The 56636-nt window shown below is 60.4% G+C and carries 52 protein-coding genes (1 of these 52 running past the window's edge); 25 read left to right on the forward strand and 27 right to left on the reverse strand.

The window, feature by feature from the left end:
* Positions 1 to 610: 610 nt before the first annotated feature.
* Genes ihfB through H9Q16_RS00015 form a run of 3 tightly spaced genes read left to right on the forward strand, consistent with a single transcriptional unit; the run spans position 611 to position 1901 of the window.
* A complete protein-coding gene (gene ihfB, locus H9Q16_RS00005) occupies positions 611 to 895 on the forward strand; it encodes an integration host factor subunit beta (RefSeq protein WP_071969997.1) in 285 nt (94 codons plus the stop codon).
* Positions 896 to 1246, forward strand: a complete 351-nt coding sequence (locus H9Q16_RS00010; protein ID WP_191073343.1) for a lipopolysaccharide assembly protein LapA domain-containing protein — start codon at positions 896 to 898, stop codon at positions 1244 to 1246.
* A 10-nt stretch (positions 1247 to 1256) separates the two neighbouring features.
* On the forward strand, positions 1257 to 1901 hold the full coding sequence (locus H9Q16_RS00015) for a phosphoribosylanthranilate isomerase (RefSeq protein ID WP_191073344.1): 645 nt from the start codon (positions 1257 to 1259) through the stop codon (positions 1899 to 1901).
* 96 nt (positions 1902 to 1997) lie between these two features.
* Here H9Q16_RS00015 and H9Q16_RS00020 read toward each other — a convergent pair whose 3' ends face one another.
* The 6 genes from H9Q16_RS00020 to H9Q16_RS00045 form a co-directional block, all read right to left on the reverse strand.
* A complete protein-coding gene (locus tag H9Q16_RS00020; RefSeq protein WP_191073345.1) occupies positions 1998 to 3482 on the reverse strand; it encodes a phosphomannomutase/phosphoglucomutase in 1485 nt (494 codons plus the stop codon).
* Between the two features lie 3 nt (positions 3483 to 3485).
* A complete protein-coding gene (kdsA, locus tag H9Q16_RS00025; protein ID WP_191073346.1) occupies positions 3486 to 4319 on the reverse strand; it encodes a 3-deoxy-8-phosphooctulonate synthase in 834 nt (277 codons plus the stop codon).
* The gene (locus H9Q16_RS00030) at positions 4316 to 5959 is read right to left on the reverse strand and encodes a KpsE/RkpR family capsule polysaccharide export protein (protein WP_191073347.1); all 1644 of its coding nucleotides are present in this window, start codon (positions 5957 to 5959) and stop codon (positions 4316 to 4318) included. Before H9Q16_RS00030 ends, kdsA begins: the two co-directional genes overlap by 4 nt.
* Positions 5937 to 6596: an ABC transporter ATP-binding protein gene (locus H9Q16_RS00035; RefSeq protein ID WP_191073348.1), complete on the reverse strand. Its 660-nt coding sequence runs from the start codon at positions 6594 to 6596 to the stop codon at positions 5937 to 5939. The genes H9Q16_RS00030 and H9Q16_RS00035 overlap by 23 nt, the downstream gene beginning before the upstream one ends.
* A gap of 217 nt (positions 6597 to 6813) precedes the next feature.
* Positions 6814 to 7839 carry a permease gene (locus H9Q16_RS00040; protein ID WP_191073349.1) on the reverse strand — a complete coding sequence of 342 codons (1026 nt, stop codon included), beginning with the start codon at positions 7837 to 7839 and terminating at the stop codon, positions 6814 to 6816.
* Positions 7832 to 8176 carry an ArsR/SmtB family transcription factor gene (locus H9Q16_RS00045; RefSeq protein WP_191073350.1) on the reverse strand — a complete coding sequence of 115 codons (345 nt, stop codon included), beginning with the start codon at positions 8174 to 8176 and terminating at the stop codon, positions 7832 to 7834. The genes H9Q16_RS00040 and H9Q16_RS00045 overlap by 8 nt, the downstream gene beginning before the upstream one ends.
* Positions 8177 to 8284: 108 nt before the next feature.
* Here H9Q16_RS00045 and H9Q16_RS00050 point away from each other — a divergent pair, with 108 nt between their 5' ends.
* From H9Q16_RS00050 to H9Q16_RS00065, 4 genes are all read left to right on the forward strand, one after another.
* Complete coding sequence (locus H9Q16_RS00050) at positions 8285 to 8872, forward strand: uracil-DNA glycosylase family protein (protein WP_191073351.1); 588 nt, start codon at positions 8285 to 8287, stop codon at positions 8870 to 8872.
* Positions 8865 to 9647 (forward strand): SseB family protein, encoded by a 783-nt coding sequence (locus H9Q16_RS00055; RefSeq protein ID WP_191073352.1) that lies wholly within the window; start codon positions 8865 to 8867, stop codon positions 9645 to 9647. Before H9Q16_RS00050 ends, H9Q16_RS00055 begins: the two co-directional genes overlap by 8 nt.
* Positions 9648 to 9771: 124 nt before the next feature.
* Positions 9772 to 10296: a YHS domain-containing (seleno)protein gene (locus H9Q16_RS00060; RefSeq protein ID WP_191073353.1), complete on the forward strand. Its 525-nt coding sequence runs from the start codon at positions 9772 to 9774 to the stop codon at positions 10294 to 10296.
* Positions 10293 to 10793 carry a rhodanese-like domain-containing protein gene (locus H9Q16_RS00065; protein WP_191073354.1) on the forward strand — a complete coding sequence of 167 codons (501 nt, stop codon included), beginning with the start codon at positions 10293 to 10295 and terminating at the stop codon, positions 10791 to 10793. The genes H9Q16_RS00060 and H9Q16_RS00065 overlap by 4 nt, the downstream gene beginning before the upstream one ends.
* Positions 10794 to 10833: 40 nt before the next feature.
* Here the strand turns inward: H9Q16_RS00065 and mdoH are convergent, their stop codons facing one another.
* The 5 genes from mdoH to H9Q16_RS00090 form a co-directional block, all read right to left on the reverse strand.
* Positions 10834 to 12723, reverse strand: coding sequence for a glucans biosynthesis glucosyltransferase MdoH (gene mdoH / locus H9Q16_RS00070; protein ID WP_191073355.1), 1890 nt, complete (start codon positions 12721 to 12723; stop codon positions 10834 to 10836).
* Positions 12720 to 14249 (reverse strand): OpgD/OpgG family glucan biosynthesis protein, encoded by a 1530-nt coding sequence (locus H9Q16_RS00075; protein WP_191073356.1) that lies wholly within the window; start codon positions 14247 to 14249, stop codon positions 12720 to 12722. The genes mdoH and H9Q16_RS00075 overlap by 4 nt, the downstream gene beginning before the upstream one ends.
* A complete protein-coding gene (locus H9Q16_RS00080; RefSeq protein ID WP_191073357.1) occupies positions 14249 to 15505 on the reverse strand; it encodes an OpgC family protein in 1257 nt (418 codons plus the stop codon). The genes H9Q16_RS00075 and H9Q16_RS00080 overlap by 1 nt, the downstream gene beginning before the upstream one ends.
* Positions 15506 to 15579: 74 nt before the next feature.
* Positions 15580 to 16929 (reverse strand): tetratricopeptide repeat protein, encoded by a 1350-nt coding sequence (locus tag H9Q16_RS00085; protein WP_191073358.1) that lies wholly within the window; start codon positions 16927 to 16929, stop codon positions 15580 to 15582.
* Positions 16930 to 17147: 218 nt separating this feature from the next.
* Positions 17148 to 18038 carry a LysR family transcriptional regulator gene (locus tag H9Q16_RS00090; protein ID WP_191073359.1) on the reverse strand — a complete coding sequence of 297 codons (891 nt, stop codon included), beginning with the start codon at positions 18036 to 18038 and terminating at the stop codon, positions 17148 to 17150.
* Between the two features lie 75 nt (positions 18039 to 18113).
* On the opposite strand from H9Q16_RS00090, the gene H9Q16_RS00095 reads away from it, so the two are divergent.
* Positions 18114 to 18344 (forward strand): hypothetical protein, encoded by a 231-nt coding sequence (locus H9Q16_RS00095; protein WP_191073360.1) that lies wholly within the window; start codon positions 18114 to 18116, stop codon positions 18342 to 18344.
* On the opposite strand, the gene H9Q16_RS00100 is transcribed toward H9Q16_RS00095, so the two are convergent.
* Both H9Q16_RS00100 and H9Q16_RS00105 read right to left on the reverse strand, forming a co-directional pair.
* Entirely contained in the window at positions 18326 to 19528 is a 1203-nt protein-coding gene (locus H9Q16_RS00100) for a CaiB/BaiF CoA transferase family protein (protein ID WP_191073361.1), read from the reverse strand. The two genes, H9Q16_RS00095 and H9Q16_RS00100, sit on opposite strands and share 19 nt — an antisense overlap.
* Positions 19515 to 21131, reverse strand: coding sequence for a thiamine pyrophosphate-binding protein (locus tag H9Q16_RS00105; RefSeq protein ID WP_191073362.1), 1617 nt, complete (start codon positions 21129 to 21131; stop codon positions 19515 to 19517). Before H9Q16_RS00105 ends, H9Q16_RS00100 begins: the two co-directional genes overlap by 14 nt.
* Before the next feature lie 253 nt (positions 21132 to 21384).
* Here H9Q16_RS00105 and H9Q16_RS00110 point away from each other — a divergent pair, with 253 nt between their 5' ends.
* Positions 21385 to 21957, forward strand: a complete 573-nt coding sequence (locus tag H9Q16_RS00110; protein ID WP_191073363.1) for a hypothetical protein — start codon at positions 21385 to 21387, stop codon at positions 21955 to 21957.
* Positions 21958 to 21978: 21 nt separating this feature from the next.
* Here the strand turns inward: H9Q16_RS00110 and H9Q16_RS00115 are convergent, their stop codons facing one another.
* Positions 21979 to 22548 (reverse strand): GcrA family cell cycle regulator, encoded by a 570-nt coding sequence (locus tag H9Q16_RS00115; protein WP_191073364.1) that lies wholly within the window; start codon positions 22546 to 22548, stop codon positions 21979 to 21981.
* 451 nt (positions 22549 to 22999) lie between these two features.
* On the opposite strand from H9Q16_RS00115, the gene H9Q16_RS00120 reads away from it, so the two are divergent.
* The 4 genes from H9Q16_RS00120 (at position 23000) to gndA (ending at position 27688) form a co-directional block, all read left to right on the forward strand.
* A complete protein-coding gene (locus tag H9Q16_RS00120; protein WP_191073365.1) occupies positions 23000 to 24172 on the forward strand; it encodes an aspartate aminotransferase family protein in 1173 nt (390 codons plus the stop codon).
* A 76-nt stretch (positions 24173 to 24248) separates the two neighbouring features.
* Positions 24249 to 25154, forward strand: a complete 906-nt coding sequence (argF, locus tag H9Q16_RS00125) for an ornithine carbamoyltransferase (protein WP_191073366.1) — start codon at positions 24249 to 24251, stop codon at positions 25152 to 25154.
* On the forward strand, positions 25144 to 26151 hold the full coding sequence (locus tag H9Q16_RS00130; protein WP_191073367.1) for a 2-dehydropantoate 2-reductase: 1008 nt from the start codon (positions 25144 to 25146) through the stop codon (positions 26149 to 26151). The genes argF and H9Q16_RS00130 overlap by 11 nt, the downstream gene beginning before the upstream one ends.
* Before the next feature lie 109 nt (positions 26152 to 26260).
* Positions 26261 to 27688 (forward strand): NADP-dependent phosphogluconate dehydrogenase, encoded by a 1428-nt coding sequence (gene gndA / locus H9Q16_RS00135; RefSeq protein ID WP_191073368.1) that lies wholly within the window; start codon positions 26261 to 26263, stop codon positions 27686 to 27688.
* 78 nt (positions 27689 to 27766) lie between these two features.
* Here the strand turns inward: gndA and truA are convergent, their stop codons facing one another.
* Positions 27767 to 28534, reverse strand: coding sequence for a tRNA pseudouridine(38-40) synthase TruA (gene truA, locus H9Q16_RS00140; RefSeq protein ID WP_191073369.1), 768 nt, complete (start codon positions 28532 to 28534; stop codon positions 27767 to 27769).
* 91 nt (positions 28535 to 28625) lie between these two features.
* On the opposite strand from truA, the gene H9Q16_RS00145 reads away from it, so the two are divergent.
* The 6 genes from H9Q16_RS00145 to H9Q16_RS00170 all read left to right on the forward strand — a co-directional run bounded on the left by H9Q16_RS00145 (position 28626) and on the right by H9Q16_RS00170 (position 37027).
* A complete protein-coding gene (locus tag H9Q16_RS00145) occupies positions 28626 to 30041 on the forward strand; it encodes a YcjX family GTP-binding protein (protein ID WP_191073370.1) in 1416 nt (471 codons plus the stop codon).
* Positions 30041 to 30481, forward strand: a complete 441-nt coding sequence (locus H9Q16_RS00150; protein WP_191073371.1) for a GNAT family N-acetyltransferase — start codon at positions 30041 to 30043, stop codon at positions 30479 to 30481. Before H9Q16_RS00145 ends, H9Q16_RS00150 begins: the two co-directional genes overlap by 1 nt.
* A complete protein-coding gene (locus tag H9Q16_RS00155) occupies positions 30481 to 31488 on the forward strand; it encodes a YcjF family protein (RefSeq protein WP_191073372.1) in 1008 nt (335 codons plus the stop codon). Before H9Q16_RS00150 ends, H9Q16_RS00155 begins: the two co-directional genes overlap by 1 nt.
* On the forward strand, positions 31489 to 33105 hold the full coding sequence (locus tag H9Q16_RS00160) for an FAD-dependent oxidoreductase (protein ID WP_191073373.1): 1617 nt from the start codon (positions 31489 to 31491) through the stop codon (positions 33103 to 33105).
* Positions 33106 to 33396: 291 nt separating this feature from the next.
* Complete coding sequence (gene ileS / locus H9Q16_RS00165; RefSeq protein ID WP_191073374.1) at positions 33397 to 36315, forward strand: isoleucine--tRNA ligase; 2919 nt, start codon at positions 33397 to 33399, stop codon at positions 36313 to 36315.
* 256 nt (positions 36316 to 36571) lie between these two features.
* Positions 36572 to 37027, forward strand: coding sequence for a methylated-DNA--[protein]-cysteine S-methyltransferase (locus H9Q16_RS00170; protein WP_191073375.1), 456 nt, complete (start codon positions 36572 to 36574; stop codon positions 37025 to 37027).
* 3 nt (positions 37028 to 37030) lie between these two features.
* Here the strand turns inward: H9Q16_RS00170 and H9Q16_RS00175 are convergent, their stop codons facing one another.
* On the reverse strand, positions 37031 to 38461 hold the full coding sequence (locus tag H9Q16_RS00175; protein WP_191073376.1) for an MFS transporter: 1431 nt from the start codon (positions 38459 to 38461) through the stop codon (positions 37031 to 37033).
* 66 nt (positions 38462 to 38527) lie between these two features.
* Positions 38528 to 39223 (reverse strand): CDP-alcohol phosphatidyltransferase family protein, encoded by a 696-nt coding sequence (locus H9Q16_RS00180; RefSeq protein WP_191073377.1) that lies wholly within the window; start codon positions 39221 to 39223, stop codon positions 38528 to 38530.
* A 423-nt stretch (positions 39224 to 39646) separates the two neighbouring features.
* Here H9Q16_RS00180 and H9Q16_RS00185 point away from each other — a divergent pair, with 423 nt between their 5' ends.
* Positions 39647 to 40237: a GNAT family N-acetyltransferase gene (locus H9Q16_RS00185; protein ID WP_191073378.1), complete on the forward strand. Its 591-nt coding sequence runs from the start codon at positions 39647 to 39649 to the stop codon at positions 40235 to 40237.
* A gap of 205 nt (positions 40238 to 40442) precedes the next feature.
* Here H9Q16_RS00185 and H9Q16_RS00190 read toward each other — a convergent pair whose 3' ends face one another.
* Positions 40443 to 41501, reverse strand: coding sequence for an acyltransferase family protein (locus H9Q16_RS00190; protein ID WP_191073379.1), 1059 nt, complete (start codon positions 41499 to 41501; stop codon positions 40443 to 40445).
* Positions 41502 to 41927: 426 nt separating this feature from the next.
* Here H9Q16_RS00190 and rpmB point away from each other — a divergent pair, with 426 nt between their 5' ends.
* From rpmB to H9Q16_RS00205, 3 genes are all read left to right on the forward strand, one after another.
* Positions 41928 to 42227: a 50S ribosomal protein L28 gene (gene rpmB / locus H9Q16_RS00195; protein WP_191073380.1), complete on the forward strand. Its 300-nt coding sequence runs from the start codon at positions 41928 to 41930 to the stop codon at positions 42225 to 42227.
* Positions 42228 to 42333: 106 nt separating this feature from the next.
* A complete protein-coding gene (locus H9Q16_RS20550; RefSeq protein ID WP_246455391.1) occupies positions 42334 to 42675 on the forward strand; it encodes a hypothetical protein in 342 nt (113 codons plus the stop codon).
* A 35-nt stretch (positions 42676 to 42710) separates the two neighbouring features.
* Positions 42711 to 43190 carry a copper chaperone PCu(A)C gene (locus tag H9Q16_RS00205; RefSeq protein ID WP_191073381.1) on the forward strand — a complete coding sequence of 160 codons (480 nt, stop codon included), beginning with the start codon at positions 42711 to 42713 and terminating at the stop codon, positions 43188 to 43190.
* Between the two features lie 12 nt (positions 43191 to 43202).
* Here H9Q16_RS00205 and H9Q16_RS00210 read toward each other — a convergent pair whose 3' ends face one another.
* A complete protein-coding gene (locus H9Q16_RS00210) occupies positions 43203 to 43658 on the reverse strand; it encodes a DUF1489 family protein (RefSeq protein ID WP_386260309.1) in 456 nt (151 codons plus the stop codon).
* A 100-nt stretch (positions 43659 to 43758) separates the two neighbouring features.
* On the opposite strand from H9Q16_RS00210, the gene H9Q16_RS00215 reads away from it, so the two are divergent.
* Positions 43759 to 46326, forward strand: coding sequence for an adenosylcobalamin-dependent ribonucleoside-diphosphate reductase (locus H9Q16_RS00215; RefSeq protein ID WP_191073382.1), 2568 nt, complete (start codon positions 43759 to 43761; stop codon positions 46324 to 46326).
* A gap of 23 nt (positions 46327 to 46349) precedes the next feature.
* Here H9Q16_RS00215 and ppk2 read toward each other — a convergent pair whose 3' ends face one another.
* On the reverse strand, positions 46350 to 47138 hold the full coding sequence (gene ppk2, locus H9Q16_RS00220; protein ID WP_191073383.1) for a polyphosphate kinase 2: 789 nt from the start codon (positions 47136 to 47138) through the stop codon (positions 46350 to 46352).
* Between the two features lie 294 nt (positions 47139 to 47432).
* On the opposite strand from ppk2, the gene H9Q16_RS00225 reads away from it, so the two are divergent.
* The gene (locus tag H9Q16_RS00225; RefSeq protein WP_191073384.1) at positions 47433 to 51350 is read left to right on the forward strand and encodes an Ig-like domain-containing protein; all 3918 of its coding nucleotides are present in this window, start codon (positions 47433 to 47435) and stop codon (positions 51348 to 51350) included.
* Positions 51351 to 51379: 29 nt separating this feature from the next.
* Here H9Q16_RS00225 and H9Q16_RS00230 read toward each other — a convergent pair whose 3' ends face one another.
* The 7 genes in view from H9Q16_RS00230 to hisD are tightly spaced (at most 46 nt apart) and all read right to left on the reverse strand, a layout consistent with a single transcriptional unit that may run on beyond the window.
* Positions 51380 to 52474: an alpha-hydroxy acid oxidase gene (locus H9Q16_RS00230; RefSeq protein WP_191073385.1), complete on the reverse strand. Its 1095-nt coding sequence runs from the start codon at positions 52472 to 52474 to the stop codon at positions 51380 to 51382.
* 1 nt (position 52475) lies between these two features.
* Complete coding sequence (comE, locus tag H9Q16_RS00235; protein ID WP_191073386.1) at positions 52476 to 53030, reverse strand: sulfopyruvate decarboxylase subunit beta; 555 nt, start codon at positions 53028 to 53030, stop codon at positions 52476 to 52478.
* Positions 53027 to 53533, reverse strand: coding sequence for a sulfopyruvate decarboxylase subunit alpha (gene comD, locus H9Q16_RS00240; RefSeq protein WP_191073387.1), 507 nt, complete (start codon positions 53531 to 53533; stop codon positions 53027 to 53029). Before comD ends, comE begins: the two co-directional genes overlap by 4 nt.
* 46 nt (positions 53534 to 53579) lie before the next feature.
* Positions 53580 to 53990: a universal stress protein gene (locus H9Q16_RS00245; RefSeq protein ID WP_191073388.1), complete on the reverse strand. Its 411-nt coding sequence runs from the start codon at positions 53988 to 53990 to the stop codon at positions 53580 to 53582.
* A 30-nt stretch (positions 53991 to 54020) separates the two neighbouring features.
* The gene (locus H9Q16_RS00250; RefSeq protein ID WP_191073389.1) at positions 54021 to 55001 is read right to left on the reverse strand and encodes an alcohol dehydrogenase catalytic domain-containing protein; all 981 of its coding nucleotides are present in this window, start codon (positions 54999 to 55001) and stop codon (positions 54021 to 54023) included.
* Complete coding sequence (locus H9Q16_RS00255) at positions 54998 to 55759, reverse strand: SDR family NAD(P)-dependent oxidoreductase (RefSeq protein WP_191073390.1); 762 nt, start codon at positions 55757 to 55759, stop codon at positions 54998 to 55000. Before H9Q16_RS00255 ends, H9Q16_RS00250 begins: the two co-directional genes overlap by 4 nt.
* On the reverse strand, positions 55752 to 56636 hold the 3' portion of the coding sequence (hisD, locus tag H9Q16_RS00260; protein ID WP_191073391.1) for a histidinol dehydrogenase. The gene runs 423 nt beyond the window's last position; only the last 885 of its 1308 coding nucleotides appear in the window; the start codon falls outside the window, past its right edge; it ends in the stop codon at positions 55752 to 55754. Before hisD ends, H9Q16_RS00255 begins: the two co-directional genes overlap by 8 nt.

The following is a 56636-nucleotide window of genomic DNA, read 5'->3' on the forward strand; positions in this document are numbered from 1 at the left end:
TATTCCCGCAGCAACATCGCCTGATATCGATCCACACCCTCGATAAACTGCCCCATGGAACGCCTCCGCAGCGAATCCAGAAATCATACCATCTCTATGGCAACAACGGCAGTTTCCACACAGACTCTCCGCATAGCTGACCTACGGCCAATATGTGCGGCGGTGGTTGCAAGAGGACTGCTTTGCCAAGCTGGGACGACCTAGCCGAAACCTCGGATTGAACCAACCACACGGAATCAAGGGCGGAGCCCGCCTTGCAGCGCCAGACCAAGGTCTGACGCGGCATAGTTACGGGAGAGCGCTGTCGCAAACAGCTCGCAGTTCGCACTCTCTCGGGTCCGGACGGACCTTGCCGGGGTCCGATGCCAGCCCGCAGTAATGTGGTGAACGGGTTCACGAATCGGTGTTCTGACTACCGGTATGAAATCAAGGCGGATAGCCTGAAGGCTGGGGCTTTCGCCGTGATCCCGGAAAAAACCCGCCAATACAGGGTGTTCTGAGCGCAAAAAGGGTGAGGATTGCACGCTGCATACCTTCACGGTTGCGTGCTTTGGCCCTATAGTCGGGTGCAGACCTTTGCAAATAGACACATCTCGGGGGGGATATCGCGATGATCCGATCGGAACTGATCCAGAAGATTGCGGACGACAATCCACATTTGTATCAACGGGATGTAGAGCGGATCGTGAATACCATCTTTGACGAGATTACGGGCGCGATGGCCAAAGGGGACCGGGTGGAGCTGCGCGGATTTGGCGCATTTTCTGTCAAGAAGCGTGATGCGAGGGTTGGACGGAACCCACGGACGGGTGAAACCGTTCATGTAGAAGAGAAGCATGTCCCTTTCTTCAAGACCGGCAAGCTGCTCAGGGATCGTCTGAACGGGAAAGCCTGAATGCGCTACATTCGCTATATCTGCATTGCCATTTTTGCCTTGGCGCTGATTTCGGTCGCGCTGGCCAATCGCGATATGGTCGAGCTTGAGGTTCTGCCTCAGGAAGTGGCCGGTTGGTTTGCAGTGACACCTTCTGTTCAGCTTCCTTTGTTTCTGGTGATTTTGGGCAGCATTGTTGCCGGCCTGTTGGTCGGGTTCGTCTGGGAATGGATCCGGGAGCACGGCGAGAGGGCCGAAAAGGCGCGTCTTGCGCGGGAGACCCGACGGCTTGAGCGTGAAGTGGCGCGGCTGAAGGGCGAAAAGCACAAAGGCAAGGATGAGGTGCTGGCGCTTTTGGACGAGGCCAGCTAAGTCCTGGGCCATGTCGGGTATAAATATCAAGATTTGCGGATTGAAGGACGCGGCTGCCTGCAAGGCGGCGGCAGATGCAGGCGCGCGATATCTCGGGTTCAATTTCTTTCCAAAATCCCCACGGTATGTGAGCCCCACGCAGGCTGCCGCGCTGGCCGTAGACGTGCCCATCGGCGTGTGCAAGGTCGGGCTTGTGGTCGATATGGAAGATGATGTGCTGGAGGCCCTGCTGAACGAGGTCCCGTTGGACATGATCCAGCTTCACGGCCACGAAAGCCCTGAAAGGGTTCTGGAGGTGAAAGCCCGCTTTGGCCTGCCAGTGATGAAGGCGGTTGGCGTGCGGGATGCAGATGACCTGCCGTCCCTCGAGGCCTACGCGCGTGTTGCTGATCAGATCCTCGTTGACGCCAAGCCCCCCCGTGGTGCGGTATTGCCTGGTGGTAATGGTTTGCCCTTTGACTGGCGACTGATCGCAGGCCGACGCTGGGATGTGCCCTGGATGCTGGCCGGTGGTCTGACACCCGACAACGTCGGTCAGGCGATTGCCATGACCGGCGCGCGTCAGGTGGATTTGTCCTCTGGTGTTGAAACGTCTCCGGGGGTTAAGGATGCCGCATTGATGTCGGCGTTTTGTCAGGCCGTGCTGTCGGAGTGAGCGGGCAAGCCCGCGCGCTATTTTATTGAATTTTCTCCGACAATTCGGTTGCGAGACGCTGTCTCGCGCTCTGGGAATGTTTTGGCCAGAGAAAGGTCAGATGGTCTGGTCGTAGTCGCCGATGCCCGGTTCCGAGCGGATGATCGCATCCAGATCTTTGAAGATGGCGCGCATTTCAATCTCTGAATGGGGGCTTTCACAGACCACCACCAGATTGGGCGTATTGGAAGAGGCGCGCACCAGACCCCAAGCACCATTTTCCAGAATAACGCGCGCGCCGTTGACAGTGATGATGTCGGTCACGGCCCGCCCTGCGAGGCTGCGGGTGGATTTCAGCTTGGCCACGATGCGCGAGAGGATGTCATATTTTTCGGTGTCGTCGGCGTAGGGAGACATGGTGGGAGTGGCCCAGGTCTGGGGCAAGGCACGGCGCAGGTCGGACATGGATCTGCCCGGATTGCGGTCCATCAGCTTGCAGATTTCCGCCGCCACACGCAGCCCGCAATCGTAGCCGCGCCCGATAGGGTGGGCGAAAAAGTAATGGCCTGATTTTTCGAACCCGGCCAGCGCGCCAAGTTCCTTGACGCGGCGCTTCATGTGGCTGTGGCCAGTTTTCCAGTAGTCGGCCTTGATGCCGTGCCTTTGCAGTTCCGGGTCGGATGCGAACAGGCCGGTGGATTTGACATCCGCGACGAAGGTGGCGCCGGGATGTTGCTTGGCCAGATCGCGGGCCAGGATGACGCCGACCTTGTCGGCAAAAATCTCGTGGCCCTCATCGTCCACCACACCGCAGCGATCGCCATCACCGTCAAAGCCAAGGGCGAGGTCCGCGCCCGAGGCGACCACTGCCGCCGACATGTCGTGCAGCATTTCCATGGCTTCGGGGTTTGGGTTGTAGTGCGGGAAGGTGTAATCCAGCGTTGTGTGGCTCTCGACGACGTCGGCGCCGAGGCGTTCAAACAATCGCGGTGCGAAATGCGAGGCTGTGCCATTGCCTGTGGCGCAAACGACCTTGAGGGGACGGGTCATCGTAAAGTCACCCACAAGGTCATCCAGATAGGCGTCGACCACGTTGTCGACAAACGTATATGCGCCGCCGGGTTGGGGTTTAAATGCACCGTTCAGCACGATATCGCGCAGCTCTGCCATCTCCTCCGGTCCATGGGTCAGGGGACGCTCAAACCCCATCTTCACACCGGTCCACCCGTTTGGATTATGGCTGGCGGTGACCATGGCGACTGCTGGCGCATCAAGGTGAAACTGCGAGAAATAGGCCATTGGGCTGAGCGCGGGGCCGATGTCTTTGACGTGAATGCCAGCTTGCATCAGACCCAGCATCAGGGCGTTTTTGATCGATAGCGAATAGTCGCGGTAATCGTTGCCGACGGCGATCTCGGGCCTGATCCCGCGTTGCTGCATTTGCGTGCCAAGGCCCAGTCCCAGGGCCGTCATGCCGGGCAGGTTAATGCCCTCGGGATATTGCCAGCGCGCGTCATATTCGCGGAATCCGGTCGGGGCGATCATCGGATCGCGCAGGAAACCCCATGTGTTTGGCGTGACTGTGGTGTTCGCTTTTTTCATCTATCAGAAGGTCAGCGGATGCTCTTTGGCAAGCGCGTCGAATTTCATCAAGGTGCTGACCAATGCGGGCATGTCGCTGAGGTAGATCATATTAGGGCCATCGCTTGGCGCGGTGTCGGGATCCTCATGTGTTTCCATGAAGACGGCGGCCACACCGATGGCAACAGCCGCACGCGCCAGCACGGGGGCGAATTCGCGCTGCCCGCCAGACGAGGTGCCTTTGCCGCCGGGTGAGGCGACAGCATGGGTGGCATCCATCACCACAGGGTATCCCGTTTGCGCCATCTGCGGCAGGCCGCGCATGTCCGCGACCAACGCATTGTATCCAAAGGAGGTCCCGCGTTCCGTCAGCAGGATCTTTTCGTTGCCGGTTGATTTGATTTTGTCGACGATATTGCCCATTTCCCACGGGGCAAGCCATTGACCCTTTTTGACGTTCACCGCTTTGCCGGTCTTGCCCGCGGCCAGTAGCATGTCGGTCTGACGACAGAGAAAAGCAGGGATCTGCAGGATGTCGACGACATCACCTGCAAGACCGCATTGTTCTTCGGTATGCACGTCTGTGAGAACGGGCACATCGTTTGCTTGTGCCACAGAGGCCAGCACCCTGAGGCCTTCGTCAATGCCAAGACCGCGCTTGCCGTGCAGCGATGTGCGGTTGGCCTTGTCGTAACTGGCCTTGAACACGTACTGCGCGCCTGCGGCTGCACAGGCTTCTTTCATTGTGCCTGCGATCATCTGCGCGTGGTCTTCGCTTTCCAATTGACAGGGGCCAGCGATCACGGTCAGGGGGCGATCATTGCCGATCAGGAGGCGCCCGACGGGGACTTGTGTCATGAGGTTACCTGCTCTCTGAGAATGGATGCGGTCAGGGACAGCATCAGGTAGATACCGGCAAAGATCAGGAAGGCAAGGATCGTGTTTTCAAACTTACGCGGATAGGTGGGTTCTTCCGGGGCGACAGGCTCGACCGCGACGGTGAGATAGCGGACCTGCCTGTTGGCCTCGGTCCTGGCCTGATCCATGGCTGTTTGTGCAGACTGCAACACCATATCGGCAGCTGCGAGGTCGGCCTGGGCCAACTGCAGTTCTACCGCGCGTTGGGCCAGAGAATCCTCGCCCTGTGTCGCGGAATTCAGGCGCTCATTCAATTTCGTCAGCTGTTCCTCCAGCCGCCGCACGTCCCCTTGAGCGCCGTCCACCTTGGCACGGTTAGGGCGGGTGTTGTCGAGAAGGGCGGCAAGGGCCAGCTGCTTGTCGATCAGCAAACTCTCATAGGTGGTAATCTGGGTGCGGATCGCGGCGATTTCGGCCTGAGGATCGACGCCGTTTTTGACCTGAAGCTGGATCAACTGTTCTTGTACATCGCGGCGCTTTTGCTGCGCCTCTTCAAAAGCAATGCCTGCGTCGCGCATGCTGTCCGCGCGCTTTTGTTTGGACAGGTCGTTCACACGTTCTTCAGCATAATCGATCAGGCTTTGAGAGAACGCGGAGGAGACCTGCGGATCAGCTGCAACAACTTCCATCCGGATGACGCCTTCGGTCGGATCAAAGCCGATTTTCACGTTCTTTTTATAGATCTTGTAAGCTTCTTCGTTAGTTGGGTCGGCTTCAAGCCGCTGAACGGGATCGATACTGGGGTCGGAAAAATGCTGTTTGAATCCCGCATCCCGATCCAGACGCTGCATGGCATCCTTGGACTGCAGAAAAGCCTGCGTCGCAATGCTGTCTTGGCTGGTTGCAAACTGGGTCGGCAGCAGGCCGCCCAGCGGGCTTGTTCCCCCGCCACCCTCGCTTTGGATGATCAGGAACTGGCTGGTGGTTGCGTACATCGGGGTGGCGATCTTGTAGAAATAATATCCCGCCGCAAAGGTCGGCAGGAACACGAAGAATGCCAGTCGAACCATCAAGAGGCCCATCTTGCGGCGACGGCGGCGCGAGATGTCGCGTTGGATATCGCCAATTTCGCGATGGCGCCGCTCTGCGGGGCTCAGCTCAGTTGAGGGAAGGTTGGCACCGCCCGCAGGCAGGGTCTGGGGAAGTTGTACGCGGCCCTTCTGGTGACCTTGTGGTTGGGTTTCCGCAACATCCTTTCCGGCGTCGTCACTTTTTTGAGGGACCACCAGTTCCAGCATGTTGGAGCGTTGGAAAGGATCAATGCCTTTCGCGCGGAGCAGGCGAACCGCATCAAAGTCTGATGTGGGGGCCATGCCGTATTTCTGGGCGACCCGCCGGGCCATGCGCAACTGGCGGCCTGTCAGCCCTTCGCGGCGGATGGCGTCGATGTCGAGCTCTCCACCCACCTGCTTTGGCGAAGACACCTCGCCTGCGCGGGCCTTGGGGGTGTCCTGCGCGGTTGGCACGGGGCGCGGGCCCTCGGCCGCGTCAGCGACTGGCCGTGCCGGGTTCGCGGGCGCAGCGGTTGACGGTGCGCTCCGTTTGATCCGGAATTTTCTAGCCTTGGGTTTCGTAGTCATAAAGCTGTTTTGCCTCTTCCAAGGTGTCAAACATGTACAGTTGTCCGCCCAGAAGGACAGCAGCGGAACGTGCGAATTTTTCAAGTGTCTCGGCCTGGTGCGAGACGATGATGATGGTGGTGGTGCGCAAACGCTCTCGCAGGATCTCGCCTGCCTTGCGGTTGAATTCCACATCTGTGGTCGCTGGCATGCCCTCGTCGATGAGGTACATATCAAAATCAAGCGCCAGCATCAGCGCAAAGGAAAAGCGTGAGCGCATACCGGCTGAGTAGGTGCCCAGCGGTTGATCGAAGTATTCGCCAAGATTGCATAACCAGCGGCAGAAACTTTCCACATAGTCAGGGTCCAGCCCATAAAGCCGCGCGATATAGCGGGCATTTTCCATGGCCGAAACCTTGGAAACGACACCGCCCATGAAACCCAGTGGAAATGATATATTGCAGCCGCGCCTGATTTCACCCTCATCAGGTTTTTCGAGGCCGGCCATCATGTTGATCAGCGTGGTTTTGCCCGTGCCGTTGGGGGCGAGAATGCCCAGAGAATTACCCAACTCCACACTGAAAGAGACCCGATCAAGGATGACCTTGTGTTGGGATCCCGTCCAGAAGGACTTGGATACATTCTCGAATTCCAGCATCGCCTGCTCCGGTCTTTGCTGTCGGGTCTTGTTTGCCTGTCCTCTTTTAGCAGAGGTTTCTTAAGGGTCTATGCGCCGATCTTGGCTACATTATGTCTTAAATTGCCCAATAAGTACAATGTCCATTGGGCGGAGAGCCGGGTCGCGTGATGTATGTTGCGACAAAAGCAAAAGGTGCGGCATGCCGCACCTTTTGAAGTTTTGATCTGGGGGGAATTCAGACTATCGCTTGCCACAGACCACCTGCGATGACCGCACCGGTGATTGCAAAACCAAGGTAGGCCATGAAAACGCGGGGCTTGACCAGCGCCCAGACCGCGATTGCTGCTGGAATGCAGCTGACGCCGCCGGCAATCACAAAGGACATGGCAGCCCCCTGCGTCATGCCCTGCGCAAGCAGCGCGTCGACCAGAGGCACCGCCGCATAGCCGTTCAGATAGGCCGGCGCCCCCACCAGTGCGCCCAGCAGGATAGGCATTGCACCATCTCCGCCAAGAATGCCCGCAATCAGATCGGCCGGGACATAATGCAGCATCAGCGCTTCGATCACATAGGCCAGTGTGAGCCATTTCAGTAGGAAAAGTGCGTTTTCCATTCCGGTATCCCGGAAGGTTTCTCGGCGTGCCGGTTCTTTCCAGAAGGCCCAGACGGGTGCCCCCGAAAATGGCTTTTGAACGCCGCAACAGCCACCAATGGCTGGACGTTCACGCAAGGGGTCAACGAAGACTGGTGTCCGCGCCGCCAACATCACGCCAAAGCCTCCGAAAAGCCCAAGGCCGACCGCGGCCACGGTCTTGGCCACCGCAAATTCCCACCCCAACGTGCCCGAAGTGATCGCGAACATGGCCGGATCCATAAGGGGTGATGCAAGCCAGAAAGCCATGACCGCGCCCAGGGGTGCCCCAACCGCCAGCAGCGCCGCGATAAAGGGGATCACTTCGCACGAACAAAATGGGGATAGCCCGCCTAAAAGGGCCGCCATCACGATCATCCTCGCCGGGTTTCCCTCAAAGGCGCGCGCAAGGAGCGTTTCAGCCCCGCTTGCCTTGAGATAGGCCACTGCCAAGACCGCGAAGGCAATGAACGGCGCAGTATGTAGAATTGCGTTGACCGAAAAGGACAGGGTCGGCCAGAACTGAGGCCCGTCCAGGAGGGCAACGAGCGCAAGAAGCGCTATCGTGGCGTGCCAGGCATTTGGTCTGAAAGACCTTGAGCGCACGTCGGTTTGCGTTGCATCAGCCATGGTCGTGATCCTTGTCAGGGTGTTCTGCATCCGCACAGCATTCGGTCAGCAGGAAATGCGCGAGCGCCTCTACCTCTTGATACGCGACGGCTGCGCATATGATGCTGCGGCCCTGACGTTCCTGTTTGACCAGACCGGCAGCGGCCAGAAGTTTCAAGTGATGGGTGAGGGTAGAGCCTGTGACGCCCGTGCGGTCGCCCAGCGCACCGATGCTCAACCCGTCAGGGCCGGCACGGACCAACGCGCGCAGAACTGACAAACGTTGCTCCGAACCAAGCGCAGCAAAGCTGGTAGCGGCAAGGGTCAGCTCAGGTGTAAGGGATGTTTCTTGTTTCATATTTCTAGAAATATCGAAATGAATCCTCGCGCGCAACCTTTATTTCGATGATTCACGAAATGAGTGCACGGTGTTGGCAATTCCGCGTCGCGACGTATCTTGCCAAGGATGACCGACATACGAGACGACTTGCGCGCCTGCACCTTATGTACAGAGCGGTTTGCAGCCACGGCCACGCGCCATAGGCCGAACCCGATCGTGTGGTTTGCGCCGGGTGCGAAACTGCTGATCGCCAGCCAGGCACCAGGGCTTCGCGTCCACGAGGCTGGCACACCCTTCTGGGACCAGTCGGGCAAACGCCTGCGCGACTGGCTGGGGTTGGATGAACCCACGTTCTATGACCGTTCCAAGGTAGCGATCGTGCCCATGGGCTTTTGCTTCCCGGGCTATGACGCAAAGGGCAGTGACCTGCCGCCGCCCCGTGTCTGTGCACGGACCTGGCGGGAGGACGCCCTTGCCATGCTTCCAGATGTCCGTCTGACGGTGCTGATCGGCGGGTATGCGATGCGCTGGCATTTGCCGGAATTCCGCACGGTTACGTCTGCGGTGGCAGATTGGCGTGATCACCCCGATGGCGTCTTTGCCTTGCCACATCCGTCGTGGCGCAATACCGGATGGCTGAGGAAGAACCCGTGGTTCGAGGCGCAGGTGCTACCGCGCCTGCGAGCCGCCGTGTCGGAGGTGTTGGATGACTGAAACGACCCCGCTGGATGAAGCCCACGCCGCGATGATGGCGGATGAGGCTGATGATGCTGCGCGTTTGCGGTTTTACGAACGGATCGCGGACGCGGAACTGTACATGCTGCTTGAGGCCGAGCCCGACGCAGACCAGGTAACACCGGTCCTCTATGAGGACAGCTATGTCATGGTGTTTGACCGTGCATCCCGTCTGGCAGCGCACGTGGGCGACAATGCACCTTTTGTGGCCTTGTCGGGCCGTGCAGTTGCCGGGATGCTGCAAGACCAGCCGCTAGGCATGGCGATAAATATCGGGGTAGCACCCTCGGAGATCCTTCTGCCGGCGGGGGCTGTGGCGTGGTTGCGCGATACGCTCGCGCATGCGCCGGGTGAGGTAGAAGCGGACATCGACACGCTGTTGCCCCCAAAAGGGTTGCCCGAGGCGCTGATCACTGCCATCGACGCCAAGTTGGCGACGGCGACCGGCATGGCGGCTGGGGCCTACTTGGTCGGTGTGCAGTACAAGGGCGGCGGCACGGGGCATCTTCTGGCATTTGTCGGGGCCATTGCGCGCGCGCAGGATGCGCTGGTGCGCGCGGCCTCCGAGGCGCTGACGTTTTCAGGAATAGAAGCCGGTGCAATGGACGTGGGATTTTTTGCGCCGAACGACCCCATTGTCGAAAAACTGGCAAAGGTCGGCCTGCGCTTCGATCTACCACAAGGCGAGGGGCTGCAACACACCCCGCGCATGCCGCCCGGCACTGATCCGGCCAAGCCGCCGATCCTGAAATGACCATTGCCGGAACTGACGCCCTTTCACGCAGCCGTCACATCCTTGCGAGGAACGGTTGGGCAGGGATGCATTGCCGCTTGCGTCGCCCTAGATTGCGGTCACGCATCATCAAAGGAATATCCGTATGAACCGCTTTGCCCTGACAATCGCCGCCGCAGCCACCGCCATCAGCTTTGCCGGAGCCGCCTTTGCGGGGGAACAATATGTCGACGATACCGGCTATGCCGCCTCAGGTTACGATGTTGTTGCCTATTTTGACTTGCCGCAAAGCCCCGTCGGTTCGGCGCAGCCTGCGGCCGTACCCGGCAATGCGGACTACGTCGCTGAATACAATGGCGCGACCTTCGCCTTCTCAAGTGCCGACAACAAGGCAAGGTTCGAGGCCAATCCCGCGCAGTACGCCCCTCAGTACGACGGACATTGTGCATACGGAGTGTCAAAAGGGGGTAAGGTGCCCGGCAACCCGACCCTTTGGCGCGTGGTTGACAACAAGCTTTATCTCAACATCACCAAGAACGTCGTTGGCTTTTGGGAAGAGGATATTCCCGGCAACATTACCTTGGCTGAAAACAATTGGGTCAATATTGAACCGACAGAGGCGTCAGACCGTGCGATCCCCAAATTCAGCAGCACCGCGCCGGTAAAATGACACAGCCTTCGCGCTCTCCCTTTCAACAAGGGCAAAAAGCCCCGTCGCGCCTGTCGCGGCGGGGTTTCGTCCTGGGTGGTGTTCTTATTGCTGGCGGGGGCGTCCTCGCCGCGCGCTGGTTCAATGTCGCAGCCAGTACGGGAGATGCGGCGCTTACCGCGCCCCAAGCTCATGCTGCAGCACTCTCCGGAGAGATCACGTTGATCGATATCCGCAGGCCGGACGAATGGGCCAGCACTGGCGTGCCCGAGGGCGGTGTGGCGCTTGATATGCGGCGCAAGGATTTTGTAGAGGCGCTGGCGGCGGAGGTTGCGGGGCGGCTGGATGCTCCCATTGCTCTGATTTGTGCACGCGGAGTGCGGTCCAATCGGCTGGCCACGCGGATGACACAGGCCGGGTTTACTCGGATATTAGATGTTCCAGAGGGGATGCTGGGATCTGGCGCGGGGCCCGGATGGGTCAAACGCGGGCTGCCCGTAGTGACAATTGATACATAGGCTCAAGCCCAGCGCATCGCGCGTGTTTAGTCAGGCGCGATTACTCTGCGGGAACGTCCCGCGACCCTGCCAACGCCCCTTTGATCAAGGCGCGCTCTGCCTTGGCGCGTGTCACGATCCCCGGCTCCCGCAAGGTATGCGGGCTGTCCATCCGCAGGCCTTCCGGCGCGCGCTGGGCAAGGTTCAGTGACGAGCACGCCGACAAGGGCACAGCCAACACCAGACTGAACACAATCGGCACCAGCCAGAGCGAAATAAGTCCGGCCGCCAACCCTGATAGCAGCAAAAGCCCCAGCAGGGTTTCGACCCAATGAAACTTGACCAGCGTGGTCCAGGGATAGGACCGTACGCCGCGGGTTTGGGGCGCCCATGGCTCGGACCGGGTAAAGATTGCCCGCAGCACGGCCTTGGTTTGCTGGATCATCAGAATGGGCGCATAGGCCACCGACAGCAGCACTTCGACCGCGAAGGCCGACAGGAACGACAGATGGCCGCCGTAGACACGCGTGGCCTTTGGTGTGGCGGCGATGATGGCGGCACCCGCGATCTTGGGGGTTAGCAGCATCGCGTACATGATGATCAGAAAAACCGCGCTATCGATATGGCTCATGGCAGGGGGCCAGTCGGGGAAAAGCGGATTTGCTTCGTTGAAATAGCGGATCACATTCGTTTCGGAATCCTTGCCCAGCAGTGACCAGAATATCAGCAGCAAGAACCACGCCGGCGACAACAAATACGCCACCGCGCCATGAAAAAGATGGAAACGACTGACCGGGTGCAGCCCTGCGGTGCGCAGCAGGCGCAAGTGCTGCAAGTTGCCCCGACACCAGCGACGGTCACGCAGGACATAGTCGACCAGCGTGCCGGGCGTCTCTTCATAGCTGCCCGAGACGCGCGGCAGGAACCGCACGCCCCACCCTGCGCGGCGCAGCAGACCGGCTTCGACAAAGTCGTGGCTCAGGATCAGGTCCTCGCGCCCTTTGCGGCTTGGCAGCGCGGGCAGGCCTGCGTTCTGCGCAAAAGCGCGGGTACGGATGATGGCGTTATGCCCCCAATAATTGCCCTCGCGCCGAGCCCAAAGCGCAAGACCCTCAGCCAGCAACCAGCCGTAAGCGATGTTGGAAAACTGTTGCAGGCGGGCAAAGAGCGTGTCCGCCCCAATCAGCATGGGAAAGGTCTGGATAAGACCCGCATCGGGATCACCTGACAGTTCCGATGCCAGCCGTTCGATCGCGCGGCCTGTCATCAGGCTGTCGGCATCCAGCACCACCATGCCTTCATAATCCGCACCCCAGCCACTAATCCAGTCCACTAGGTTGCCGACCTTCTTTCCCGTGTTGGCAGTTCGGCGGCGATAAAAGACCCGCATGCCATCCGGGGCGGTCGCCTGCAGGGTCTGGAAGGCCTGCCATTCCTGTGCGGCGATCTCTGGGTCGTGCGTGTCTGAAAGGATGAAAAGCGTGTATCTGTGCGGCCCTTTCCGGCGTGTGAGGTCCTGCAACATGGCGGTTGCATTGCCGAAAACGTCCCACGGAACCTCATTATAGATGGGCACCAGGAGGGCCACATCGATCGGGTTCACCTCTGACGGGCTGCGTGTCACCGCATTTTCCCGCGCCAGAAGGCCCGTCACGGCAACGCCGACGGTGCTGACTGACAGGGTCACCCAAACGAACGTCGCGCCAATCATGCTCAGCAGTACCCATTCAAGGCCGGTCATTCCGCTGCCCGCCAGCCAGCCGTAAATGCCGTAAAGCAGAAGGGAAGTGCCGATCAGGGCCGGGCCAAAAACAGCCAGCCGCCAGCCCAGTGACTTGCGCGGGTGTTGGCGGTTTGCGCGTCGGGCAGGGGCGGCAGCCAAGTCCTGCGCCTGCATCGACAGCGGAGCGCGGGGCGGCATGGCCTGGAGGGTGGGGCGGTGATCACTCATGGCTTGGTCCACCGATAAAGCCAGACCTCGCTCAAAGGTTCCCCACCAAGGCGCAGTTGAGCGCGAAATTCGGCCAATGTCGCGTCGCCGGGGGTGAATGTAAACGCAAGGCGCGGACCACCTGTTTCAGGATTGCGTTGCAGGATGCCCGGCGTGACGTTTCCGGCGTTGCTGCGGACCAGCAATTCAACGTCGCCGAGGTCAGCGGGCACATTCGGGCCATCCGCAAAGTCGATGACGATGATATCCCCACCTTCGGGGCGTCCACCCTTGGCCGTATTCAGCACCTTGACCGGCACATCCGCCGTTGCCGCCACCGGATCCGCGCCCCAGTGCAGCGTGTAGGTCATCTTGTGGGCGTCGCCGGGGGCCATCCGTGCGGACGGGCGCCAATAGGCGACGATGTTGTCGTAAATCTCAAGGTCTGCGGGGATTTCGACCAGGGTGACAGACCCGCGCCCCCAGCCTTCCCCGGGGGTGATCCAGACAGAGGGACGGTTGTGATACAGCGATTCCAGATCTGTGAAATCAGAGTATTCGCGCTTGCGCTGCAACAGGCCAAAGCCGCGCGGATTATTGTCGCTGAAGGCGCTGATCTGCAGGCGCGTTGGGTTGTGCAGGGGCCGCCAGATGATCTCGCCCGCGCCATTGTGAATGAGCAGACCGTCACTGTCGTGCACCGCGGGACGGAAATCAGAAAAACGCTGCCGCATGGTATCGTCGAAAAGGAACATGGAAGTCAGGGGCGCAACACCCATATGGGTCACATCTTCGCGGGCGAAGAGCTGGGCGCTGACCTTCATTTCCAGCACCGGGCCATGTGTGATCTCAAAGGTGTAAGCACCGGTGATCGAAGGACTGTCGAGCAGGGCGTGAAGCACTTGCGTGGCACTTTCCGGGTTGGGCGCTTCTAGCCAGAAGGCGGTGAAATCCGGGAATTCTTCGCCCATCGGATCGCCGGTTTTCAGTGCCAGCCCGCGGGCCGAGATGCCGTACGTCTCGCCGGTACCAATGCCCCGGAAATAGCTGGCGCCCTGAAAGACAGCGTATTCCTGAAAGATGCCCTTCTTTTCAAGCTCCGCCCGCAGGCGAAGGCCCGAGTAGCCCAGTGTATCGTCGATCTCGACATCGGGAAATTTGTCCGTGGTGTCAAAGACATCCATATCAAACCCAACGGCGCGGGCCTGACCGTTTTCGACCACGTTCAGGGCCACGGCCTGCGGGAAATAGAGACCTGGGGGAAAGACGTCGACGCGTTGGGGACGGTCGGTATCTTCCCACAATGCATTGCGCGCGTCGAACCAGATTTTGCGATACTGGTCATAGGTCAGATCACGCCAGCTGGCCGGAATCTGGGGCCGGGGTACATAGGACTGGGTGGCCATGATGCGCGCACGCTCGACAAGAATGCCGGCGCTGAAGGGGGTCACCTCATCACCTAGGCTCAGGCCGGGTTCTTGGGCGTAGCTGGCGGTGGGCACGACGGCCAGCGCCATGAGGGATTTGAGGACATCGCGGCGCAGCATTACGAGGCCCCCTTCCTGGCGCGCCAAGGCTGGGACTTGAACCAGCCCGCGACATAGGCCGTCGCCACCAGCACGCAGGCGCCTGCGAGGTTGACCATCAGCGATGTCACTGTGTCACGGCCGAGCACGTCCATGGCAAATCCCATAATGCGGGCGGTGAACATCGATACGACAAAGACAGCCAGCGATTGCTGACCAACCTTGAGGATGATGGCGAGGATCTGGTCCCAAATTCGGGACAAAACACCTGTGCCCTGTGCCAGCAGCCGCGCGCCCTTGTCGCCTGCGGCGACCCAGGCAAGGTAGGCGAGGCTGAGGAAATGCACATACCGCAGGATGCCGAAATCAGATTTGCTGATCAGTGCCTTGTAGTCGCTGCGCCACTCGCGGGCCCAGTCAAATCCGAACTCTCGGATTCCGATGTTGCTGAGCGGGATGTTGGCAATCACGATCACGGTCGCCAGCACGATCAGCCATGTGGTCACGGGCGGTTTGGGCAACCAGCCGCGCATGAAGGCAAAGCCGGTGAAAAAGATCAATTGCCAGCCAAAGGGATTGAAGAACCACTGGCGGTCTGTCCAGGGTTCTGCTGGAAATTCAAGATGATAGGCCCCCAGACCGAGCGCGATCATCAGCGCGTTCTGGGCCATCAGCCAGACAATCCCGACAAAAGCGGCCACGAACCAAAGGCTGTACCGGCTGAGCCACATGATTACCGGCATGCCGATCAGCACGACCATATACATCGGCAGGATGTCGAAGTAATTGGGCACATAGCGCAGGGTCATGAAGCTGAGCAGGATATCTGGATTGTCCCATTTGTCACTTTCGACAAACATCATCCAAAGGTTCAGCTGGCCCCAGTAATTGCGGCCCGTGATGTCCAGATCGGTCAGGAAGACCGTGAGTGCGAGGGTGGCAAAGAACAGACCCACGTGGGCCCAGTAAACCTGCCAGACGCGGAAAGCCACGCGTGCCGAGCCCAGCACCCAACCCATGCGGTCAAACGCCCCGCCAAAAGCGATGGCACTGGCCATGCCCGAGCAGAAAACAAAGATTTCGGTCGCGTCCGAAAAGCCCCAGCGGGCGGGGATCCAGGAGGTCAGGAAATTGCCCGGTGTATGGGCAATCAGGATGATGAACATCGCGATGCCGCGAAAGAAATCCAGCCGCAGATCGCGCACGCGCGCACCTGACGACGCGCCAAGGGCGGTCACCGGACGGGACGGGATGGCGTGGGTGTCGGCAGCGGTCATAGAGGGCCTGGAATCGGGGTCGGTGTCACGTCGGTATTACGTCGGTATTGCGTCGGTGGCAAAGTCGGTGTGCCTTACTGTGCGGGGATGCGGCGCACTTCGGCAAGACGGGCAAAGCGGCTGGCGGCAAATTGGTCCTCGTGACCGCCGCGCAGGGCAAGGCGTTCTAGCAGAATTGTTTCGGTTTCATCGAAGTGGCCCGCCCGCAGGCCCGCGTCTATGGTAATCCGTTCGAAAACGTCGCGCTGGGCGTGGCTGCCGCCGATGCACTGCATGCGGGGTCGGGCGGCGGCAAGTTTCAGGAAGGCATCGCGATATCTGCCTTCGGCAAAGGCGTTCAGACCGGCGAGCGCCGTTACACCGGGGTTGATCACACGTTCGGCCATGTCACCGGTTTGCCGGGCGTCACGGGCAAAGCGAGCTGTCATGGCGGAGAGAGCGGCGCGGTTTTCGGCCCCTGCGAGCGCCAGTTGGTAATGCAGGTCGGCAAAGACGACGCAGCCATCGTCGATGCGGTTCGCGGCCAGCGCGCCAAGCTCCGCCCAGCGGGAACCCACATCCCAGCCGTCAAGTTCAAGTCGCATCAGCAGAGAGGTAGCATTGGCGATGTCGCGGTAGTCATCCGTCTTATCGGCGCGGATCTGGCTGTCATAGAGGGCCAGCGCGGTCTCGTGCTCGCCCCGGTCGAGATGCAACAGGGCCTTGTGCCACCACACGTGGTAGCGGAAGTTGTTTGATCCGTCCCATGCGCTTTTGTGTTCTTCGATCAGCCTGATCCCTGCGTCGGGTTCGGCGCGCATGTCATGGACATGTGCCACGGCATGCAGGCCCCAGGCATCGTCGGGCGCGTGGATCAATCCGGTGCGGCCCGTTCTTTCGGCGGCGGCATAGTCGCCGGTTTCCTCAAGGGTGAACGCGTGGCAACCCATCATGTAGCCACGCAGGGGATGGTCAGGCCCATGAGCAGGCAGAATGCGTTCGATCGACTGGCGCATGCCTACCCCATCGCCAAGAATGAAGCGGATGGCGTGGCTGACTTTGGCTGAGAGCGAATCCTGTGGATGCTCTGCCAGAACAGTTTCCATGGCGGCAACAGCCCCTGTGGGGCTATCGGCAAGCCAGCGATCGAGGGCTGTGATCCAAAGTTCTTCGCGCGGTGTGATCGGACCGGCCTCGCGTGCCTTGTGGGCGGCGGTGCGTGCTGCTTCGGCGACGTCCCAAAGCTCTGCCCGGCCCATCATCAAAGAGAACAGACCGCGTGCCGCGTGGCCCATGGCGAACTCAGGCTCTGCCTCAAGCACGGCACCCAGGTGTGTCGGGGTCGCGGGCGTGTGTGCCAGAAAGGCACGCACCATGTCATTCCATTGTGACAGGGCCGCCGCCGATTTCAGGCTTAGCGGTGCGTTGCAGATATCACTCTTCATTAGGTTGGCCCTTTGCGGTCTCGTCGGTTCAGACATCAGTAACTGCTAAATGGGCACCGATGAACGCTACATGGGCGTGTCACACGTCAACGTGAAGGGCTGCGCTGCTTTCGTGAGCATTTATGTCAGTTCCCGCGCAAATTGAGCCCGGATTGCGCGAAAATCCGCGTAGATTCGGGGGTTTGACTGACGAAACAGGGTCTCGCGCTGTTGTACGGTCAGCTTTGATCAAACGTGGCGGCGTATCGCGGCGCGAAGAATTTGACGAAGGTTTTGACCTCGGGTCGGCGATACGCGTCGGGAGAGATCAGCAGCATGTGCGATCGCGACAGGGCATCGATGGGGCCAAAACAGGCCATGAGCGCGGCATCAAACTGGGCTTGTCGGATATTGACCAGGCCCAGCCCCTGTCCTGACCGGATGGCCGCCTGCATCAGGTCAACGTCCCTGAAGGATTGGACGATCTGATCGGCGGTAACACGGTCTGTGAGCCAGCGGTGCAGGTAATCGGGGACGTCGGCGTGTTCAAAGGTCACAAAGCGGTGGCCGCGGAAATCATCCTCGGACTTTGGGAAGCCGCGTTCGTCTGCATAGCGCTGACTGCCAAAAAGTGCCCATTTTGCGGTGCGGATCTTGCGGCAGATCAGGCTGCCGTCCGAAACATCCGCGGTCACGCGGACGGCGATGTCTGCCTCGCCTTTAGACAGGTCCAGCACCCGGATGCTGGGGACGAAGTCGAATGCGATGTTGGGGTTAGCGGCGGAAAAGTCACTGAATAGGTCCAGCACGCAGTCTGCGAAAGTGCCCGGCGCGGTGATGCGGATCGTTCGGGGTTCAGTCAGGGCCTGTGCGCTTTTGGCAAAGGCCGCTGTTGCCGCTTCGATCTCTTGGGCCAGCGGAAAAAGATCGCGGGCGGCGTGTGTGGGTTTGAAGCCGCGCGTGTCGCGCTCAAAGAGGGTCAGGTTTGTGGCGGCCTCAAGCGCGTCGATGCGGCGGGCGACGGTGGGCTGAGCAATGCCCAAAATGCGAGAGGCAGCAAGGGTGGAGCCCTGCCGAAAGACCGCAAGGAAGATGCGGACGTCTGACCAATTGGAGAAATCGCTCTTCATTTTTGTAGAACAACACAAAATCTTGAGCGATACCAGCGTGCCGCTTCAGGGCGTAGTTTTGAGAGGTCAAAACCTATGGCGGAGGGCCTTGAGATGCTTTTGGAAACACTTCGGCTGCGGCCATTCTGGCGTCTCTTCCGGGCCTTTGGTGGTCTTGGTCATTCGGGGGCAAAGCCCGCGTGTTCAGATCAGCAAGACCGCGCGCGGCGCGCCTTTGTGCTGGAAATGATGGAGGCACATCCGGAGGCTTTTCAGCACGAACAGGACGTTCAATGCATGATGCACTACTATCCGTCGCGGTTCTGATCTTTGGGAATGGCCCATTCCCTTAGCACGTCGTCGGTATCCTGCCCGATGTGGGGGGGCGGGCGGTCATAGCGCACCGGTGTGGCAGAGAGCTTGAGAGGGTTGGCCAGCAGGCGCAGGTCATCGCCGTCGGCGCGGGGCATGTCGACCACGGCGCCGCGCGCGCGCGCCTGATCCGAGGTCAGCGCTTCGCCAATCGTGTGGATCGGGCCGCAGGGCACCTTAACCCCGCGCAGCCGGGTCATCACGTCGTCCCGTGTCAGCCGTTTCATCGCGGGTCGGATCAGCGGCATCAGGGCTTCGCGGTTTTCGATGCGGCTTTGGTTGGTGGTGAAACGCGGATCTGCGGCGACATCCGCGATCTCCAGCACATCGCAAAAGCGGGCGAATTGCGCGTCATTGCCGACGGCCAGCAGAAAGTGGCCGTCACTGCATTCAAAGGTGTCGTAGGGCACGATGTTGGGGTGGGCGTTGCCGCGCCGCTCAGGTTCTTGACCCGAGACGAGGTAGTTGCAGCCTTCGTTAATCAACCATGCCATTTGTGCGTCGACAAGGGCCAGATCGATATGTTGCCCTTCGCCCGTCGCATCACGGTGGCGCAGGGCGGCGAGAATGCCGATGGTGGCGTACATCCCGCACATCACGTCTGCGATGCCCACGCCAACCTTGGTCGGCACCCCCTTAGGGTCGCCGGTGATTGCCATGATGCCGCCAAAGCCTTGCGCCATCAGGTCATACCCCGGCTGGCTGCGGTTCGGTCCGGTTTGTCCGTACCCGGAGATGGAGCAGTAGACGAGCGCGGGATGTTTGCTGAGAAGGCTCTCGTGATCCAGCCCATATTTCTTGAGCCCGTCGGGTTTGAAGTTTTCGATGACCACATCGGCTCGGGCGGCGAGCTGATGGATGATTTGCTGGCCGTCTTCTGTGGCGATATCGACCGCGATCGAGCGCTTGTTGCGATTGGCGGCCATGAAATAGGCGGAAAGGTCAGTGCGCTTGCCCTCAGCGTCCAGGGCATAGTTCGGTCCCCAACCGCGCGTGTCATCGCCCCCGGTTTTGGGGTTTTCGACCTTGATGACGGTCGCACCGAGATCGCCCAGCAATTGAGTGCAGGTCGGACCTGCCAGAATGCGGGAGAGGTCGAGGATAAACAGGCCCTCAAGCGCGCCTTTAGATGCGGCCATCATAGGCCCCCCGATCAATCATGGCGGCGATCACGGTGAACGTTTCTGCCTGCCGTGCGGCTTGAAGGGCTGCGGTCAGTTCCGCGCGGGTCCGTACCGTGGAACCCGCGCCCCCGAATGCGCGGCCCATGGCGGCGAAATCATGTTCAGCAAAGTCCACGCCGTGATTGGTCAACTGTCGCTCGCGCTGCTTCTTCTCGATCAGTGCAAGGGAGGCATCGACAAAGACCACGAAGATGGGTGCGACCTTGAGTTCGGCTGCAGTGGCAAGCTCGCCCGCGACCATCAGAAAACCGGCATCGCCCGTGAAACAGACCACATCGCGGTCGGGGGCGGCCATCTTGGCCCCGATGGCCAGCGGTAGGGCGCAGCCCATGGTGCAAAGCGCCGAAGATTGCATCATGCCGCGCGGCTCATAGCATTCCCACATCTGGCTCAGCAGGATGCGATGTGCGCCACTGTCCGCACTGGCAAGCGCGTCGCGCGGCAGCACCGTGCGGCAGGTACCGATGATGGCGGCGGGACCCCAGTCTTCGTCTTTGGGGAACGCCTTGAGCAGGTCGGCCCGGGCCTGCGCGATCTCATTGCCCTGCCATGTTTCGACAGGTTGAATTCCGTCGCTGAGGGCAGCGAGCGTCGCGGCGCTATCGGTCACAAAGTTGAGCGTCGCCTGATGCATGTAGTGGTGGTTAGGTACGGGCTGGATGTCGATCACTTTGTGGGTGTCGGGCTGCCAGATGTCGCGCCAGCCGGGGCGCATTTCCACCGGGTCGTACCCCACGCACAGGATCAGATCCGCCGATTGCACGAAAGGGACCAGCGTCTGGTCAGCCAGCGGGGACAGCCCCGCGCCGCCCAGTGCCAGCGCGTGATCTTCCGGGATGATGCCTTTGGCTTTGTACGAGGTGATGACCGGTACGCCATGTTTTTCGGCAAAGTGCAGGACCGCGTGATCCGCATGCTGATTAAGTGCGCCGACGCCTGCGATGATCACGGGGCGCCGGGCGGCGGCAAGCCATCCGCGCGCCGTTTCCAGATCAGCGCCATGCGGGGCAGAGGGCGACCCCGGTGCGCGGGCAGGGGGCGCTGTGGCGGAGACCTGCGTGTTTGCCACGCTGATGGGCACGTCGATATGAACCGGTCCGTGGGCCCCTTCCGTCGCAATGGTGACGGCCTTGTCTGCGATCACATGCGCGGCATCCGCGGTCAGCGAAAAGCTGGCCTTGGTGAGCGGGCGAAAGACCGCCTGCTGGTCGACCACCTGGTGGGTATATGTCTGCGCCTCTGCCGCATCCACGCAGCCCGACAGCACGATCAGAGGCACCTGATCCTGCAACGCGTTGGCGACGGTGTTCACACCGTTCAGGGTGCCCGGACCGATGGTCCCGACCAGTATTGCGGGGGCGTGATCGCGGTGATGCACGCCCTCGGCCAGAAAGCCGGCAGCGTTTTCGTGTTTGGCCAGAATGAACCGGATACCAGCCTGTTCCAGCGCGTCGAGTAGCGTCAGCACTTCGCCGCCGGGCATGCCAAAAGCGGTGCGGCATCCCGCAGCATAAAGGCGGCGGGCAAGGGCGTCGGCGGCGCGGATGGTGTCGGGCATGTGTCAGGCCTTTGCTGGTACGATATCACGGTATCAACCATGCAGGCCTGTAATTGGCAACTCACTGCTGTGTGGGGTTTGTTGCAGGCGCGCCTGACACGTTTCGGAAAAAGGGGCTTGAACGGCACCCGGACCCAGCACATTATTTGCCGATTGAGTTAATGCATTGATGTTCAAGGCCCTTGTCGGTGTATGGAGGCGCGACGCGGGCCGCATTACTGAGTGGTAGATTTGATCGCAGGAGACCCAGGACATGAATTATCTCGGCCTTAGCCGTCATCATGATTATCGCAACAAGGTGCCGGTCTATTATGAGATGCCCAAGCTCATGCTGGCGATGGTTGTCATATCGCTTGTCGCGATGACGCTAATCGGTCTGTTCCTGTGCTTTATCGGTCTTTTTCTGGAAGGGCGCTTTGGTCTTGACGTGCTTCTCGGGCTTGGTCTGATCGGAGTATCCTATCTGACGGCGCGCGCGGTGCTGCTGCAGCCATTGCGGCTTTATCCGGATCATCTTGTGGTTCGAAAGTTCTCGACGCGCGATCTCAAGATCCGGTTCGATGAGCTCAGCCGGTTTGACCTTCGCCTTAGGCGTGTCACGCACCGGGATGCCGACGGCATGCGGATGGGCCCCGATACAATCGCCGAGATCCTTGTGCCAATCTACAAAGAGGGCGGCGAAAGACGTTTCCACAAAGTCAAGCTGCCGCAAAGCCAGGGGGGCAACACAGCCTTTCTGACGGCATTGAGGCAAGAGAGCGACGTTGAAATCAGGCGCATCCCGGGTGTGCCGGAGCGCACGTGGTGGCAGCGACTGCTCAGGTAACGCGCCTGCGCCGTCGGACTTTTACCGCCGACGGTCCCGGCGCGCAGACATTGGCTGGAACGCCACGCCCACATGCGCCTCGCAATAGGGCTTGCCCTGTTGCACAGGCAGTCCGCAGAACCAGAATTTTTCAGTCGCGGGATCACCGACAGGCCACTTGCAGGTCCGTTCGGTCAGTTCCATCAGGCTGATCTTCTTGGCCTTTTTCTCAACTTCATTGACCTTGGCCAATGCCTCCGGACTGATCTCGTTGGCGGATGGCTGCGGGGGCAGCGGTTGCCCGGCGGGAATGATCTGCTTGCGCGCGGGCAGCGTCGATCTGGGCGGTGCTGCCGCTTCGGTCTTGGGCTCGGCACTTTCGGTCTTGGGCTCTGCCTTGGCCTTGGGCGCCGCTTTGGCCGCAGCCTTTGGCTTGGCTTCGGCCTTGGCGCTGCCACCGGACGTGGCGCGGTTCGACAGGCCCAGACGGTGCACCTTGCCGATCACGGCATTGCGGGTCACGCCGCCAAGTTCCTTGGCGATCTGGCTGGCGGATTGGCCTTCGCCCCACATCTTTTTCAGCGTCTCAACGCGGTCGTCAGTCCAGGACATGCAGGTTCCCTACTCAAAAAGCGGCCCTGAGGATGCGCAAGGCCGCTTTGTCAAAAATCATCTCTCATTCTAGCCCGTCCACGTCTGGGCGCAAGCACGGGGTCGGCAGATTGGCTAAATGGACGTTTCGATGTGCTTTTGCAACCTTGCCATGGCTATCGCAAGCAAATTGGCATCGCGACTGGGGTGTCTGGCTGCACATCTGGCATCGGAGCGGCACTTTACCCCTTTACGACGCGGGCTTTGTGCGCCTATGAATTGCCTATGATCACGAACGCCACATACGCTGTCCGACGACGCCGTCGCTAAAGCCCTGTCGCGGCCTGACCCTTCTGTCAGGTTGATCATCGTGCCACGGTTGCTGGCACATCTCTTCAAACCCCATTGACGTAAATCGCCGCTTCGTGCCCCATGGGCGCTCTGTCGCGGCCTCTCATTCAGGATGATACGCATGATCCCCACCGTTCTGCCGACCTATGCGCGTGCTCCCCTCAGCTTTGTCAAAGGCGAAGGCGCCTGGCTGATCGAGGCAGATGGCCGACGTTTTCTGGATCTTGGGGCCGGGATCGCCGTGAATGCGCTGGGTCATGCAAACCCTGCCCTTGTGGCAGCACTCACCGAACAGGCGGGCGCGTTGTGGCATACCTCCAACCTCTACGAGATCCCGCAGCAAAAGCGGCTGGCGGATTTACTGGTGGAACACACCTTTGCTGATACGGTCTTTTTCACCAATTCCGGCACGGAGGCCTGCGAGCTGGCCGTCAAGATGGCCCGCAAGCATTTCTACGACAAGGGACAGCCTGACCGGGTCGAGATCATCACCTTTGACGGCTCGTTTCACGGCCGCTCTGCCGCGGGCATCGCCGCGGCAGGGTCCGAGAAAATGACAAAGGGTTTCGGCCCGCTGTTGCCGGGTTTCGTGCATTTGCCGTTTGGAGATCACGACGCGCTTGGTGCCGCGATCACGGACAGGACCTGCGCGGTGATGGTCGAACCGGTGCAGGGTGAAGGCGGCATCCGCCCGCTGCCTGATGCCTGCCTCAAAGGGCTGCGGGACCTTTGCGACGAAAAAGGTATCCTGATGATCCTTGACGAAGTGCAATGTGGCGTGGGCCGCACAGGCAAGCTCTTTGCCCATGAATGGGCCGGAATCGCCCCCGATATCATGATGGTAGCCAAAGGCATCGGTGGCGGATTTCCCCTCGGTGCGGTGCTGGCAAGTGAAGACGCGGCTTCGGGCATGACTGCCGGGACGCATGGATCCACCTATGGTGGCAACCCGCTGGGCTGTGCGGTGGGCTGCGCAGTGATGGAAACCGTCGCAGACCCGGAATTCCTTGCCGAGGTGAACCGCAAAGCAGGCCTGTTGCGCCAGAAACTGGAAGGGCTGATGGCCGCTCACGCGGATGTCTTTGACAGCGTGCGCGGCGCGGGGCTGATGCTTGGTCTAAAATGCAAGGCAACCAACATGGACGTGGTCAATGCCGGGTATGACAATCAGGTCATTACGGTGCCTGCCGCCAATAACGTGATCCGCCTGCTGCCGCCCCTCAACATCACCGACGACGAAATTACTGAGGCCGTCCGACGTCTGGATGCCGCCGCCGCATCACTCGCCACCTAGGTCTTTTTCTGGCTAAAACATTCCTCGGGGGTCCGGGGGCAGACAGCCCCCGGGTCTCCCCAAATCAGAGCATCACATGACCCATTTTCTCGACATTGACCAAACACCGCAAGCCGATCTGCGGCACATCATCGACGACGCGCTGACAATGAAAAAAGCCCGCGCTGGCCGCCCGAAGGGGGCGCCGGATGATATCCAGCCTCTCAAGGACCATATGGTCGCGCTGATCTTTGAAAAACCCTCCACCCGGACCCGCGTCAGTTTCGACGTGGGCGTGCGCCAGATGGGCGGACAGACCATGGTGCTGTCGGGCGCCGATATGCAGCTGGGCCACGGTGAAACCATTGCAGATACCGCCCGTGTACTCAGCCGCTACGTGGATCTGATCATGATCCGCACATTTGAGGAACAGACGCTGCTGGATATGGCGGAATACGCGACCGTTCCGGTGATCAACGGGCTTACCAACCGCACTCATCCCTGCCAGATCATGGCGGACGTCATGACGTTCGAAGAAGTCAGCGGCCCCATCAAAGGCCGCAAGGTGGTCTGGTCCGGAGATGGCAACAACGTCTTTGCCAGCTTTGCGCATGCGGCCAAACAGTTCGACTTTGATCTCACCTTCACCGGCCCGCCGCCGCTTGATCCCGAGCCCGCGCTTGATGGTCTTTACGCAATCGAACGCGACCCGCATAAGGCGGTGGAAGGTGCGGATCTGGTGGTCACCGATACCTGGGTCAGCATGCATGATCCGCAATCGGCCCGTGAACGGCGCCATAACCAGCTGCGCGGCTATCAGGTCAATGACGCGTTGATGGCGCAGGCCAAGAAAGAGGCGCTCTTTATGCATTGCCTGCCCGCACATCGCGATGACGAGGCGACAAGTGCTGTGATGGACGGCCCCCGTTCAGTGATCTTTGACGAGGCCGAAAACCGACTGCACGCGCAAAAGGCCATCATGCGGTACTGCCTTGGCGCCTGAGCCCCATATCGTTGTCGCCGGCGCGGGGGCCATAGGATGCTTTGTGGGCGGCCTGCTTGCCGCGGGCGGGCATCGGGTCACCCTTCTGGTGCGCCCGCGCGTACGGGCCGAGATCCGCGCGCATGGGCTAACCCTGACCGACTTTTCCGGGTTGGACCGCAAGATGGATGCGGATGCTTTTGACCTGCGTGACGATCCTGGGTGCATGGGCACCGCAGACATTGTGCTGGTCACTGTCAAATCAGGTGCCACGGCGGAAATGGGGCGCTTGATTGCCGCCCATACGGATGCGCAAACCCGGGTCATCAGTCTGCAAAACGGCACGGAGAATGCGCAGACCCTGACACGCATTTTGCCAGATCATGATGTGCGCGCCGGGATGGTGCCTTTCAATGTGGTCCCCTTGGGGCAGGGGTGTTTTCACCGCGCGACAAGCGGCGATATCGTGATTGGGGCAGGGCCCGGCGATCTGGCGAAGTTGCTTAGCGTGCCGCATCTGGCGCTGGCCCAAAGTGATGACATCATCGCCCTGCAATGGGGCAAGTTTCTGATCAACCTCAACAACGCTGTAAATGCGCTTAGCGGTCTGACACTGCGCGAACAGTTGCAGGATCGCCGGTGGCGGCGGCTGATGGCCGATCAGATGCAAGAGGCACTCGGCATTTTGCGTGCAAGCGGGATCAGTCCTGCGTCGACCACGCCGGTGCCGGTCGGGCTGGTGCCGTGGGTTTTACGCCTGCCAACACCGCTTTTCACGCGGGTGGCCGCCCAGATGCTGACAATCGACGCGCAGGCACGCACGTCGATGGCCCATGATCTGATGGCCGGGCGCAAGACTGAGATCGACGTGTTGCAGGGGCAGGTGGTTGCGATGGGCAAGGCGGCAGGCAAACCGACCCCAATCAACGCGCGGGTGCATGAATTGGTGAAACGCGCGGAAACGGCCGCAGAAGGTGTACCGCATCTGCCCGTAGAGGTGATCCGCAAGGCGGACTGACAGGCCGGCCCTCGGCGTTCATGATTTGCGACGTCAATCCGTGTCACGCGGGCTTGCGCTGACATGCGGGGCAGACCAAGCTGCCCAGAATCGTGACATCGGAGGGCACATGAACACATCCAGTACCGGGGCCGACATCGGCGTCTATGGGTTGGGCACGATGGGCTCTGCCCTGGCGCTCAATTTCGCGGACAAGGGCTTTGACGTGGCCGTATCAAACCGCGAACCGGAGTGGATCAAGGCATTCCTCACGGAGGCCGGACCGCTGTCCGAGCGATTGACCGCAGAGGCGGAGCTTGCGGATTTTGTGGCCGCCATCGCGCGTCCGCGCAGCATACTTTTCATGATCCCCTCGGGCGCGCCGATGGATGCCATGATCAAGGCGATCCGCCCGCACTTGGATGAGGGTGATACCATCATTGATGGCGGTAATGCCGATTTCAACGCGACGCGCCGCCGTTCGGCTGATTTCGAGGGCACGGGGCTGCATTACGTCGGCATGGGCGTGTCCGGCGGCGAAGAGGGCGCACGTCACGGGCCGTCAATGATGGTGGGCGGGACAGACCATTCCTGGACCCAGCTGCGCCCCATGGTCGAGGCAATTGCGGCCAAATTCGAAGGCGACGCCTGTGTGGCCCACCTGGGCCCGGATGGGGCAGGGCATTTCGTCAAGACTGTGCACAACGGCATCGAATACGCAGATATGCAAATGATTGCAGAAGTTTACGGAATGCTGCGTGACGGAGGCGGGCAGGACGCCGGGCAGATCGGCGCCTTGTTCGAGCGCTGGCAGGACGGCCCGCTGAGCTCTTATCTGATCGAAGTGTCGGCCGCTGCGCTGCAATCGACGGACAGCAAGACCGGCAAGCCGATGGTGGATGTGATCCTGGATCAGGCCGGTCAGAAAGGCACCGGGCGCTGGACAGTGATTGAGGCGCTAAAGATGGGGCAATCGGCAAATACGATCGAGGCAGCGGTGGGCGCACGCGGCTGGTCTGCTGAAAAGGATGCCCGCGAATGCGCCGCACCATTGCTCGAGGCGCAGGCGCTGGACGCGAGCCTGCCTGCGGAAGATGACCTCGAAATGGCCCTGTTGGCGGGGCGGATTCTGGCCCATGCGCAAGGGTTCCGGATACTGGCGTCCGCATCTGAGGAATTCGACTGGTCGCTGGACTATGCCCGGATTTCAGAGATCTGGCGGGCGGGCTGTATCATTAGATCGGCCCTGCTGGATGATCTTTCGGATGCCTTTCGCAAGGAATTGCCCGCAGATCATCTGATCCTTGCACCGGCCATGCGAGCACGGTTGCGTGAGAGCATTCCGGCGCTGCGCCGGGTGGTGTCCGCAGGGGTGTCTATGGGGGTGGCCATGCCCGCGCTTTCAGGTGCATTGGCGTGGTACGACAGCATGCGCCGCGCGCGCGGGACGGCAAATCTGATCCAGGCGCAGCGCGATTTCTTTGGCAACCACGGGTTCGCGCGGGTCGATGATGCGGTGGGCACGGATCATCATGGGGACTGGAAGCCGCCAGCTTGAGAGTGCGTTTTCTTTGAAAGAAAACGGGCGAAAACTTTGAAAGTTTTCGAACCGCGATTTTCGTAAAATCGCGCCCGGTCAGGCGAAAGGGTCTATTGGATAGCAGACCTGCGCCAGATAGAGACCCTGTGGCGGGCAGACCGGGCCGCAGGCCGCGCGGTCGCGGGCATCCAGCGCTGTTTTCATGTCTTCGGGTGCCCATGAACCGGTGCCGACGCGTTCAAGAGACCCGACAAAGCTACGCACCTGATTGTGCAGAAAGCTGCGCGCCCGCACGTCGAAATGATACTCTGGTCCGCCGGGTGTTTCGACACGTGAAATGCTCAGGTGGTCCAGCGTTTTGACCGGGCTGTCGGCCTGACAAATGGTCGAGCGGAAGGTTGTAAAATCGTGCTTTCCGATGAGGTGACCCGCCGCCTTTTGCATCGCGTCCAGATCGAGCGCATGTTTGATCTGCCAGACAAGTCCGGCCTGATGTGTGGCAGGCGCGCGCCGGGACAGGATGCGAAAAAGATAGCGCCGCTCCAGCGCGGAAAATCGTGCGTGAAAGTCCTCTGGGACCGCCCTGCAGGCGGTGATCGCGACGGGCTGGGGTTTGAGGTGGTAATTCAGCGCCTCTGACAGCCGGAACGGATCCCAGTCGCTGGCCATGTTGCAATGGGCCACCTGGCCGTAGGCGTGCACGCCGGTGTCCGTTCGGCCGGCCGCGGCGATGGTATGGGCACGCGGCTCAATCTTGGCCAGTGCGGCCTCAACCGCACCCTGAACAGAAGGCAGATCGGTCTGGCGTTGCCAGCCGACGAAAGGCGCGCCGTGGTATTCGATTTTCAGGGCATAGCGGGGCATGGGGGCGCTGTAACGCGGTGGTGGCATTCTGGCAATCCCCGAGGGGCGGCCCTATGTTGCGAGGTGAATGTGAACACGGGAGCCGCGTGCTTTGGTCATCTCAAGAATTGCCGACGGCATCTGGCGTCAGGTCGAAAATGTCGGCGATACGGTGTCGGAGACGTTTTTCGAACCGGTGATCCGGCTGGGCGTGACCGGGCTTGCGCGGTCGGGCAAGACGGTTTTCATCACGTCGCTGGTGGCCAACATGCTCGATCGCGGGCGGATGCCTGGCTTGCTTGCGGCATCCGAGGGGCGGATCGAGGCGGCGTTTTTGCAGCCACAGCCCGACGATACGGTGCCACGGTTCGAGTACGAGGCGCATTTGGCGGCGATGACGGGCAAGGACCCTCATTGGCCAGAGAGCACGCGCACGATTTCAGAGCTGCGTCTGTCGCTCAAAGTGCGGCCAAACGGGATGCTGGCCGGGTTGCAGGGGCCGCGCACGATCCACCTGGATATTGTCGATTACCCCGGTGAATGGCTGCTTGATCTTGGGTTGATGGAGCAAAGTTTCGAAGACTGGTCAGCCGCCACCCTTGCGCGGATCGGTGAGCGGTCTTCGGCACGGGATTTTATGGATCTCGCACGCGAGACCGATCCTGCGCAGGAGCACGACGAGGTAAAGGCGCAGACGCTTGCCAGCCAATTTGCAAGCTATCTCAAGGCCGCGCGGGCCGCTGGGTATTCTGATTGTACACCGGGGCGCTTTCTGTTGCCCGGCGATCTGGCGGGTAGCCCGGTGCTGACCTTTGCGCCGATCCCGACAGACGGGCCGTCGCAACGCAAGTCGCTGCACCGCGAGATGGCGCGGCGTTATGAGGCCTACAAGCGGCAGGTGGTACAGCCGTTTTTCCGCGACCACTTTGCCCGTATCGACCGGCAGATCGTCCTGGTGGATGCGTTGGGCGCGATCAATGCGGGCCCGCGCGCGGTGGAGGACCTGCGCGGTGCGATGGGCGATATCCTGAGCGCATTCCGCCCGGGCAAGAACGGGTTTCTGACCAATTTGCTCAGCGGCAAGCGGGTTGAGAAAATCCTTTTTGCCGCGACCAAGGCCGATCACTTGCACCACGCCCAACACCCGCGTCTGACCGCGATCATGGAGGCGCTCACGCGGGACGCACGGGATCGGGCGCAATATGCAGGCGCGGGCACGGCAGCGATGGCGATTGCGTCGCTCAGGGCCACGACCGAGGCAACGATGGCCCATGAAGGGGCCCAGCTTGAGGTTGTGCGCGGCACATTGCTGGAGAGTGGCAAGGAGGCGGCGTTTTATCCCGGTGATCTGCCGCAGGACCCGGCGCATCTGCTGAATCCCGCGCGGCAAGGGGCAAAGAAATGGCTGGATCAGGATTATCAGGTGATGCGGTTTGCACCCGCCCCCCTGAACCTGCGCCCCGGGGACGGCCCGCCCCACATTCGGCTGGACCGGGCGGCTGAGTTTCTGATCGGGGACCGGTTGTGATGGACTTGCGTACAGCACGATCGACCGACGCAGGCGCCGTAGGCGCAATCTTGTCGGAATTCATTGATACGACTGACTGGATGCCTCGCGTGCACTCCCGCGCCGAAGACCTTGCCCATGCAGGTACCATGATTGAACGCGGCTGGGTGACGGTTGCCGAGACCGCCTCGGGCGTGGTGGGCTTTGCCGCCTGCAATGGCGAGGACTTGAACGCGCTTTATGTGCAGCGGGCGGCGCGCGATCAGGGCGTGGGCTCTGCGCTGGTTAGGCATTTGCAATCATGCGAGCCCTTTCTGCAGCTGTGGACGTTTGTGGCCAATGAGGGGGCGCACCGGTTTTACGCGCGGCACGGATTTGCCGAGGTGACCCGTACCGATGGGGCAGGAAACGATGAGAAGCTGCCAGATATCCGGTTTGAATGGCGAAAGGGGGCCGTGTAATGGCCAAAGGTCCGGTTCTGTTCGAAATCGAGGACGACGCCCCCGGGCAGATCGATGTGTCTCAGGCGCCGCCGGTGCCCGATCTGGTGGATCCTGCGCCCAGAGGGCAGGCGATGCAGGTCGCGGCGCGTCTGGCGGCGCATAAGCCGTCGATACTGGTTCGGGCCTTTTGGTGGTTGTCGGCGGCATTGGTCGGGGCCGTCATTTCCATAGCGGCCTGGACCTTTGTGACGGACTTGATGGCCCGCTATCCGCTGGTGGGCCTGGGGATGACCGTGCTGATGGCGGCCTTCCTGCTGGTGCTGGCCCTTTTGTCGCTGCGCGAGATGGCAGCCTTCGGGCGGCTGGCACGGCTTGATGGGTTGCGTCATGACGCGGGCGAGGCGCTGGCGCAGGGCGATCTGAAGGCCGCGCGGGCGGTCACCGACCGGCTTGTGGGCCTTTACAAGGGGCGCGAGGATACCCGGTGGGGGCGGGACCGTCTGGCTGATCTGCGCCGCGACCAGCTGGATGCGGTTGGATTGCTGGGGCTGGCGGAGACGGAACTGCTGGGCCCGCTTGATGTCGCGGCCAGCCGCGAGGTCGAGGCCGCAGCCCGTCAGGTGGCTGCGGTGACGGCGCTGGTGCCACTGGCCCTTGCCGATGTCGCGGCGGCCCTTACCTCGAACCTGAGGATGATCCGGCGGGTGGCTGAAGTTTACGGTGGGCGCTCTGGTTTTTTCGGGTCCTGGCGGCTGACGCGGGCGGTGCTGTCGCATCTGGTGGCGACGGGGGCTGTCGCGGTCGGAGATGATATGCTGGAGCCTGTGCTGGGCGGATCTCTGCTGGGCAAGCTGAGCCGCCGCTTTGGCGAAGGCATGGTGAATGGCGCCCTGACCGCACGCGTGGGTGTCGCGGCCATGGAAGTGTGTCGCCCGTTGCCGTTCTCTGATGGCAAGCGGCCGTCGGTTCGTGGCATTGTCGGGCGCAGCCTGACCGGGCTCTTTGGTCAGGAAAAGGAAAGCTGAATGGAAAATTTTGCCGCTGATCTGGCCACGATGGTGCGCACACCGCTGGAGGACCGGCATGTGGAGGCGCTGAAAGCGCGCGGTCATATCGATACGTTTGCACCCGGAGACGTGGTGCAGGAACCCGGCCAGCGGATGGAAGCGTTTCATTACGTGCTGGAAGGCGAAATCGAGGCAGTCGATCCGCGCACCGGTGCGCGCATGGGCAATGCCACGTTAGGGCCGGGCCAGTTCTTTGGGGATTTGCAGTTTCTGTCCGGCGGCGTTTCGCTCTCAGGGGCGCGCGCCGTGGCCGAAAGCCGCGTGCTGTGTACGCCGCGCGATGATGTCCTGCGGCTGATGAGCGAGATGCCGGAAATGTCGGATATCATCGTCACCGTCTTTGCGGCCCGCAGGCGGCGGGCATTGGAGGCGCGTGACAGTGCGCTGACCTTGCTGGGTGGCGAGGAAAGTGCCGATATCCGCCGTGTGGCCAGCTTTGCAGCGCGAAATCGAATCCCCTTCCGCGAGGTTGAGATTACGTCCGCGGAGGGGCAGGATCTGGCAGACCGGTGCAATGTGTCGCGCGCCGCGCCCGCCGTGATCTTCGGGCAGGACATGAAGGTTGAGCCGCCCACCCCCGAAAGGGTGGCCGAGGTAATCGGGCTTGATATGGCCGTGGCCTCGGACGATTTGTTTGATCTGCTTGTGGTGGGCGGCGGCCCGGCAGGCGTTGCGGCGGCGGTCTACGCCGGGGCCGAGGGGCTGAAGGCGCTTGTGGTCGAAGATCTGGCCATTGGCGGGCAGGCGGGCACCTCAAGCCGGATTGAGAACTACATGGGGTTCCCGACGGGCATTTCAGGCGGCGATCTCGTCGGACGCGGCGAAGTACAGGCGATGAAATTCGGTACGCGCTTTGCGGTGCCGCGCCGGGCGGCAGGGCTGACCCAGTGTGAAAAGAAGCGGTTTCACGTGGCGCTTGAAAATGGTCAGTCGGTGAGCGCGCGCAGTCTGGTGATTGCAACCGGCGTACAATATCGCAGGCTGCCCATTGACAGGCTGGAGGACTTTGAAGGGTCCGGGATCTACTATGCCGCCACGGAGGTGGAGGCGCGCTGGTGCCGCGATGCGCAAGTCGCGATTATTGGCGGAGGCAATTCGGCGGGTCAGGCGGCGATGTATCTGGCGCGCGAGGCGACCTGCGTACATCTGCTGGTGCGCGGAGACAGTCTGGCGGCCTCGATGTCTGATTATCTGCTGGGCAGGCTGGAAGCGCATCCGGCGATCGAGATACATTATTGTTCGGAAGTGGACGCCCTGCACGGCGACGACACTCTGGAAGAAATCACGATCCGCAACAACGAAGATGGCAGCACGCGCCGGATGACCTGTCCGGCGGTGTTTGTGATGGTGGGTGCAGCACCCAACACCGCGTGGTTGTCGGGATTGATCGATCTCAACGACAGAGGCTTTGTGCCGACCGGCCCTGCCTGTGGCGGACGCACGCAATACGAGACATCCTGTCCAGGGGTCTTTGCCGTCGGGGATGTGCGGGCGGGATCGGTCAAGCGGGTGGCATCGGCAGTGGGCGAAGGATCAGTGGTCATGTCTGCTGTATGGGATCACGTGAACGGCTGATCTGAACGGAGCGGGGCAGGCCCCGCAATTGATTTTATGGATTTGTCTGCGACAAATCGTTTTGCGAGACGCTGTCTCGCGCTCTGGGAATATTCGGGCCAGAGAAAGAGGGGCCTTGTTCGCCTTTGTCGGGGTTACTATAAGCGCCGCATGACCCGCCCCTTCGCGATCATCATTCGAATTATATCCCCGGCGCTCTGAGCTTTCCCAGACGCCGGGCCTGAAGGTGTTTGAGACCCCTCGCACCGCACTTTCCGCCATTCCCAGATGTTTGTTCAAAGGACGCCACCCATGTGCGCCGAGACCACCCCGAGACCTGACTACAAATCCACCCTGAACCTGCCCAAGACGGAGTTTCCCATGCGCGCGGGTCTGCCCCGGCGCGAGCCTGAGTGGCTGGCGCGCTGGGCACAGATCGGCGTTTATGACCGGCTGCGTCAGAAAAAGGGGCGGGAGCCCTTCACGCTGCATGACGGGCCGCCCTATGCCAACGGGCATCTGCACATCGGGCATGCGTTGAACAAGACCATCAAGGACATGATTGTGCGCAGCCATCAGATGATGGGGTTTGACGCGCGTTACATCCCGGGCTGGGATTGTCATGGCCTGCCCATCGAGTGGAAGATCGAAGAACAGTACCGCAAGAAGGGGCGCGACAAGGATCAGGTGCCGATCAATGAGTTTCGCGGCGAGTGCAGGGCGTTCGCGGCGGAGTGGGTTGACGTTCAGCGCGAGGAATTCAAGCGACTGGGGATCACGGGCAACTGGGACGACCCTTATCTGACGATGGATTTCCACGCCGAGCGGGTGATTGCCGAGGAATTCATGAAGTTCCTGATGAATGGCACGCTTTATCAGGGCAGCAAGCCTGTGATGTGGTCTCCGGTTGAGCAGACGGCGCTGGCCGAGGCGGAAGTGGAGTACCACGACAAGGAGAGCTTTACCGTCTGGGTGAAATTTCGCGTTGTGACGCCGGGCGATCTGGAGGGCGCGCAGGTGGTGATCTGGACCACGACGCCGTGGACGATGCCCTCGAACAAGGCGGTGGTTTATGGGGACGATATTTCCTACGGGCTTTATGAGGTGACGGCGACGCCCGAGGAATGCTGGGCGTCTGTCGGGGACCGCTATCTGCTGGCGGACAACCTGGCGGCGGATGTGCTGGGCCGTGCGCGACTGGAAGACGGCATGTGGACGCGCGTGCGCGATGTTCCCGCGTCCGAGTTGGCAGGCCTTGAGCTGGCGCATCCGTTGAAGGGGGCTGATGGATCTGACGGGGAGTGGGATGATAACCGTGATTTCCGCGCCGCTGATTTTGTCAATGATGACGAGGGCACGGGGTTTGTGCATTGCGCCCCCAGCCACGGGATGGAGGAATTCGAGCTTTACCGGGATCTGGGCATGCTGGAGCAGGTGATCACCTATAATGTGAACCCTGACGGGCGATTCCGCGATGATCTGCCGTTCTTTGGGGGTACTGCGATCCTCAAGCCGAACGGCAAGGAAGGCAATGCCAACAAAGTCATTATCGACAAGCTGGCCGAGGTCGGCGGGCTGCTGGCGCGCGGCAAGATCAAGCACAGCTATCCGCATTCGTGGCGTTCCAAAGCGCCGGTGATCTATCGCAACACGCCGCAGTGGTTTGCGGCGATCGACAAGCCTGTGGGTGACGGGCAGGACCAGCACGGAAAGACGATCCGTGAGCGCGCGCTGACGGAGATCGACAATGTGAACTGGGTGCCCAAATCAGGGCGCAACAGGCTGCATTCGATGATGGAAGTGCGGCCCGATTGGGTGTTGTCGCGCCAGCGGGCATGGGGGGTGCCGCTCACGTGCTTTACCAAAAAGGGCGCGTTGCCGACGGATGAGGATTTCCTGTTGCGCAACCCCCAGGTCAATCGGCGGATCACTTCTGCCTTTGAGGGAGAAGGGGCGGATGCCTGGTACGAGGACGGCGCCAAGAAGCGGTTCCTTGAGGGGATCGTGAATCCGGAAGACTACGATCAGGTGACCGATATTCTGGATGTCTGGTTCGATTCCGGATCGACCCACGCCTTTACCCTGCGTGACCGGCCCGACGGGACCGAAGACGGCATTGCGGACGTATACATGGAAGGCACCGATCAGCACCGCGGGTGGTTCCATTCGTCACTGCTGCAATCGGTCGGCACCACGGGCCGTGCGCCCTACCGAAATGTGGTGACCCACGGCATGACGCTTGATGAGAAGGGTTTCAAGCAATCTAAATCGCTTGGCAACATCACGCCGCCCAAGGACGTGATCAACCAATATGGCGCCGATATCCTGCGTCTTTGGGTGGCCCAGACCGATTACACTGCCGATCAGCGGATCGGGCCGGAAATCCTGAAAGGTGTGGCCGACAGCTATCGCCGGCTGCGCAATACCATGCGATATATGCTGGGCGCGTTGAATGATTTCAGCGAGAGCGACCGGGTCGAGCCGGCTGATATGCCGGAGCTGGAGCGTTGGGTGCTGCACCGGTTGACCGAGCTTGATGATGTTGTGCGCGATGGCTATGCGAAGTTCGACTTTCAAGGCGTTTTTCAGGCGGTCTTTACCTTTGCGACGCTGGATCTTTCTGCGTTCTATTTCGACATCCGCAAGGATGCGCTTTATTGCGATGGGGATACGCTGCGCCGTCGGTCCGCGCGGACGGTGCTGGATATCTTGTTCCACCGGCTGACGACCTGGCTTGCGCCCGTGCTGGTCTTCACCATGGAAGAGGTTTGGCTGGAGCGGTTTCCGGGCGAAGACAGCTCAGTACATCTGGTGGACATCCCTCAGACGCCCGACGCATGGCGCGATCCTGATTTGGCTGCCAAATGGGCCAAGGTGCGGGCCGCCCGGCGGGTGGTGACGGCGGCGCTTGAGGTGCAGCGGGTCGAGAAGGTGATTGGTGCCTCGCTTGAGGCGGCACCGATTGTGTATGTTGAGGACGCGGATCAGCGCGCGGCGCTTGAGAGTGTGTCGTTTGAGGATGTAAGCATCACCTCCGACATCACGGTCACTGGTGATCCTGCGCCCGACGACGCGTTTCGCATGGCTGAGACGCCGGGCGTTGCGGTCGTGTTTGCCAAGGCGGCGGGTGCGAAATGTGAACGTTGCTGGAAAGTGTTGCCGGATGTGGGGACACATGCGCATCCCGGCATCTGCAAACGCTGTGATGAGGCGGTCGGCGACGCGGCATGACCTCTGCTCAAGGTCTGTGACAGGCCTGTGTGATGTTCGGCATCTCTTGAGGTGGGCGTCTGCCGACCTGTCGGATTGAGTTTATTGGAAAGATGAAGCGACGACGTCCATGCTTCATCTTTCCGAAAAACTCAATTGCGACCGGTGAAGGAATGCGGAACGCTGTTGGGGCGCGCCTTCGGTAATGCCACATGTTGTCAGCACTTAGTGCAGGAATCGGATTGAGCGGTACGGGTTGTCGCGCCATGATGCCCTCATGAAACGCCGCAGTGTCGAGACTCAGTTTGGTCAATTGACCCTCACCGAAGAGGCGGGGGCAATTGTGGCTGTGGATTGGACGCGGGCGGAGCATTTGGATGCCTCTGAACTGCTGGACGAGGCTGCGCGGCAATTGGTGGCATACGACGCCGGGACATTGGAAGCTTTTGACTTACCGCTCAGCGTCAGGGGCAGCGCGTTTCAGCGCGATGTCTGTGCTGCCATGTCCGCGATCCGGTTCGGCTACACACGCACATACGGTGAGATTGCCAGTGAACTGGGCGTCCCGGCGCAAGCGGTGGGTCAGGCCTGCGGGGGTAACCCTATTCCGGTGATCATTCCCTGTCACCGGGTGATGGGGGCGAAGGGGCTTACGGGGTTTTCAGGGCGTGGCGGCGTTGAGACGAAGGTGGCGCTGCTCAGGCATGAAAGGGCGGCGGGGCTGTTGATCTGAGGATCATAGCGTGGCGTCGTAGGGGTGTTTGCGCACAAGTCCGACCATCGCGCCAAGGGCCAGCAAGGCCAGAGGCAGACAGCTTAGAAACAGCAGTTGCGCCACACGGGCCGCATCCTGTGCGGTGTCCATTTCAAGAAACCCTGTGGCATTGGCGATGATCCCGACAAAGGCAGCGCCCAAGGCATAGCCGATCCGTTGGACCGTGGGCATCGCGCCTGAGACGCGCTGCACTTCGTGCGCTGGAACAAGGGCTGTTACACGACGCAGGATGAAGGTCCAGGCCATGCCGAACCCGGCGCCTTCGACAAACGAGGCCACCGCGATCAGCCCGACCGGACCCGCGGGGACCGCATATGTGAAGCCGGCGATGCTGAGCGTTGTCAGGCTCATGCCCGCAATGATCCAATATCTGTCTTCGCGTTCTGGCCTGCCACTGATTGCGACGGCGGCAACGGTCCATCCGACGGATGAGGCGGCTACGATGTAACCGGCTGTCAAGGCTGACATATCGTGAACCACGGTCATCAGCAGAGGGCCGTAGGCCAACAGCGCGATGGTGGCCATCGAGATGAAGAACAACATCGACAAGGTGCCGCCGGTCGGGGTGGTCAGGTTCCAGGGTGCTGCGGGCAACATGCGGGTGGGCCCCGCGCGTCCGTCGCGCCACACGAACCAGATCAGGCAGGCCAGTCCGGCAAGGATCAGCACGGTTGTCCGTGCAAGTTCGACCCGCGCACCTCCAGCCGAAATCAGCACCACGGCGAGGCAGAGGACCAGCAGCCTGGCAAGCGGAAATCGGTTGGGTGTTTCTGCGTTTTGCGGTGCGACGGCCTCGGGACAGGACAGGATCCAGAGCGCCAGCAAACCGGCCTGCACCGTGAAAAACCAGAACCCGATGCGCCAGGTGGCGAACTCCACGAAAAGCCCGCCCAGCAGGGGGCCCAGGAACGCGGACATGCCCCAAAAGGCCGAAACCACCGCCATGACCCGCGCCCGGTAGCGGCGGTCAAAAAGCACACCTGCGGCCACGAAACCCAGCGCGACAAGACCACCACCCCCCAAACCCTGCAGGGCGCGGCCCAGCAAAACACCCTCCATCACCGGGCTGAGGGCACTGGTGGCGCAGCCCAGAGCAAAGAATGCGGCAGCCCCGGCCATCGGGCGGCGCAGGCCATAGCGCATCGATAAAAGCGCACTGGCAGCACCGGCCACGACCGATCCGATCTCGTATATGGAGACCGTCCAGCTGACCAGTGCCGCACCGCCAATGTCAGCCACCATGGCGGGCAGCATCGTGGCCACCACGAGGCTGTCGGCGGCATGCAGCCAGACCGCAAGGCACACCAGGAGAAGGGCGGCAGTGTTGCCGCTGCGCAGAAATTCCCGCCAGGAGACATGTTCGGGAAGGGGAGAAGGGACAGTGTTTTCCATCGGGCCATCGCGTTGTTTTGACCCTTGATGCAGGCTCAACCCCGGTTGAGGTCAAGCGCAATTTTCTCAGCCATCCGGACCGTAGAGCAATTGCTGAATTCCGCCGGCCAACACCAGATAGACGCTGGTGATCATCAGGCCCCAGTGCGCCCAGCTTTGGGGATGGAAATCGACCCAGGCCGCCCAGCCCGCAAAGGCCGTCCAGGCCAATGCTGCGGGCAATGTCACACTGCGCCAGCGTTCGGTACGGACCGGATGCACGAATTTGATCGGCACGAACATGGCGGCGGACAACACCATCACCACCAGCAGGCAGACCCACCAAGCGGGCGACAAGGCAAAGAGCACCAGCACCAGCATATTAAAGCAGCCCGGGAACCCGGAGAAGGAATTATCCTGTGTTTTCATGCGCGTATCCGCGAAATAGAGCGCGGAGGCGAAGGTCACGATGATGATCATGAGCCACCCGCTCCACCCGTCCATCAGACCTGACGTGAAGAGCGCGAAGGCGGGTATGAAGACATAGGTGAGGTAGTCGATGATAAGATCAAGCAGCACACCGTCGAATTCAGGCGCGTTCGTCTTGACGTCGTATTTGCGCGCCAGCGGTCCGTCGATGCCATCGACAAAGAAGGCCACGACCAGCCACAGAAACATCAGATCGTATTCGCCATCGACCGCAGCGAGCATTGCCAGCATGGCGAAAACGGCGCCTGTGGCAGTGAAGAGATGGACGAGCAAGGCTTTGAGACGAATAGACATGACCGCCTGTTTCGCAAATTGGCGAAAGGGAGGAAAGGGAAAAGTCGGGGAGTGTATGGCGAATGAGACGGAGGTTCAGCGCGGTGTTCGTGTTGCCGGGGCGAAAGACGCGGGTGGAGAGTTCAATGGGATCCGGTCTGTCGAAATCAGCGCCGTTGCGTGCCGGGGCGATGCAACGCGCGGTGGGGGCGTTCCGGGAAATTGTCTAGAATCACTTTGTTAAACCTTATTTATATGGAAATCGGGGCATCGGTTTCACGTCGGTATAAGGTCGGCATTGCGTCGGTGCCAGGTCGGTAAAGTGGGGTGATTTACGGACCGGGCGGTGCGTTGAGGTTTATTGGAGGTCCGGTTTGAGGCCATACGTACCATATCTTGACTCAGCCCTAAACCTCCGGTCATTTTCTGCAGAGGGGTGGTAGGATGCAGTTGGAATTCGAAAGTGAAAGGCTTTGTTTTCGCCCGCTTAGAGCAGATGACATTGATTTGGAAATTGCACTTTGGACGGACTTCGAAGTTGCCAGGTACATCACTGGCAAGGTTTCCACGGTTGAGGAAGTCAGAGGGTTAATGCCCCTCGTGACACAAAGGGCTGGCAGGGGCTGCATCGGCATTTGGTGTCTCACTGACAAATCAACGCAGGAGAAGATTGGGCACGCTTCGCTCCTCCCCATGCCAGTCGAAGCGGAAGACACCGAATTCGAACTCCTTGACAGCGAAGACTGGCCTGATCGGAACATAGAGATTGGATTTGTGCTCAGGCCGGTTTTCTGGGGGGTAGGGTATGCCACAGAAGCGTGTACTCGGTTGCTTGAGTTCGCATTTAGCGAGACCATGCTGAACGCCGTATTTGCAACAACGGATGATGAAAACCACGCGTCTCAAAACGTTCTCACGAAATCTGGTATGCGTGCAGTCGGACCAGTTCGCGCTTTTGCCGGTGAGTATCCTGGCTATAAGGTAATGCGAGAAGACTGGGTATCTGAAAAAGGCCTAAACAGCCCCAAAGTATGACGGCCAAGAAGTTTGCTGGTTCCACCTGGCTGACCTTGAACTGAACATGCAGAACGGTCGTTTCGTCCGCCAAGCCGCCTTTTAGGGCATCTTAGTTGCCTGCAAACCTGATCGAAAGCGTCGGATGGCCGCAATGGGCCCGAGGCTGACACCCTTACATGCTCTTGTTCGAAACAGCTTCCCGTGCCCCATTTGACTGTGCCAACTACGTTGTTCGCTTGTAGTGCTTGCGATAACGCAAGGGTGGAAGTTCAATCAAACGGAAACTGATAAAGGCGAATGGCACAAAGCACAGGAAGCATATGAGGGATGCAGCAAAAACCATAGGAAATGAAGAGAGCGCAATAACATCCGAGTTGATTTGGTTCGCAAACCGAAAGACTACGAAAAAGTGTAAAAGGTAGATTGAGTATGAACAGGCCCCGATCTTTGCGATGACTCCCGACAATCCCTTATCTTTCATTTTAAACGAGGTATCGTACCACGCGATAAGAGCGGCGAAAGTGAGACCAATGATCGACGGATGAATAATCCATATAGGGTTTTCCGAGGGGTACACACCCATTCGATAAAACCCTCCTAGACTATCGAAACCCCACATATAGACCAGTAAGCCAATCCCGATGAGAGCGGCATTTAAGTGGCGCCCTGCCATCCATTCCCGCGTCTTGAACGCGAAAATACCAAGAACGAACTGATCAATTCCTCCAACGATGGTCCAGTAGGCAAAAGACTGAACAGTTCCCGCTTCCCACCACCAGAGTATGCGAAATCCCATCGAAACAACCAAAACGAGCAAGATGTTCGCTGGTCGTTTGGAAGAGATTGCGAGCAACAAAGGTAGGATTAGATAGAAATGAAGCTCAACCGCGATTGACCATCCTCCATTTGGCCAACTCGGAAGCACAAAACCTCTGGCCAACTGAATCAGGTAGCCGCCAGCAGAGTTCGCGTCGTGTTTCATCAATCCGACGACAGCAAAAGCGACGATAAGAAGAGGGAAAAGTCTGAGAACCCTGTTCCATAGGAATGGGATGTATCTAATTTGCTGACCGTCGAGCAGCTTGGCAAATAGGTACCCACTCAAAGTCATAAACATCGCGACGCCCACGTGCCCTTCGGCGAGGATCGAAAACGGAAAAGCTTCCGGTCCATTCAGATGACCGTCGTTCACATGGTTGAAGTGCCATGTAAAAACGACAAAAGCCGCTAACGCTCGAACGTGATCCAATCCGACGAAATACTCTCCTTGAGTTGCTTTCACTGCGAGTGCTCTTGCAATTGGTGCTACTCGTGGTTTTTCTCTGATGTACGGACGTAATGCTTAGAAATCCTGAGATTCCCGAAAGTAAGGTTGGGATTGTTGCAAAAATGTACCCGACAGATATGACCTGCGGGTCTGCGACCGAAAATGCCGAGCGAAGGCTTCGTCCGCAAAATAGCCCTTCCCACCATCCCGTGTCGGGATGGGCCAAGGTGGGGGCACCGTTGAATGGCGGCTGGATCGCGTGGTACGGTGCTGGATGCCCGGGGGATCGCCTGGAAAACGCCCGGGCAGGGTGGCAAACCGCGCTTGACGGCTTTGGCGATTCCCCTTAAAGCCACCAGACAAGTTTCCGGGCAGCCCAGCGCTGCCCCTTTTACGTGGTGCGCCGCCCCGGGCTGGCCCCAGAACCAAGAGGATGAACCGATGAGCCGCGTTTGCGAATTGACCGGAAAAGGCCCGATGTCGGGCAACAACGTGAGCCACGCCAACAACAAGACCAAGCGTCGCTTTTTGCCCAACCTAAACGACACCACGCTGCAATCCGAAGCATTGGGCCGGTCGTTCAAGCTGCGTATCTCTGCGGCGGCCCTGCGGTCGGTTGACCACCGTGGTGGGCTGGACAAGTTCCTGGCCAAAGCGAAGGACAGCGAACTGAGCGCCAATGCGCAGAAGATCAAGAAGGCGATCAAGAAATCCGGCATGGAAGCTGACGCGCTGACATAAAGCCGTCCTTATTGGCCGAAAGATATGCGACCCCGGTGCAGAGATGCGTCGGGGTCGCGTCGTTTTGTCCCTCGCAGCCCGGCGCGAAGAGGCATAAACAGACCGCATGATGCGTCACCTCACCACCCTGCTGCTGGCCCTAATGCTGGCGATTACCAGCCAGTCGATGGCAGTGGCGCGCGGTGCGTCTGCGGCGTCGGGGCAGATGGTTATCTGCACGGGCACCGGACCCGTGGCGGTTTTTGTCGATGCGCAAGGGCAGCCGACACAGGCACCGCATCTGTGCCCCGATGCGACGCTGCAGGTGCTGACGGATCTGGACATGTCCGGGCCGCACTGGATCGGCGTTGATCTGGGGGCTGATCTGTCTGGGGTTCATCCCGAGCGACTTTACCTGTCTCAGGGGTGGCGTGGCCCACCCAGCCGGGGGCCGCCTTTGGACGTCTGACCATTGCTCTCAGACGAAACCAAAGGATCAAACACATGCTATTGAAACGACCTTTCGCTGCGGCTGCCGTCGCACTTTTGTCCCTGTCCGCGCCTTTGCTGGCTGACGGGATCATGATCAAGGACGCCTATGTGCGGTCCTCGACACCGTCATCGCCCACGGGCGCGGCATTTATGGTGCTGATGAACAATGGGGATGTGGCGGATCGCCTGATCAGCGCCACTTCGGATGTGGCAAAACGGGTGGAGCTGCATACCCACATGTCAGACGACAATGGCGTGATGACAATGATGGAGATCGAAGACGGAATTCTGCTGGAAGCCGGTGGCACGCACACGCTCAGGCGCGGTGGCGATCATGTGATGTTCATGGGGCTTGCCGCGCCCTTGGTGCAGGGTGAGGAAATCACGGTGACACTGACGTTCGAGACTGCGGGCGAGATTGAAGTCACGATCCCGGTTGACCACGCACGCAAGCCCGATCACGGCGCGATGAACCACGGGGATGACAGCTAAACGGGCAAGGCCCTATAGAACGCCGATTTCGGCAAGCGCCCTGTTCAGTTCTGTGGGCAGGGCGGTTTCGCCCGTCCGGTCGGCGCGCAGATCGGGTGGGGCGTCGGTCGCTTCAAGATAGCGCCAGCCCTGAAAGGGGCGGCGCAGGGCCGGGGAGACGCGGATGATGTCGGGGGCCAGCACGATGGCGCAGCGGCGGATGCCATCCGCGCCGATGACCTCGTCCAGGCGCAGGACATTCTGGCGGCACAGGACCTCGCCCTTGATGACCCAATAGATGGACCCGCCGTTGAGGATTTCCGCCGCGCGTTTCGGCCACATGCGGGTGACATGACGGGGCAGGCCGTCTTTGGTTTGGGCGCGTTTGTTGGCGTGCCAGGCTTGCAGGCCTTCGACGCTTTCGGTGCCGACGCTCAGCTTGATCAGGTTGACGGCTTTGCCCACAGGCTTACCCACTTTCTTGTCCACAGACTCACCCCTGAGCCACGATATAGGGTAGTGGATTGCCGCGATAATGCAAACTGTGGTAGGTTGTCGCTTCCCCCGTTGCAAACCGAAAGAATCGATCATGTCTGCCTTTGCTGCCCCCATTGCCGAACAGATCTGGGACATGAAGTATCGGTTCAAAGATGCGGGTGGCACCCCAAAGGATGCCACAGTCGAAGACACTTGGCGGCGCATTGCGCGGGATCTGGCACAGGTGGAGCAGGATCCGAAAGCTTGGGAAGAGCAGTTTTATGAGGCGCTGGAGGGGTTCAAGTATCTGCCAGCAGGCCGCATCACGGCCGGGGCAGGCACAGCGCGGCGGGTGACGTTGTTCAACTGTTTTGTCATGGGCACGATCCCCGACGACATGGGCGGCATTTTCGACATGCTGAAAGAGGCAGCACTCACCATGCAGCAGGGCGGTGGCATCGGGTATGATTTCTCGACCATCCGGCCCAAGGGCGCGGATGTGAAGGGCGTGAGTGCGGATGCCTCTGGCCCGCTGTCGTTCATGGACGTCTGGGATGCGATGTGCCGCACGATCATGTCGGCGGGGTCGCGCCGGGGTGCGATGATGGCGACGATGCGGTGCGATCATCCGGACATCGAGGATTTCATCGGTGCAAAGTCAGACCCCGCGCGTCTGCGGATGTTCAACATGTCCGTATTGGTCTCGGATGCGTTCATGGAGGCGGTCAAGGCCGATGCGGCCTGGGAGCTGATTTTTGACGACAAGGTCTACCGCACGGTTCAGGCACGCGATCTGTGGAACCGGATCATGCAGGCGACCTTCGATTTTGCTGAACCGGGGGTGATCTTTATCGACCGGATCAATCAGGCGAATAATCTGAATTATTGCGAGACGATTTCGGCGACGAACCCGTGCGGCGAACAGCCGCTGCCGCCCTATGGGGCCTGTTTGCTGGGGTCGGTCAATCTGGCCCGGTTGGTGTCCGAACCCTTCAGTGACGCGGCCGGGTTGGATGAAGACGCGCTGGTCCGGCTGGTCACGACCGCGGTGCGGATGATGGACAATGTGGTGGATGTGTCGAAGTTCCCGCTGGAGGCGCAGGCGCAGGAGGCGCAGGCCAAGCGGCGGATCGGGCTGGGAGTGACCGGGTTGGCGGATGCGCTGCTGATGACCGGTCTGCGTTATGGCAGCGACGCGGCCGCCGCACAGACCGAAGCTTGGATGAAGAAGATCGCCCGTGCGGCCTATCTGGCGAGTGTTGATTTGGCGAAGGAGAAGGGGGCGTTCCCCCTGTTCGATGCCGAAAAGTTTCTGGCTTCGGGCACCATGCAGCAGATGGATGAGGATGTGCGCGACGCGATCGCGGCGCACGGTATTCGCAATGCCTTGCTGACCTCCATCGCGCCCACCGGGACGATCAGCCTTTATGCTGGCAATGTCTCAAGCGGGATCGAGCCGGTCTTTGCCTATGCCTATACCCGCAAGGTGCTGCAAAAGGATGGATCCCGCACCGAAGAAGAAGTTGTGGATTACGCCGTGCAGATGTGGCGCGATCTGAAGGGGGATGCCGCACTGCCGGATTACTTCGTCAACGCCCAGACGCTGGCCCCGCTGGATCACGTCAAGATGCAGGCCGCAGCGCAAAAGTGGATCGACAGCTCTATCTCCAAGACGATCAATTGCCCTGAAGATATCTCTTTCGAGGATTTCAAGGACGTCTACATGGCGGCATGGGATCAGGGGTGCAAGGGCTGCACGACGTATCGGCCCAATGATGTGACGGGGTCGGTTTTGAGTGTGGCGGAGGACAAACCGGTGCTGGCAAGCAGTGCTGAGCGATTGCAGAGCGCGTTCGGGCAGTCTGGGTTCGGCAGTCAAAAGGAGCTTGCCGACGCAAGTGGTGTCGATCCCACTTCACTTGGGAAGTACCTCAAGGGGGGAGAGCCTTCCAAAGAGAACGCAAAGAAATTGGCCAAAACCCTGGGGGTGAGTGCTGGATGGTTGCTTTTTGGTGATACATCCGAAACCGTCTCGCCCGGCCCAGAGGCCGGGCAGCCCCCGACCGCCCCCATGGGCGGGGGCTTTGCCCCCACCCGCGGTCGGGGGCTGCCCTCGGAGCAGGAGGTGGTGGAAGATGCGAACGCGGGCGACGTCATCTACATGTCCGAACCTTTGGATCGTCCCAACGAGCTGGAAGGCAATACCTACAAGGTCAAGTGGCCGGACAGCGAGCACGCGCTTTATATCACCATCAATGACATTGTGCTGAACGGGCATCGTCGGCCCTTCGAGGTGTTCATCAATTCAAAGAACATGGAGCATTTCGCCTGGACCGTCGCGTTGACCCGGATGATTTCTGCGGTGTTCCGGCGTGGCGGGGATGTGTCGTTTGTGGTCGAGGAACTGAAGGCCGTGTTCGATCCGCGTGGTGGCGCGTGGATGAAGGGCAAATACATTCCGTCGATCCTTGCGGCGATCGGCGGGGTGATCGAACAGCACATGATCGTTACCGGTTTCATCGCCGGCGAGGGGCTGGGTCTGAAAACCGATCCGCAGGCGCAGGTGGTTGGCCTTGAGGCGCCGCGCGGCAAGGCCTGTCCGTCATGTGGTCAGTATGATTTGCGCATGGTCGAGGGCTGCATGACCTGCGGAGCCTGCGGCCATTCCAAGTGCGGATGATCTGACGCGCAGCGCAGGGGCGGCTAGAGATCCTTGTGTATCTCGGGAACAAAGGTCTGATCTGCCATTGGCGGACGGACATAGCCGCGTTGTGCGGGCCTTTCTTCCAGCACCACAGGCTCGTGCTGAACTTCTTCGTAGGGGATCAGGGACAGCAGGTGGCTGATGCAGTTGAGGCGCGCGTGTTTCTTGATGTCGGATTCCACCACGTACCACGGGGCCTGCTTGATATCCGTGTGCGCGAACATGTCGTCCTTGGCCTTGGAATAATCGACCCAGCGCTTGCGGCTTTCCAGATCCATTGGGCTGAGCTTCCACTGTTTTGTGGGATCGGTCAGGCGCTTTTGAAAGCGGCGTTCCTGTTCTTCGTCACTGACGGAGAACCAGTATTTGATCAGCTGAATGCCGGATCTGACCAGCATGCGCTCGAATTCGGGACAGCTGCGCATGAATTCCTTGTATTCTTCGTCGGTGCAGAAGCCCATGACGCGTTCAACGCCGGCCCGGTTGTACCATGAGCGGTCGAAGATGATGATCTCTCCGGCTGCGGGAAGGTGGGCGACATAGCGTTGGAAGTACCACTGGGTTTTCTCGCGCTCTGTCGGGGCGGGCAGGGCCACGACCTGGCAAATCCGCGGGTTCATCGCCTCAGTGATGCGCTTGATCGTGCCACCCTTACCTGCGGCATCTCTGCCCTCAAAGATGATGGCGACCTTGTGGCCGGACACCTTGACCCACTCTTGCAGTTTCACAAGTTCGATCTGCATCTGCGCGAGTTCCGCCTCATAGGCGGCGTTTGAGATTTTGGACATGGTCGTTCCCTATCGTCTGGCCCCGGTGTTGAAACCGGATGATGCACTATTGCGGCGTTAAACGCGAATTTTCTGCTGTGCGGCTGGAATTTGCGGTGGCGTGCGCAGAGCCGGGATCGGGCTAGCGCAGTGCTTTTCAGGGGCCCGCAGTCAGCCCCACCCAACAGAGCGCCGTAATTCGGCGAACCAATTAACACATTCTTGACAAGATACGCGCACATTTGAGGCAAATATTCAGATTACTTCACGTCGACGCCACACTTCGAATCTGCTGCACAAGGACGTCCCGCGACAATGCGCAAGTTATTCCCCTCGCCCGCCAACAGAAATCCCTTTGCCTTTCCCGAAAACCTTCCCGCTGCCTCTGACGAGGCCCTCCCGGACATCGTGGCAGAGGCGATGCCGGTGGTTGAAAGCATGGACATTGGGAGCTTGGCGAAGGAAGGCGAAGCGCCCGATGAGGCGCCTGCGCCTGTCGACATGGCGGCAACGGTTCTTGACGACCCCGATCACGGGCATGAACACGACCATGAGCATGAACATGAAGAAGAGGATCATGCACATGTCTCCGGCCCGGGATCAGACAAGGCAGCGCACCGGGCGGCTGATTTCCATACCGCGGCTGAGGCGATCGAGGCGCATATGCCCGACCACGCGGCAGGTGCGGCGCACGGGCATGGCGTGACGGCCCTTTCGCATCACGAAGATGATTTGCATCCCGGACACATCCACGTGCGGGACGAGGGCAACGAAGGGTATGTACCTGGGGCTGATCCTGCGACCGAAGATGGCGGCGGGACGACAAGTGACGGATCCGCGGCCATTCTGGGCGATATGGCGGATTATCTGTCCAGTGGGTACTGGACGCGCAACGGCAGCACGATTGAAACGCGCTTTCACAACGTCGGCACCACGGGCAATGACCCCAATGATGGGGTGCTCTATTTCAACGTGTCAGGCTATGTGGATGATCTGGACGGGCTGACCTCAGCACGCGCCTTCCTTGTCCGGGAGGCTTTCAATCTCTTTGGGGCGACCCTTGGCATTGAGTTTCGCGAGACCACGTCGACGGACACAAGCGTCGTAGATTTCTTTTTCTCCGATGACGAAAGCGGGGCCTATGCCGGGTCAAGCTATTGGAGCAACGGGGAGATCAACTATTCCTATCTGAACATCGCGGCGGGATGGTCAGGTGGCACGTCGACCTATGACGACTATACGTTCCAGACGATCCTGCACGAGATCGGGCATGCGCTGGGCCTGGGCCATCAGGGCCCCTACAACGGGTCGGCGTCTTACGGGACAGACAACACGTTTGAGAACGACAGCTGGCAGGCGTCGATGATGTCCTATTTCAGCCAGACCGAGAACACGTCGATCAACGCATCCTATGAATTCCTTCAGACGCCCATGGCGGTGGACTGGATGGCGCTGAACGATCTTTATGGCTCACAGGGGTACGGCACCTTCAACGCGTTTACCGAGAACACGGTCTGGGGGTTCAACACGACGATCACCTCTGAAGTGTCGGATGTCTGGGCGAACTTTGCCAGTTTCGGCAACCGGACCGCGTCGACCATCGTGGATGGCGGTGGGATCGATACGCTTGATCTGTCGGGCTATGCCAACAACACACTGATCAATCTGGCCCCGACGGACCGTGCTGATACGACACCGTCGCTGTCCAACATCGGCGGACGCATCGGCAACCTTGCCATGGCCGAGGGAACGATCATTGAAAACGCTATTGGCGGTGCGGGGAACGAGACGTTCATCGGCAATGCGGCGGACAACACGATGACCGGGAACGGCGGCAATGATACATTCGAGGACAGTGCCGGTGCGGATACCTATCTGGGGGGCGCGGGCGTTGATACGGTGTCATTCGGCCAGGCATTCGGGACCTATACGTTCAACGTTTCCGGGGTGTTCCTGCAGGTCATCAACGTCGTTATGGATATCGTTGAGAACACGGTCGAATGGCTGACATTCACCGATGCAACCTATTCCTGGGCAGAGATTGCCGGTGGGGTTTCACCCAACACCGCGCCCGTCGCAACGGCCGATGGTGCCAATGTTGACGAAGACGGCACCGTATCCGGCAATGTGTTGTCGAATGACAGCGATGCGGACGGTGGTGTGCTGAGCGTTGTTGCCGTGAACGGGCAGGCGGGCAACGTAGGTCAGCAAATCACGCTGGCATCCGGGGCGCTTGTGACGCTGAATGCGAACGGCACGTACAGCTATGTTACGAATGGCGCGTTTGATGCGCTGAACGACGGTGAGACGGCGCAGGACAGCTTTACCTATCAGATCAGCGATGGGCAGGGCGGGAGCGATCAGGCGACCGTGACCATTACCGTTGACGGGGCCACGGGCAATGTCGCCCCGGTGGCGGTGAACGACACCGCCGGTGTGGCCGAAGACGCGACGGTCTCTGGCAATGTGCTGAGCAATGACAGCGATGCAGACGGTGGTGTGCTGAGCGTTGTTGCCGTGAACGGGCAAGCGGGCAACGTTGGTCAGCAGATCACGCTGGCATCCGGGGCGCTGGTGACGCTGAATGCGAACGGCACGTACAGCTATGATACGAACGGCGCGTTTGATGCGCTGAACGACGGCGAGACGGCGCAGGACAGCTTTACCTATCAGATCAGCGACGGGCAGGGCGGGAGCGATCAGGCCACCGTGACCATCACCGTTGACGGCGCCACAGGCAATGTCGCACCGGTGGCGGTCAATGACACCGCGACCGTGGCCGAAGACGGCACGATTGCCGGGAATGTCCTGTCGAATGATACTGACGGCAATGGCGATGGGTTGAGTGTTGTGTCCGTGAACGGTCAGGCAGCATTTGTGGGTCAGCAGATCACGTTGGCATCCGGGGCGCTTGTGACGCTGAACGCGGACGGCAGCTATGACTATGACCCCAACGGCGCGTTCGAGACGCTTAACACTGGCGAGACCGCGTTGGACGGCTTTACCTATGGCGTTTCAGACGGAAATGGCGGGACAGATACTGCCAGTGTTGCCATCACTGTCGAGGGGGTCTCTCCGCCTATGGTTGCGACACCTGTTCTGGTCGATTTCGAAACCGCACCGCTGGGCGATTTCGCCGGGTTGGACGGCGTCGATGCGACGGGCCTTGTGGTCGCCGCTGGTACGGCCATAACCGGTGCACGATATGCCCAATCGGACGGGTTCACTCTGGTTGCCACCGATGAAGACTTTGATCTGAACAGCCTCACGCTGCAGTCAATCGATGGTCGGGTGCGGATCAGTATCGAGGCCTGGGATGATGGCATCCTTGTGGCCACTCAGAACGTGAATGTGAGGCCGGGACGGACTGTCGAAGTGTCCTTTGGCCCCAGCTTTGACAGCATTGACGAAGTGCGGGTGTCTGCCAACGGGACGTTCAATATCGATGATATTGGTTTGACAATTCTGTCACCGGTCGGACCAGGTGATGTCGTGAATCCGATCGCGGTCAACGACAGTTTTGAGACCAGCGAAGCGGACGTCGTCAGTGGCAATGTTCTGGCAAATGATGACGATCCCGACGGCGGCACGCTGTCTCTGGTTTCGGTTGAAGGGGATGATTCCGGCACGGTTACGTTGGTTTCGGGCGCGCAGGTCAGCTTTGCCAGCGATGGCACCATAAGCTATGACCCCAACGGCGCGTTTGACGCACTTTACGATGGCCAGACCGCGCAGGACAGCTTTTCCTATGCGATATCGGACGGACAGGGGGGCACCGCACAGGCCATTGCTACGATCAATATCGCAGGCGCCGGCGATCCGCCGGTTCCGCCCACAGCGATCAGCCTTGGGTTTGAGGGAACGGTGATTGGCGGGATGATTGAGGAAGACGGATTCATCTTCAACGACGTCACGACGAGCACAGCCAGTCCCGGCGTGGCCTCAGGTGCGCAGGCCGTGCAGAGCATCGGCAACAGCATCACGTTTGCGCAGGCCGATGGCGAAAATTTCGATCTGGAACAAGCGGTTCTGACGGCTGTTTCGGGGCGCAACATCCGTGTTCAGGTCGAGGCTTATGATGACGGCATCCTTGTCGCGATGGACAGTATCCGTATTCGTGACAACCGTGACACGACGATCAATTTCAACGATGCCGAGTTTGGTAACGTCGATCAGATCGTTTTCACGGCGGAGGGGGGGCTGATCCTGGATGATGTGCTGGTCTTTGCCTGATTGCCACCGCGGATGCGCCGGTCGCGCGGTCAGGTCAGGCCCGTGCGCCCGGTTTGTGCCATGGCGGAAGAGAGTTCATCGCTGAAGACATCCCAAAGCTGGTTCAGACCGGCTTCACCTCCGGCGGCCATCGCAAATTGCAGCGCGCGCCCGAAGAAGGTGAAATCTGCCCCTGCATTCAAGGCTTTGAGCACGTCTTCGCCGGATCGCAGACCGCTGTCATAAAACAGGGGAAAGTCAGCGCCGACCGCTTTGCGGATCTGCGCCAGTGCGGTAATGGGGGCCGGTGCGCTTTCCAGTTGGCGTGACCCGTGGCTGGAGACCTGAATGGCATCCACAGCGGCGTTCTTTAGCGACAGGGCATCGTCAGCATTGAGCACGCCCTTGACCACCAGCTGGCCGGGCCACATATCCCGAAGCTTTGCCAGGGTGTCCCAGTCAGCCCGCGCACGGCTTTCCGTGCGGTCAAACGAATAGCCGCTCATCTGGAAATTCGCCATCTGCGGTTTGCCAGCGGCCAGTTGGGTCAATGACCACTGCGGGTGCAGGGCAAAGTCGACAAATTGGCGGGGGCCGATGGAAAAGGGCATCTTGAAGCCATGGCGCAACTCGCGCGGGCGGCGGCCGACCTCTGGCACGTCCACGGTCAGGACCAGGGTTTCATAGCCCGCTGCTTTGGCCCGGTCGACCAGTTTGAACGTGCCTTCGCCGTCGCCTGAAAAATAGAGCTGGAACCAGGCATGACCCTGCGCCACCTCAATGATCTTTTCGAGGGGTGTCGACGCCACGGTGCTGACGCCGTGGGGCACCTGATACTTTGCGGCAAGCCGCGCCAGCATCAGGTCGGCCCCGGGCCATGACAGGTTGCACATGCCCATGGGCGCGATGCCGAAGGGCCGCTGGGCCGCCGCTCCGAAGATGTTGGTGGCAAGGCTGCGATCCGAGACATTGCGCAAAATGCGCGGCTCCAGCGTCAGGGCGTCAAGGGCCGCACGGTTACGCGCGGCCCCGGTTTCGTTTCCCGCCGCCCCGTCGATGTAATCAAACACCATCCAGGGCAAGCGCCGTTTTGCCAGCCGCCGCGCATCCTGTGCGGAATGGATATGCGCGGCGTTTGATATCATGTCAGGAAGCGACCGCTTCCATGAAGCGATGGCGGATGACAACCGGATCGAGCGTGATCACCGGCAGCTTGATGTTGCCGCTGTCGCATTTGCAGACGATGATGGTCATCTCATCGCTGTCGATGGCGTCCTGCAAAACGGGACCAAGATCCTTGTCCTGCACTTCGATCACATTGTCACACCCGCACGCCTTTGCAACCGCCGTCAGCGAGGTCTTTTTGCCCGCGTAGGTCGGCTGATCGCCGGTGGAGCCGTAAGAGCCGTTGTCGATGATCAACAGCGTGTAGTTGCCCGTCGCGTTGTTGGCGATTGTTGGCAGGGTGCCGAGGTTGGTCAGCACAGAGCCGTCGCCGTCGATCGAGATCACCGGCTTGTCCTGCGCCAGCGCCAGACCAAAGCCGATGGAAGACGACAGGCCCATCGTGCCGAGCATGTAGAAGTTGCGTTCGTTGTCGTCGATCATGTGCAATTCCTGGCTTGGCAAGCCGATGTTGCAGACAACAAGGTGCGGGTTCAGGATGGGTGCGATTTCTTTGAGAATTTCAGAACGGATCATTGGTCGCCGTAGCCTCCCCAGAAGTTGGCATCGGTCAGGATGGCAACGGGTTTGTTGGACATGAAGGTGTACTTTAGGATGTTGTCGAATTCCTCGACATCCTTTTGCCAGTGAAAGTGGTAGGTCGGGATGTTGAGCTGTGCCAGCAGCGCCTTGGTATGCACGGCCATCTCGACCTGACAGGCGACAGGTTCGCGCAGTTCGCCGCGATACGAAATCAGCATCGGCAGGGGCATGCGGTAGAACTGGGTCAGCGTTGCCAGTGTGTTCAGCGTCACACCAAGTGCTGTGTTCTGCATGATGATCATCGGGCGTTTGCCACCCATGAAGGCGCCGGCGCACAGGCCCATACCTTCGTCTTCCTTGTTGGAGGGAATGTGGAAGATTTCATCGCGGTTTTCGACTTCGTCAATGACACCGGCCAGTTGCTTGCAGGGCACGGTGGTCACAAAGGAGACGTCGTTGGCGACAAGATCGTCTACGATCTTCTTGTCGATGTTCATGTCTGTGATTGCCTTTCGAGGGAGCGCGGGTGCGCGTTGGTGAGACTTAGGAGCTTCGGTAAACGTGGACGGCGCAGGGCGCATGGCGCACCACACGCGCCGCGGTGGAGCCCAGCAGGTAATCGCTGAAACCCGGTTTGTGCGAACCCATCACGATACAGTCCACCTGATGGTCGGCAGCATAATCGATGATCGAGCGATAGGTGTGGCCCACAACCATTTCGGCAGTGACACCATCAAGATGTTCGGTTTTTGAGGCCAGATCGGCCCGCGCCCGGGCCATGGCTTCCTTTTTGACCTCTTCATCCACATAGGCCTGAACGGAGCCCTGCGGTGCCTCATAGACATGCAGCGCAATGATCTGGCCAGTACCGCCTGTCAGGGCTTTCGCGACCTCAAGCGTGTTCGGGGACACGCCGTGATCAAGCGCCATGGGAACGAGTATCTTCTTATACATGATCTATCTCCTTAATATGCGCGTCTGATATCAGGCCCAGGGGTCCAAGATGATTTTCGGTGCGGCAACCGCTCCGGCCCGCAGCTGCTTGAACGCTTCAGCGCCGTCGGCGAGGGAACGGTGATCGGTCCAGTCAAGCGGGCCCAGCCGTCCATCAAAGATTGCGGCGGCGGTGTCGCGAAAGTCTTGGGCGGTATAGGTGTAGGTGCCGATGAAGGTCACTTCCTGAAGGGTATAGCGGCGCACGTCCACCCCGCCGTCGTCCTGTCCCAGACCGACATGGGCGATCACACCGCCGGGCTGCACATTCTTTGACGCCGTCGCGCGGGTTGCGGCATATCCGACAGCGTCGATGATCATCGGGTAGGTGTCTGTCACGGATGCCACGGCGCTTTGCCCGCATGTCTCAATGAGCAGGGCGCGACGGGCCTCGTTTGGCTCGGCGATGGTGACGTCGTCCAACCCCATGGCCCGAAGAGCCAGCGCCGCGGCAAGGCCGATGGCACCGCCGCCCAGAACCAGAGCCCGGCGGTCCATTGACGGATGCAGGGCCTCAAGGGCAAGGCGTACCGTGTGCCAACTGACAGCGAGCGGTTCGGCAAGCGACGCCTTGGTCAGCGGCACGTCCTGCGGCACCTCGACCAAATTGCGGTCGGGCATGGCGATGTATTGTGCAAAAGCGCCCTCGCGCGGCTGCATTGAGATGATCTGGCGGTCGGGGCACAGGTTTTCGCGCCCGCCCAGACAGGCAGGGCAGGCCATGCAGGTCACCAGCGGGTTCACGGTGACGCGGGCACCGTCGCGGGGGCCGCCCTGAATGACGCCCGCTGCTTCGTGCCCAAGGATCAGCGGGGCCGGGCGGCGCGCGTCATGGCCCAGATAGGCATGCATGTCGGAGCCGCAGATGCCCACGGCGGCGACCTTGATCAGATGCTCGCCCGGCAGGGGCACCGCATCAGGCACGTCCCGGTATCCAAGCGTTTCCACACCGTCATACACCAAAGCCTTCATTTCGCGGTGAACCCCCCGTCAACCATCAGCACCTGCCCGGTGACATAGCTTGACGCCTCAGAGCATAAAAAGAGCACGGGGCCGTCGATGTCTTCAAGTCGTCCGTTGCGCCCCATACAGGTTTGCGCCGCATTGCGGCTGGCGCGGTCAGGATCATCAAAAACAGCTGCGGTCAGCTCTGTCGGGAAGAACCCCGGACCGATGGCGTTTGCGGTAATGCCGAAGGGGGACCAGGCCTCTGCCATGGCGCGGGTCAGCTGGCCGATACCGGCCTTGGTCGCACCGTAAGCGATGCCGCCCGGAAAAGCCCGGGTGGTCTGCAGGGAGGCGAAGTTCACGATCCGGCCCCAGCCCTTTTCCTTCATGGCCGGGACAAGGGCCTGACTGAGAAAAAACGGCGCAGAGAGGTTGAGGGCCAGCGTCTGGTCCCAGCGCTCTGGTGTGACGTCATCGGCCGCTTGGCGCGTGTTGATGCCCGCCGCGTGGATGACAATGTCAGGTGCACCAAAAGGGGCCGCGATCCTGCGAGCGAGTTCCGGGATATTTGCCCTGTCTGCAACATCCGCCGCAAGACCGGCGGCACCCGGGCCGATCTCATCGCACAAGCTATCGAGGGCATCGGATCGCCGGGCAACGCCGACAACTTTTGCCCCGGCGCCCGCCAGTGCAATGGCCGCGCGGCGGCCAAGACCCGAGCTGGCGCCTGTGACACAGGCCACCTTGCCGCTCAGGTCAAAGAGGGTGCTTTGCTCAGCCATCCGCCGTCAGATCAAAGGTTTCATCGGGGAAATACTTGGCCAGACGCACATCAGCGGCGCGGGCGTGGCCTTCCATCCCTTCAAGGCGTGAGATCCGCGCTGTCGCAATCGCGACGTTCTTGGAGGCTTCTTGCGTGGCACGCTGCCATGTCACGATCTTCATGTACTTGTGCACGGACAGACCTCCCGTGTAGCCCGCGGCACCGGAGGTGGGCAGCACGTGGTTGGTGCCTGACGCCTTGTCACCGTATGACACGGTGGTTTCCTCGCCCAGAAACAGAGAGCCATAGCAGGTCAGGTTTTCCAGCCACCAGTCCAGATCGTCGGCCATCACCGTCAGGTGCTCTGGTGCGTATTCGTCGCTGCATTTCGCCATATCGACGCGGTCGGCACAGACGATAACTTCGGCATAGTCGCGCCATGCGGCAAACGCGTTGTCACGGTTGAGTTCTGGCAGATCTTCGATCAACTCGGGCACGCGTTTCATCACGTCTTCGGCCAGCGCGCGGTCATCGGTTACAAGCCAGACGGGCGAGTTGTATCCGTGTTCGGCCTGCGAGACGAGGTCGGTCGCCACGATGTGCGCATCAGCGGTTTTATCCGCAAGAATCAGGCTGTCGGTGGGTCCGGCGATCATGTCGATCCCGACGCTGCCAAAGAGGATGCGCTTGGCTTCGGCGACGAATTGATTGCCGGGCCCGACGAGGATGTTGGCCTGGGGCAGATCAAAGAGGCCATAGGTCATGGCCGCGACACCCTGCACCCCGCCCATGGCAAGGATCTTGTCCGCGCCGCAGATGTGCGCGGCATAGACGATGGCCGGGGCCACGCCTGTCTCAGGACGCGGCGGAGAGCAGGCGGTGATGTGCTTGCAGCC

The sequence above is a fragment of the Sulfitobacter aestuariivivens genome (assembly GCF_014763045.1).
Classification (GTDB): Bacteria; Pseudomonadota; Alphaproteobacteria; order Rhodobacterales; family Rhodobacteraceae; genus Sulfitobacter; species Sulfitobacter aestuariivivens.

Excerpts from the sequence above, each read along its gene's own strand:
- H9Q16_RS00205 (WP_191073381.1), top strand. The coding sequence starts at position 42,711 with ATGCTATTGAAACGACCTTTCGCTGCGGCTGCCGTCGCACTTTTGTCC.
- H9Q16_RS00185 (WP_191073378.1), top strand. The coding sequence starts at position 39,647 with ATGCAGTTGGAATTCGAAAGTGAAAGGCTTTGTTTTCGCCCGCTTAGA.
- H9Q16_RS00230 (WP_191073385.1), bottom strand. The coding sequence starts at position 52,474 with ATGATATCAAACGCCGCGCATATCCATTCCGCACAGGATGCGCGGCGG.
- H9Q16_RS00050 (WP_191073351.1), top strand. The coding sequence starts at position 8,285 with ATGACCGACATACGAGACGACTTGCGCGCCTGCACCTTATGTACAGAG.
- H9Q16_RS00085 (WP_191073358.1), bottom strand. The coding sequence starts at position 16,929 with ATGAAGAGTGATATCTGCAACGCACCGCTAAGCCTGAAATCGGCGGCG.
- argF (WP_191073366.1), top strand. The coding sequence starts at position 24,249 with ATGACCCATTTTCTCGACATTGACCAAACACCGCAAGCCGATCTGCGG.
- H9Q16_RS00095 (WP_191073360.1), top strand. The coding sequence starts at position 18,114 with ATGGCGGAGGGCCTTGAGATGCTTTTGGAAACACTTCGGCTGCGGCCA.
- H9Q16_RS00150 (WP_191073371.1), top strand. The coding sequence starts at position 30,041 with ATGGACTTGCGTACAGCACGATCGACCGACGCAGGCGCCGTAGGCGCA.
- H9Q16_RS00175 (WP_191073376.1), bottom strand. The coding sequence starts at position 38,461 with ATGGAAAACACTGTCCCTTCTCCCCTTCCCGAACATGTCTCCTGGCGG.
- mdoH (WP_191073355.1), bottom strand. The coding sequence starts at position 12,723 with ATGAGTGATCACCGCCCCACCCTCCAGGCCATGCCGCCCCGCGCTCCG.
- H9Q16_RS00030 (WP_191073347.1), bottom strand. The coding sequence starts at position 5,959 with ATGACTACGAAACCCAAGGCTAGAAAATTCCGGATCAAACGGAGCGCA.
- H9Q16_RS00035 (WP_191073348.1), bottom strand. The coding sequence starts at position 6,596 with ATGCTGGAATTCGAGAATGTATCCAAGTCCTTCTGGACGGGATCCCAA.
- H9Q16_RS00065 (WP_191073354.1), top strand. The coding sequence starts at position 10,293 with ATGACACAGCCTTCGCGCTCTCCCTTTCAACAAGGGCAAAAAGCCCCG.
- H9Q16_RS00040 (WP_191073349.1), bottom strand. The coding sequence starts at position 7,839 with ATGGCTGATGCAACGCAAACCGACGTGCGCTCAAGGTCTTTCAGACCA.
- H9Q16_RS00170 (WP_191073375.1), top strand. The coding sequence starts at position 36,572 with ATGAAACGCCGCAGTGTCGAGACTCAGTTTGGTCAATTGACCCTCACC.
- ileS (WP_191073374.1), top strand. The coding sequence starts at position 33,397 with ATGTGCGCCGAGACCACCCCGAGACCTGACTACAAATCCACCCTGAAC.
- ppk2 (WP_191073383.1), bottom strand. The coding sequence starts at position 47,138 with ATGTCCAAAATCTCAAACGCCGCCTATGAGGCGGAACTCGCGCAGATG.
- H9Q16_RS00110 (WP_191073363.1), top strand. The coding sequence starts at position 21,385 with ATGAATTATCTCGGCCTTAGCCGTCATCATGATTATCGCAACAAGGTG.
- H9Q16_RS00225 (WP_191073384.1), top strand. The coding sequence starts at position 47,433 with ATGCGCAAGTTATTCCCCTCGCCCGCCAACAGAAATCCCTTTGCCTTT.
- H9Q16_RS00180 (WP_191073377.1), bottom strand. The coding sequence starts at position 39,223 with ATGTCTATTCGTCTCAAAGCCTTGCTCGTCCATCTCTTCACTGCCACA.
- ihfB (WP_071969997.1), top strand. The coding sequence starts at position 611 with ATGATCCGATCGGAACTGATCCAGAAGATTGCGGACGACAATCCACAT.
- H9Q16_RS00045 (WP_191073350.1), bottom strand. The coding sequence starts at position 8,176 with ATGAAACAAGAAACATCCCTTACACCTGAGCTGACCCTTGCCGCTACC.
- comE (WP_191073386.1), bottom strand. The coding sequence starts at position 53,030 with ATGATCCGTTCTGAAATTCTCAAAGAAATCGCACCCATCCTGAACCCG.
- H9Q16_RS00120 (WP_191073365.1), top strand. The coding sequence starts at position 23,000 with ATGATCCCCACCGTTCTGCCGACCTATGCGCGTGCTCCCCTCAGCTTT.
- H9Q16_RS00245 (WP_191073388.1), bottom strand. The coding sequence starts at position 53,990 with ATGTATAAGAAGATACTCGTTCCCATGGCGCTTGATCACGGCGTGTCC.
- H9Q16_RS00160 (WP_191073373.1), top strand. The coding sequence starts at position 31,489 with ATGGAAAATTTTGCCGCTGATCTGGCCACGATGGTGCGCACACCGCTG.
- comD (WP_191073387.1), bottom strand. The coding sequence starts at position 53,533 with ATGAACATCGACAAGAAGATCGTAGACGATCTTGTCGCCAACGACGTC.
- H9Q16_RS00055 (WP_191073352.1), top strand. The coding sequence starts at position 8,865 with ATGACTGAAACGACCCCGCTGGATGAAGCCCACGCCGCGATGATGGCG.
- H9Q16_RS00250 (WP_191073389.1), bottom strand. The coding sequence starts at position 55,001 with ATGAAGGCTTTGGTGTATGACGGTGTGGAAACGCTTGGATACCGGGAC.
- H9Q16_RS00100 (WP_191073361.1), bottom strand. The coding sequence starts at position 19,528 with ATGGCCGCATCTAAAGGCGCGCTTGAGGGCCTGTTTATCCTCGACCTC.
- truA (WP_191073369.1), bottom strand. The coding sequence starts at position 28,534 with ATGCCCCGCTATGCCCTGAAAATCGAATACCACGGCGCGCCTTTCGTC.
- H9Q16_RS00075 (WP_191073356.1), bottom strand. The coding sequence starts at position 14,249 with ATGCTGCGCCGCGATGTCCTCAAATCCCTCATGGCGCTGGCCGTCGTG.
- H9Q16_RS00105 (WP_191073362.1), bottom strand. The coding sequence starts at position 21,131 with ATGCCCGACACCATCCGCGCCGCCGACGCCCTTGCCCGCCGCCTTTAT.
- H9Q16_RS00010 (WP_191073343.1), top strand. The coding sequence starts at position 896 with ATGCGCTACATTCGCTATATCTGCATTGCCATTTTTGCCTTGGCGCTG.
- H9Q16_RS00020 (WP_191073345.1), bottom strand. The coding sequence starts at position 3,482 with ATGAAAAAAGCGAACACCACAGTCACGCCAAACACATGGGGTTTCCTG.
- H9Q16_RS00115 (WP_191073364.1), bottom strand. The coding sequence starts at position 22,548 with ATGTCCTGGACTGACGACCGCGTTGAGACGCTGAAAAAGATGTGGGGC.
- H9Q16_RS00090 (WP_191073359.1), bottom strand. The coding sequence starts at position 18,038 with ATGAAGAGCGATTTCTCCAATTGGTCAGACGTCCGCATCTTCCTTGCG.
- kdsA (WP_191073346.1), bottom strand. The coding sequence starts at position 4,319 with ATGACACAAGTCCCCGTCGGGCGCCTCCTGATCGGCAATGATCGCCCC.
- H9Q16_RS20550 (WP_246455391.1), top strand. The coding sequence starts at position 42,334 with ATGATGCGTCACCTCACCACCCTGCTGCTGGCCCTAATGCTGGCGATT.
- H9Q16_RS00080 (WP_191073357.1), bottom strand. The coding sequence starts at position 15,505 with ATGACCGCTGCCGACACCCACGCCATCCCGTCCCGTCCGGTGACCGCC.
- H9Q16_RS00255 (WP_191073390.1), bottom strand. The coding sequence starts at position 55,759 with ATGGCTGAGCAAAGCACCCTCTTTGACCTGAGCGGCAAGGTGGCCTGT.
- H9Q16_RS00060 (WP_191073353.1), top strand. The coding sequence starts at position 9,772 with ATGAACCGCTTTGCCCTGACAATCGCCGCCGCAGCCACCGCCATCAGC.
- gndA (WP_191073368.1), top strand. The coding sequence starts at position 26,261 with ATGAACACATCCAGTACCGGGGCCGACATCGGCGTCTATGGGTTGGGC.
- H9Q16_RS00015 (WP_191073344.1), top strand. The coding sequence starts at position 1,257 with ATGTCGGGTATAAATATCAAGATTTGCGGATTGAAGGACGCGGCTGCC.
- H9Q16_RS00155 (WP_191073372.1), top strand. The coding sequence starts at position 30,481 with ATGGCCAAAGGTCCGGTTCTGTTCGAAATCGAGGACGACGCCCCCGGG.
- rpmB (WP_191073380.1), top strand. The coding sequence starts at position 41,928 with ATGAGCCGCGTTTGCGAATTGACCGGAAAAGGCCCGATGTCGGGCAAC.
- H9Q16_RS00215 (WP_191073382.1), top strand. The coding sequence starts at position 43,759 with ATGTCTGCCTTTGCTGCCCCCATTGCCGAACAGATCTGGGACATGAAG.